The sequence below is a fragment of the Aeromonas sp. R2-3 genome (assembly GCF_040908375.1).
GTDB classification, from domain to species: Bacteria; Pseudomonadota; Gammaproteobacteria; order Enterobacterales; family Aeromonadaceae; genus Aeromonas; species Aeromonas veronii.
This window is the reverse complement of record NZ_JBFODP010000024.1, coordinates 1-55169: the sequence shown is the minus strand read 5'-3', so window position 1 is coordinate 55169 and position 55169 is coordinate 1. Positions and strand designations below refer to the sequence as shown.

Sequence of the window (55169 nt, the reverse complement as noted above, 5' to 3'; positions counted from 1 at the left end):
ACTGGATACCCTTCTCTTCCAGCTCTTCGCAGATGTAGTCCGGCATCGCCAGCGCTTCCGGGGAGATGAAGAAGAAGCGGCAGTTGAACAGGCTGAGGGCCTGGGCCAGCGAGTGCACGGTCCGGCCATATTTCAGGTCACCGACGAAGGCGACGTTGAGGTTGTCCAGACGACCCTGGGTCTCATGGATGGTGAACAGGTCGAGCAGGGTCTGGCTCGGATGCTGGTTGGAGCCGTCGCCGCCGTTGATGACCGGCACGCGGGAGAATTCGGAGGCCAGACGGGCCGCACCCTCTTTCGGGTGGCGCATCACCACCGCATCCGAGTAGGAGCCGATGATCTTGATGGAGTCAGCCAGCGTCTCGCCCTTCTTGGCGCTGGTGTTGCCACCGTCGGCGAAGCCGATGATGTTGCCGCCAAGGCGCTGTACCGCGGTCTCGAACGAGAGGCGGGTGCGGGTGGAGGCTTCGAAGAAGCAGCTGGCAACCAGCTTGTCTTTCAACAGGCTGGTGTCAGGTTCAGCCTTCAACCGTTGTGCGGTTGAGACTACCAGTTCCATTTCTGACCGGGTCAGGTCCGAAATGGAGATGACATGTTTCTTATAGAGTGGATTGGTCATCGTCTGCATTCCCTTTGACATCATTGGAGGTTTTTCGGGCACAAAAAAAAGCCCCTGAAACAGGGGCTTTTTTTAAAAATAACTGGGGATCTTTGGGGTGGGAACCGGAAACAACGGGGCCGCTCTGGTGCGCACCACCCGTCTGCAAGGCTGTTTTCTGAATCAAAAACTGCATCGTTTCGTCCCGACCTTTTTCAAAACCGGACAGATTATAGGGCCGCTTTTTTAATTGTCAAAATTTTATTTCCGATGCCAATTTCAGCATGAAAAACGTTTAAGTGGCGGAAACATGACGACAAATCCACACCTTGTGCGTCTCTTGCAGCGATTCCCCATCGCGGGCCATGGCGCGCAAATAACCGAGTCTGTGGTGTCCTTCCAGCAGGCAGTAGGGGCGGGGCAGGGGATGGCCGTTCGGGTAGCTTGAACCCTCTTCCGGCACCAGCACGATGACAGGTTCGGGCCAGGTGCCTTCGCTCAGCATCTTCTCGCCGAGCCAGGAGCGACGCACATAGCGGTTGCTGCGCAGCATCTCTCCCCAGCGCTCGATCACCTCCATATGGCGGGAGTCCACCTGATCCAACAGTTGCGCGGTGGGCCAGCTTTCACAGGTGAACTGATGGCTGGCGAGATCGATAAAGCTCCAGTTGGACTCAAAACCGCGCCAATGACGGTAAATCCACTGGGAAAGCACATTTTCAGGAATAAAGGGCACCAGCGGCGCGACCCGTTCAAGATAGGCGGGCAGGGACTCTGTTTTGCGTTCATCCCTGAAGTTGAGGGGCGCCAGTTGTTGGAGCAGTCGGTAATTGAGCATAAGTGGCCTCCCGGTACCTGATTTCACCCTACCCCCATTTATGTCCCATTCCTACCCCGGCAGGGCTGCAAATACAGCAAGTTATCCCGCTTCGCTGCACAAATAACCGCGACTTGTTCGGGATTTGTGCAATTGCATCGAAAGCGTAAAAAAAGCCTTTACCTTTGATCTCCACTTTGTATACTACGCCTCGTTTGTTGCAGGGGCGTAGTTCCAATTGGTAGAACAGCGGTCTCCAAAACCGATGGTTGCGGGTTCGAGTCCTGCCGCCCCTGCCATTTTAAGAAAGGCCAGCTCATTGAGCTGGCCTTTCGCATTTCCGGAGTTCGCCAATTTATCCCTCTCTCCTTTCTCTTCTCCATCTTGCTGTTAGCAGTCCGGTGACTGTGGCCAGATTGATCTCGATGTCTGCCGCAAGAGTGTTCAATGTGCAGCAACCCGCTGTTTCAGGACGGTGACCAGCCGCTGGTGGCGGGCGGGGAGTGGCCACTCTGCGCGGTAGATCAGCCAGAGGGTGTCGATCACTTCAATGCTGCTCTGGATCACCCGGATCTTCTCCTGCTGGGCAAAGGCGGTGACGGCGAAGCGGGGCAGCACGGTAAAGCCGAGGCCACGGGCGACCGGCTCCAGGATCAGGCCGATCTGGTTGGTAAAGCCGCGCAGCGGGATCTCGTCAACGCGCTGGCCGGGGTAGCGTCGTCCCAGCAGGCGTTGTGCCATGCTGCGGCCATCCGGGTGGTCGATAAAGCCGAGCTGACAGAGGTGCAGCCAGCTCGGCTCCTCGCCATTGTTGGGCACCACCAGGCAGAGGGGTTCGCGGGCGAAGGGCTCGGCGGCGATGCTGGGGTGTTCAGGCGGTTGATCCACCAGTCCCAGATCGCTGCGCCCCGCCAGTACCGCCTGCACTATGTCGGGGGTGGGGGCGAAGCGGTGATGGATGGTGAGTCCGGGGTGCTCCTGTTGCTGGTCGAGCAGCAGGGGATAGAGCAGCAGACCAATGCTGCCCGGGGTGGACAGGGTGATGGCGCCGCGGTGAGGGTCATCGTCAGAGAGGCGCGCTCGCAGCTGTTCGGCGGCCTGCGCCTGCTGGCGGGCGAAGTCGAGCAGCACCAGCCCGCGCGGAGTGAGCTCCAGCTGACGGGGCTTGCGCAGCAGCAGGGGGCCAAATTCGGCCTCGAGGCGCGAGATATGCTGACTGACGGCGGCCTGAGTGAGATCCAGCCGCTCGGCGGCGCGGGTAAAACTGCCGGTTTCATGCACCACCACCAGGGTGTGGAGCCAGAGCGGATTAACCATAAATTTAATTTATGCCTTCCATTAGTTTGACCTTATTTTTCATTATGTCGCCCCTTCCTATCATGTCACCTGTTTCCCACACACAATTTCAAGGTGACCTATGACCTATCCACGCAACTTCTCCCACATCGGCATCACGGTGACTGACCTCGACAAGGCAGTCGAGTTCTATACCAAGGTGATGGGCTGGTATCTCATCATGCCGGCGACCACCATCACCGAGGATGACTCCGCCATCGGCGTGATGTGCAACGACGTGTTCGGCCCGGGTTGGGGTTCTTTCCGTATCGCTCACCTCTCCACCGGCGACAAGATCGGCATCGAGCTGTTCGAGTTTCCCAACAGCGAGCGCCGTGAGAACAACTTCGAATTCTGGAAGACCGGGGTGTTCCACTTCAGCGTGCAGGATCCGGATGTCGAGGGGCTGGCGGCGCGCATCGTCGCGGCGGGCGGCAAGCAGCGGATGCCAGTGCGCGAGTACTACCCGGGCGAGAAACCCTACCGCATGGTCTACATGGAAGATCCCTTCGGCAATATCGTCGAGATCTACAGCCACAGCTATGAGCTGACCTACTCCGCCGGTGCATATCAGGGGTAAGTGACAGGCCGCCTTCGGGCGGCCTGCTGCTTTGTTGTTACAAGAGTCAGTAGCATGGAATAGCGATCTGGTTCACACGAATAGCGCGTTCTGTTGTTGATAGATGGGAAAATATACAGATTCACTAAAGTCTGTTCATATTGCGGCCGATAGCCTTTGATACATCAGGGTTTTCCCTGCCTGACACAACAACAAGGATTCGTCGTCATGACCCTCTCTCTGCGCGGCAAGCTGCTGGCCACCAGTCTTGGCGTAGTGCTGCTGATGGCATCACTGCTCGGCATCGTTGCCTTTCACACCCTAAAATCCCGCACCATGAGCGCCATCCAGAGCGAGGCGGTCAACTATGGCCACGCCTACTCGGTCGCCATCGGCGACTGGATGACGGATCGCAAGAACACCGTCCATGCGCTGGTCAACCTGATCAGCGATAACCCCCAAGCCGAGCTGGTGCCGCACCTGAAGCAGGCCTACACCTCCGGTGGGTTCGGGCTCACCTATTTTGGCTCCGCGCAGGGGGTGATGACCCGGCAGGATCCCTCCCTCAACACCGGCAACTATGACCCACGCGAGCGCCCCTGGTATCAGGATGCGGTGAAGGCGGGGCAGCTCATCGTCACAGCCCCCTATGTCAGCGTCACCATGCAGAAGCTGGTGGTCACCCTCTCCGAGCCGGTACGCCATCAGGGGGAGCTGGTCGGTGCCGTGGGGGCCAACCTGGCGCTCGACAAGCTGATCGACGAAGTGCTGGCGATGAAGGTGCAGGGTGAGGGCTACGCCATGCTGCTCGACAGCAGCGGCCTCATCGTCGGCCATCCGCAGAAGGATTTGGCGCTCAAGCCCATCGCCGAGCTGGCGCCGGGACTCTCTGCCGCCACCTTCCAGCAGTGGGGCCGCGAAAACAGCGAGCTGCACGCCGCCACCCTCGACGGGCGGGATGTGCTGCTGGCAGTACAACCGGTGCCGGGCACCGACTGGCTGCTGGCCATGGTGATGTATCGCGATGTGCTGGAGGCTCCGCTCAGCAGTCTGCTGTGGGAGCTGGTGGGGCTGACTCTGGTGCTGATGCTGGTATTCAGCGCCCTGCTCACCGCCACCTTCAAATACCTGTTCGCCGATCTCGGTCGGGTCGCGCACGCCTTGCACGACATTGCCCACGGCGAGGGGGATCTCACCGTTCACATCAACACCCACAGCAAGGATGAGGTGGGCCAGCTGGCACAGAACTTCAACCAGTTTGTGGCGCGGCTGCACGGCATCGTCAGCCGGTTGCGGGATGTGACCGTCGAGCTGGCGGCCCAGTCCCGTGCCCAGGCGGCCGGGGCGCAGGCTCGCAGTCAGCGGGTGCGCCAGCAGCAGGACGAGATCGTGATGGTGGCGACCGCGGTGACCGAGATGGCCTCCGCTACCCAGGAGATCGCCGGTAACGCCGAGTTTGCCGCCACTACCGCCACCGATGCGGTCGCACTGGCGGTCGCCGGTCAATCCCAGGTTGGCCAGAGTCAGCGCAGCATTACCGGTCTGGCGGACGAAGTGGCCGATGCCAGCCAGATCATCAATGAGCTCGACAGCCATGCCCAGAAGATCAGCGGCATTCTGGCGACCATCAGCGGCATCGCCGAGCAGACCAACCTGCTGGCGCTCAACGCCGCCATCGAGGCGGCCCGGGCCGGTGAGCAGGGCCGTGGTTTTGCGGTGGTGGCGGACGAGGTGCGGGTGCTGTCGCGCCGTACCCACGACTCCACCGACGAGATCCAGCAGATGATCGAGACCCTGCAGCAGACTACCCGTCGCGCCGTGGGTGGCATGGAGACCAGTCGTCAGCTGGCGGGTACCAGCGTCGAGGATGCGGAAGCGGCCAACCAGAGCCTTGCCCGGATCAACGAGGCGATCGGCTCCATCAGCGACATGGCGACCCAGATCGCCGCGGCGGCCGAGGAGCAGACTTCGGTGACCGGCGAGATCAGCCGCAATACCGAAAATATCCGCCACGTCTCGCAAGAGCTGGCCGAGCAGGCGGGCAGCGAGGCGGCGCAGGCGGCCGAGCTCAAGTCGCTGACCGAGCGGCTGGAGCAGGAGATCGGCCGCTTCCGGCTCTGACATCCCGCCACGCCAGCAACAGAAAGGGCAGCCCGCGGGCTGCCCTTTGTTATTTCACGACTGGCTTAAGGGGTCTGCTTGACCCAAATCAGCTGGTCGGTGGCAAAGCCCAGCGATTTCGCTTTGGCGACCAGCGCATCCACCTTTGCCTTGGGTGGGTTGGGTGAGCGGGAGAGGATCCAGAGGTAGTCGTGGTTGTAGCTGGTCACCAGCGAGAGCTGGTAGTCGGGGTCGAGGTCGATGACGTTGTAGCCGCCGTAGAAGGGGCCGAAGAAACTCACCTTGAGCCGCGCTTCGTCCGGGTTGCCGACGAAGTAGGCCTTGCCCTCGGCTTCGCGCCAGCTGCCATCGCTCTGCTTGCCGCGGTTGAGCACCTTGACGCCGCCATCGTCCCGCAGGCTGTAGGTGGCGCTCACCTGCTCCAGCCCCCGTTCGAAGCTGTGGTCGAGGCGGGCGATTTCGTACCAGGTACCGAGATAACGATCGAGCTGGAAGCCGGTAACGGGGCGAATGCCGTCGGCAATCCCGGTACAGGCCGTCAGCAGTAAAGCGGTGAACAGGCAAAGCAGTGAACGCATAAGTAATCCCTCTCTTGTTATCCCTCAATGATGCGAAGCTGGCCATCCCGGAAGCGGGAGGCCTGATCCGTCGGCGTGCTGCCGAAGAAGCGCTTGTACTCCCGGCTGAACTGGGAGTTGCTCTCGTAACCGACTCTGGCCGCCGCGGTGCCCGCCTTGATGCCGTCGTGCAGCATCATCATCCGCGCCTTGTGCAGGCGAAACGACTTGATGTACTGCAGCGGCGAGGTGGCAGTGACCGCCTTGAAGTGGTGGTGAAAGGCGGAGACGCTCATGTTCACCTCCCGCGCCAGCTCCTCCATGGTGAGGTTGTCAGCATAACGGGACTCTATCATACGCAGCACCCGGGCGATCTGGCCCACATGGTTGTGGCGATTGGCGAGCGCCTGCAGCGCCGGGCCGCCCCCCTCGGTGAGGGCGTGGAACAGCATTTCCCGCACCGTCTGAGGCCCCAGCACCCTGGCGTGCAACGGGTTATCCATCAGCTCGATCAGTCGCTCGGCGGCGCAGAACATGGTTTCCGACAGGGGGACCGAGTGGACACCGCTCTTTTGTGGCGCGGGGGCGGGCAAGGCATCGCCCAGCTCCAGCAGCAGCTCTTGCAGGGTGACCAGATCGATCTCGATGGTAAAACCGATAAGCGGCTGCTCGGGGGAGGCGAAGCACTCGCACTCGCAGGGCAGCGGCAGGGTCATCAGCAGATAGTGGTTGGGGTCGTAGCGAAACACCTGATCCGCCAGATAACCCACCTTGTGTCCCTGCAGGATAACGATCATCCGCGGTTGGTAGAGCACCGGGGTGCGGCCATGGTGCTCGGTGGTATAGATGAGGTTGACCTGTTTCACCGGTGATGGGGTGATGCCGGGTGCAGTGACGTGGCGGGTCAATCTGGCGGCGAGGTCGTTGTAACGGTTTTGCATGTGCGCTCTTTGATTCGACAGTTCCGGTTTTTGCTGCTTTGTAGAAATAGGCAAGAATCAAGCAGGATGTTGTCTTGATGGTAGTGTGATTCTGGAGAAAAATGCAATCACGATTTCGCGGCCAGGCCGCCCTGACTATCAGAAGAAGGCAATGTCGATGAACAACTTTACTCTCCATACCCCGACCAAAATCCTGTTCGGCCAAGGGCAGATCGCCCAGCTGCGCGAGCAGCTCCCGAGCGATGCCCGCGTCATGATCACCTATGGCGGCGGCAGCGTGGTACGCAGCGGCCTGCTGGAGCAGATCCGTAACGAGCTGGCTGGCATGACCCTGTTTGAATTTGGCGGCATCGAACCGAACCCGGCCTACGAGACCCTGATGGGCGCCGTGGAGCTGGCCCGTGCCGAGCGGGTCGACTTCCTGCTCGCCGTTGGCGGTGGTTCCGTGCTCGATGGCACCAAGTTTATCGCCGCTGCCGCGCACTACGATCCGGCCAAGGATCCCTGGCACATTCTCGAGACCGTCGGCAGCGAAGTGCGTTCCGCCATCCCGCTCGGCTCAGTGCTGACCCTGCCGGCGACCGGTTCCGAAATGAACATGGGCGCCGTCATCACCCGTCGCAGCAGTGGCGACAAGGTGCACTTCTTCTCGCCGTTGGTGATGCCGCGCTTCGCCGTGCTGGATCCGGTGCTCACCTACACCCTGCCCGAGCGTCAGGTGGCGAACGGGGTGGTGGATGCGTTTGTTCACATCGTGGAGCAGTACCTCACCTATCCGGTCAATGCCAAGGTGCAGGATCGCTTCGCCGAAGGCTTGCTGCTGACCCTGATCGAAGAGGGCCCCAAGGCGCTGGCCGAGCCGCAGAACTACGAGGTACGCGCCAACATCATGTGGAGCGCCACCATGGCGTTGAACGGCCTGATCGGTGCCGGTGTACCACAGGACTGGGCCACCCACATGCTGGGTCACGAGCTGACTGCCCTGCACGGCCTCGACCACGCCCAGACTCTGGCGGTGGTGCTGCCTGCCCTGCTGCAGGCCAAGCGCAAACAGAAACATGCCAAGCTGCTGCAATACGCAGAGCGGGTGTGGGGTCTGAACAGCGGCAGCGAAGCGGAGCGCATCGACGATGCCATCGCCGCGACCCGCGACTTCTTCGAGCGGATGGGAGTCAAGACCCGACTGCGCGACTACGGTCTGAAAGATCTGGGTATCGACACCCTGATCGGCAAGCTGGGTGAGCACGGCATGACCCGTCTGGGCGAGCACAGCGATATCGATCTGGTGCAGAGCCAGCATATTTATGAAGCGGCCTGGTAAGGGCCGCCAATCGGCGCCAAACGGGCGAAACGATTGAATTGTCGGGGCCCTCTCCCGCCATATGGCGGCTAAGCGGCCCCGCTTTTGTTGGGAAAATGTTACTTTTCGGCGTTTTGCTGCGAGAAGTGAGACGAAAGCGGATTTCGTAAGAACAAAAAACGCTAAGATAGAGGGCCGGTAAAACATTTTTTTTGACTGGTTGGATCACTTTTTTCAGCCGTTTTTACTGGTATAAGCCTCTAATTTGGTTTGTTTTTTTTAATCGTAGCCAGGGATGGGCTGAATTCTGTACGAGTGCCGTCGGGACTGCGGTTGTAATAAAACTCCAAAATTTGATACTAATCACCTTCGCGCCTGAAAAGCGGGGGCCTGACCATGACAGGAGGTTGAGGTAAAGCCTACTGATTTTCATAACAAAGAGCCCTGGACCTGCACTTTGGTCATGTCTTGTTTCGTCAGAAGTGAGACACTGGGCAGCGATTGTTTATTAACCATCAGGGAATAGTCATGCAGATTGGAATACCGAGAGAGAGTCTCGCCGGTGAGACCCGGGTCGCAGCGACCCCGGCTACCGTCGAGCAGCTGAAAAAGCTCGGCTTCGAGGTCGCCATCGAGACCGGCGCAGGCCTGTCGGCCAGCTTCGATGATGCCGCCTTCGAGGCTGCCGGTGCCAGCGTGGTGCCGAATGTCTGGCAAGCCGACCTTATCTTCAAGGTCAATGCGCCGACCGATGCCGAGATCGCACAAATTAAAGATGGCGCCACTCTGGTGAGCTTCATCTGGCCTGCCCAGAACCCTGAGCTGGTCAAGAAGCTGTCCGAGCGCAACATCAATGTGATGGCGATGGATATGGTGCCGCGGATCTCCCGTGCCCAGTCCCTCGATGCCCTCTCCTCCATGGCCAACATCGGTGGCTATCGCGCCGTGGTTGAAGCTGCGCACCAGTTCGGTCGCTTCTTCACCGGTCAAATCACCGCAGCCGGTAAAGTGCCGCCTGCTAAGGTACTGGTGATCGGTGCCGGTGTGGCCGGTCTGGCTGCCATCGGTACGGCCGGTTCCCTCGGTGCCATCGTGCGTGCATTCGATACCCGTCTGGAAGTGGCCGAGCAGATCGAATCCATGGGTGGGGAATTCCTCAAGCTGGACTTCGGTGGCGAAGATGGCGCATCCAGCGATGGTTACGCCAAAGTCATGTCCGATGAGTTCATCAAGGCCGAGATGGAGCTGTTCGCCCAGCAGGCCAAAGAGGTGGACATCATCATCACCACCGCCCTGATCCCGGGCAAACCGGCTCCCAAGCTGATCACCAAAGAGATGGTCGACAGCATGAAGCCGGGCTCCGTCATCGTGGACATGGCCGCTCAGGCTGGCGGTAACTGTGAATACACAGTGCCGGGTGAGCTGCATGTCACCGCCAACGGCGTCAAGGTGATTGGTTACACCGATCTGCCGGGTCGTCTGCCTGCCCAATCCTCCCAGCTCTACGGTACCAACCTGGTCAACCTGATGAAGCTGATGTGCAAGGAGAAGGACGGCAACGTTGCCATCGACTTCGAAGACGTGGTTCAGCGCAACATGACGGTGATCCAGGCCGGTGAAGTGACCTTCCCGCCGCCCGCCATCTCCGTCTCTGCCGCTCCGCAGAAACCGGCAGCCGCCAAACCGGCCGCCAAGAAGGAAGAGGCTAAGCCCTCCAACAAGAAGTTCGTGTTCGGTGCCCTCGGCATCGCCGCCTTCGGCTGGATCGCCTCCGTTGCCCCGGCAGCCTTCCTCTCCCACTTCACCGTATTCATCCTGGCCTGTGTGGTTGGTTACTACGTGGTGTGGAACGTATCGCACGCCCTGCATACGCCGCTGATGTCGGTCACCAATGCCATCTCCGGCATTATCGTGGTCGGTGCCCTGCTGCAGATCGGGCAAGGGTCGACTCTGGTTACCGCATTGGCCTTCATCGCCGTGCTGATTGCCAGTATCAACATCTTCGGCGGCTTCACCGTCACTCAGCGCATGCTGAAGATGTTCCGTAAGGATTAAGGGGGTTTAACGTGTCTCAAGGACTGGTAACAGCATCCTATATCGTTGCCGCCGTGCTCTTCATCCTCAGTCTCGCGGGACTGTCGAAGCAAGAAACGGCCAAGCATGGCAACCTGTTCGGTATCGCGGGTATGGCTATCGCCCTGCTCGCCACCGTATTCAACCCGGAGACCAGTGGTGTTCACTGGATCATCCTGGCCATGGTGATCGGCGGTGCCATCGGCGTGCGTCTGGCACTCAAGGTCGAAATGACCGAGATGCCCGAGCTGGTGGCCGTGCTGCACAGCTTCGTGGGTATGGCTGCAGTACTGGTGGGCTTCAACAGCTTCATCGATCTGCACCCCTCTGCACCTGCTGAGGTCGTCGTCTCCGTCGGTTCCAACCTGGATGCCACCCTGGCAGCCGCCCGTGCGGCGTTCGAGCAGGCCAACAGCGTTGCCCAGGTCGAGCACCTGACCGGCGCCATGCTGAACATCCACCTGGTCGAGATCTTCCTGGGCGTCTTCATCGGTGCCGTAACCTTTACCGGTTCCGTGGTTGCCTTCGGCAAACTGCGTGGTCTCATCTCCTCCAAGCCACTGATGCTGCCGCACCGCCACAAGCTGAACCTGCTGGCCGTGGTCGCTTCTCTGGCGCTGATGGTCTACTTCGTCAACGCGGGCGGCTCTACCTTCGCCCTGCTGGTGATGACCCTGATCGCCTTCGCCTTCGGCTGGCATCTGGTTGCCTCCATTGGTGGCGCAGACATGCCGGTGGTAGTCTCCATGCTGAACTCCTACTCCGGTTGGGCGGCAGCGGCGGCGGGCTTCATGCTTTCCAACGACCTGCTGATCGTCACCGGTGCCCTGGTGGGTTCCTCCGGTGCGATCCTCTCTTACATCATGTGCAAGGCGATGAACCGCTCCTTCATCTCCGTGATCGCCGGTGGCTTCGGCTCCGACGGCGTAGCCTCCACGGCTGATCAGGAGATGGGCGAATACCGCGAAACCAGCGCCGAGGAAGTGGCTGACCTGCTGAAGAACTCCAGCTCCGTCATCATCACCCCGGGCTACGGCATGGCGGTGGCGCAGGCCCAGTATCCGGTGGCTGAAATCACCCAGAAGCTGCGTGATCGTGGCGTCAAGGTGCGCTTCGGTATCCACCCGGTTGCCGGTCGTCTGCCTGGCCACATGAACGTGCTGCTGGCGGAAGCGAAAGTCCCGTATGACATCGTGCTGGAAATGGACGAGATCAACGACGACTTCGCCGATACCGATACCGTGCTGGTGATCGGTGCCAACGACACCGTTAACCCGGCCGCGATGGAAGATCCGGGCAGCCCGATCGCCGGTATGCCGGTGCTGGAAGTGTGGAAAGCGCAGAACGTCATCGGCTTCAAGCGTTCCATGAACACTGGCTACGCCGGTGTCCAGAACCCGCTGTTCTTCAAGGAAAATACCCAGATGCTGTTTGGCGATGCCAAGGCCAGCGTCGAGGCAATCCTGAAAGCACTGTAAGTGCCATTCAGAGAGTGAATATCAAGGAGGCTTCGGCCTCCTTTTTTATTGCTCATCCCTTGTATATCCTCAATCCATACGGACCATGAGGGATCTCCATGATGTGGTATCAGGGTTGGCGAAGGATCGGGTTGTACGGCTGGCTGCTGGCCTCCCTGTTTGGTGCTGGTTCGGCCGTGGCGACGAACGAGCCGCCGACTCTGACGCTGCTGACCGAACTGTGGCCCCCTTATGTGATGCGTGGTGACAATGGCGAGCTGGCCGGCGCCGATCTCGATCTGGCCTGTACCGTGTTGCGTCAGATGGGTTATCGCACTGAAATCAGGGTGCTGCCCTGGAAGCGGGTTCTGCAGCAAGCCCGTCTCAAGCAGGGGGATGCGGTAGTCGACGTATTCTTTGAACCTTCCCGCCAGCATTGGCTCCACTACCCCGAAGAGCCGCTCTCTTACAGCGGTGAAGTGCTCTTCTATCCGACGGTTCGTCCGGTGGATTTCAAGCAGCTCTCCGACCTCAAGGGTTTGCGGATAGGTATTCAGGAAGATTATGCCTACAGCCCCGATTTTCTGACCGATCCCGGGGTGATCCGGATGCCGATGACGGGGGAGGGGAATGCCATCAAACAGCTGCATCTGATGATGGCCGGTCGGCTGGACGGGGTGGTGCTCAACGAGCGGGTCGGTCGCTACTTGCTGCATACCCAGGGGCTGCAGGATCAGGTGAACCACGGCTCGCGCCTGCTGACCGACGACAACCGCAATTTCCTCGCGTTTACCCACAAGCCCGGCCACGACCAGCTGGCTATCCGCTTCTCCTCTGCCCTCAAGGCGTTCAAACAGACCCCCGCCTACAAGCAACTGCTGGCCCGCTATCACCTCTGAGTTGCCGCCCTGCTGTGCGCCGCTTCACAATTTGTCGCACTTTGTTAAAAGGTGGGCATAATGGCGAACAAAAAGGGGATGCCGCTCAACATTAGTTGATCTTGTTGATAGTAGAATCAACTGCGGTTTACTCAAAGTTACTCATATATGTCCACAGCAGCCACCACTGACCAGATCAATTCGTTAACGGATGAAGAACGTCATCTGATCGCCAGTTTTGAGCCCGCGGTCGAGGCGCTGGCCGCGCTGTTTGGCGCAGGGTGCGAGGTGGTGTTGCATGCGTTCGATACGCTGGATGCATCGGTTATCAAGATTGCCAACGGCCATGTCACCGGTCGTCGGGAGGGGGCGCCGGTCACCGACTTTGCCCTCAACCGCTTGCAGGGGGAGGCGGGCAGCCAGTGGAGCAGCTACTTCAGCCGTACCCGCGACGGGACGCTGATGAAGTCCTCCTCCATCACTATCAGCAACCGGCAGGGCAAGCCCATCGGCATGCTCTGCGTGAACTTCAGTCTGGATACCTCCCTTGGCAGCCTGCTCGATACTTTTGCGCTGCCCGCGGCACCGGCGCCGCTCAACAACGAGACCTTTGCCAGCTCGGTGGATGATTTGGTGACTCAGGTGATTGAGAAGGTGGATCGGGATGATTCGCTCTCCTGCACGGTGCGCAACAAGGAGATAGTGACCCGGCTCTTCGACATGGGGATCTTCGAGATCAAGGAGGCGGCCCAGCTGGTTGCCCGGATGCTCGGCATCTCCCGTCATACTGTTTATCTGCATATCCGTAACCACAAGGCGGATCTGAACAAGCAATAACTGCCTGCGGGCACCCTGAACATGAGAAACACTGCGATGAAAGCACAATGGACCGACTTTATTACCCTGCTCAAGCGTGAAGTGGTGCCGGCCCTGGGCTGTACCGAGCCGATGTCGGTGGCGCTGGCGGCGGCCAACTGCCGCAAGCTGCTGGGGGAGACCCCGACCCGCATCAGCGTCTGGGTCAGTGGCAATCTGTTCAAGAACGGCATGGGAGTCGGGGTGCCGGGCACCGGCATGATCGGCCTGCCGGTAGCCGCTGCGGTCGGTATAACAGGGGGCAATCCCGATGCTGGGCTGGAGGTGCTCAAGACCCTCACACCAGAACAGGTGGAAGCGGCCAAGGCGCTGCTGCCGGTGATCAAGGTGGATGTGAAGGATGTACCGGATGTGCTCTACGCCGAGGTGCTGGCCGAAGTTGAAGGCCACAGTGCCCGGGTGGTGATCTGCACCGACCACACCCGCATCATCCTGATGGAGAAGGATGGCGAGGTGCTGATGGAGCAGGCCAGTGCCCCCGGCGTGCAGATCCAGCCAGCCAAATCCGCCAAACCGGCCATGACCCTGCGGGAGATCGTCGATTTTGCATTGGAAGTGCCGCTGGCGGAGATCGACTTTATCCGCGAGGCCGCCACCATGAATCAGGCGCTGGCGGACGAAGGGTTACAGGGCTACGGCCTGAAGATCGGCAAGATCCTCACCGAGCAGGTGGAGCGCAAGCTGCTCTCCGATGACCTGATGACCCTAGCGATGCGCCTCTCCTCTGCTGCCTCCGATGCGCGGATGGATGGCGCCATGCTGCCCGCCATGTCCAACTCCGGTTCTGGCAATCAGGGCATTGCCGCCACCATGCCGGTGGTCGCGGCGGCCCGCTTCCTCAAGGCGAGTGACGAGCAGCTGACCCGGGCACTGGTGATGAGCCATCTGGTGGCCATCTACATCAAGACCTATCAGAACAAGCTGTCGGCCCTCTGCGCCGCCAGTACCGCCGCCATGGGTGCCGGTGCCGCCATCACCTGGCTGCTGGGTGGCCAGTATCAGCAGATCAGCCACTGCATCAACAACATGATTGGCGATGTCTCCGGCATCATCTGCGACGGCGCGGGTAGCGCCTGCTCCATGAAGGTCTCCACCTCCACCTCGGCGGCGGTTAAGTCTTCGCTGATGGCCATCAACAACCTGCATGTCCCCCAGAGCGAAGGGATCGTCTCCGACGATGTGGACCAGACCATCGCCAATCTGGGCCGCCTCTCCAAAGAGGGGATGCTGGATACCGACATCGAAATCATCAACATCATGCGAGCGAAACAGCAGAAGCAGTGAATCTGTGACAAGGGGGCGATAGACCCCCTTGTTCTTGTCACGACGGCGCAGACCGTCTGACACGGTTGCCAGGGCAAGCATGGCGCTTGCTCTTGTTTCTCGGGCGCAAGCCTGCTTTTTGGGGAGTCATACCATGACATTTAGCGTTATCGGCAATCTGGCCATCGCCGCCATCTTGCTGTTCTTTCTCTACCGGTTACAGGAAAAACATGTGAGCTTCACCCGCCGGGTATTTGCCGGTCTGGGGCTCGGTATTCTGTTCGGCGCCGCGTTGCAACTGCTTTACGGTGCAGGTTCGCCCGTCATTGTTCAGACCATCGACTATCTGGATATCGTGGGTAGCGGCTATGTGAAGCTGCTGCAGATGATCATCATCCCGCTCATCATGGTCTCCATCATCAGCGCTATCTTGAAGCTCAATGGCGGCACTGCGCTGGGAAAGATCAGCGCCATGACCATAGGCGTGCTGATCTTCACCACCGCCATCGCCGCCGGGGCGGGCATCCTGATGTCCAACCTGTTTGGCCTGACCGCTGAAGGACTCACCTCCGGTGCTGCCGAAAGCGCCCGTGGCGCCGCGCTGCAGACTACACTCGGCAGCGTCGAGAGCATGTCGTTCGCCAAGATGATGCTGGAGTTCATTCCTGCCAACCCCTTCCTCGACATGACCGGGGCGCGCAAGACCTCCACCATCGCCGTGGTGATCTTCTCCATCTTCATCGGCCTCTCCGCTACCGGCATCGCCCGCAAGAAGCCGGAGATCTTCGCCAGCTTCAGCCACTTCGTGGCCGTGGCTCATGCCATCGTAATGCGAATGGTGACTCTGGTGCTGCGCCTGACCCCGTTTGGCGTACTGGCGCTGATGACCAAGGTGGTCTCCGGCTCCAACTATGCGGATATTCTTAACCTGCTCAGCTTTGTGATGGCCTCTTACGGCGCCATCGCCATCATGTTTGTCGTGCACCTGCTGCTGGTGAGCATGGTCGGCATCAATCCGCTGCGCTTCCTGAAGAAGATCACCCCGGTGCTGGCGTTTGCCTTCACCTCGCGCACCAGTGCGGGCTCCATTCCGATGAACGTGCAGACCCAGACCAAGTCGCTGGGTATTCCTGAGGGGATCGCCAACTTCGCCGCCTCCTTCGGTTCCACCATCGGCCAGAACGGCTGCGCCGGTATCTATCCGGCCATGCTGGCCGTGATGATTGCGCCGACTGTCGGGGTCAACCCGATGGATCCCGGCTTCATCATGACCCTGATCGCCATCATCACCGTCAGCTCCTTCGGGGTGGCCGGGATTGGCGGCGGCGCCACCTTTGCCGCACTGATCGTGCTCTCCGCACTGGACTTCCCGGTGGCACTGGCTGGTCTGCTCATCTCCATCGAGCCGCTGATCGACATGGGCCGTACCGCGCTCAACGTCTCCGGCTCCATCACCGCAGGGACGGTCACCAGCCGCCTGATGGGCGAGACCGACATGCATGTGTTCAACAGCGATCACGAAGTGAGTCTGGACGGCGAAGAGTCCACCGTCTGATTTGCGTCGGTTGATCTGCCCGTGGAAAGGGGCGTCCCTTTCCCGTCATAGACCGCAGGGAGGGCATGCCCTCCCTGCGCCATTGAGAGGAAAAACAATGAGAATTCTGATCATCGGTGGCGAAGCCGCCGGTATGAGTGCGGCCGCCAAGGCGCGCCGACTGGCCATCGATGCCGAAATCGTGGTGTATGAGGCCTCCGAGGTGATCTCTTTCGGTGCCTGCGGCTTGCCCTACTTCGTTGGCGACGAGTTCCAGGAGCCCGGCTACATGGCCGAGTTCACCCCCGAGCAGTTCGCCGCCAAGGGGATCGAGGTCAAGATTGGCCATCGGGTGCTGAGTCTGGATGCTGCCGCGCAGACGCTGACAGTCGAGCACAACGGCGACACCTTCACCGATCGCTACGATCGCCTGATGATCGCCACCGGTGCCCGGGAAGTGATGCCTCCCATCCCCGGTTTGCAGCAGGAGGGGATATTCGGTCTGCGCCGGATGGCCGACGGATTGGCGCTGAAGGCGGCGGTACAAGACAAAAACAATCGCCGCGCCGTGGTGATCGGCTCCGGTTTTATCGGGCTTGAAGTGGTCGAGGCGCTGGTCCATCAGGGCAAAGAGGTGCGTCTCATCGAGCTGGCGGATCGGGTCATCCCCGATGCGTTTGATGGCGAGATCACCCAGCACATCGAGACTGAACTGCGCGAACAGGGGGTCTCCCTCCATCTGGGTGAGCGGGTTGAAGCGCTGCTGGGGGATGGCCGGGTGACCGGCGTGCGAACCAGCCAGGGCGAGTACGAGGCCGATATCGTGGTGGTCTGCACCGGGGTCAAGCCCAACACCGAGTTTCTGGCTGATACCGGCATCGAGCGGCTCGGCAACGGCGCCATCAAGGTGGACCGTCAGGGGCGCAGCTCGCTGGCCAACGTCTGGTCGGCCGGTGACTGTGCCAGCGTCTGGCACAGCGTGAAGCAGCAGCAGGTCTATGTGCCACTCGCCACCATCGCCAACAAGCTGGGGCGCATGGTGGGCGAGAACCTGGCCGGAGCCGAGCAGGAGTTCCCGGGCACTTTGGGCTCTGCCGCGCTCAAGGTGCTGGGGCTGGAGGCGGGCCGTACCGGCCTCTCCGAGCAGGAAGCCAAGGCGATGGGCATCGATTACCGCACCGTGGTGATCAAGGACAAGTGCCACACCAACTACTGCCCGGGTCAGTCCGACATTCACGTCAAACTGGTCTATGAGGCGGGCAGCAAGCGGCTGCTGGGCGGCCAGATCCTCGGTCGCAAGGGGGCGGTCCACCGCATCGACGCGCTGGCGGTGGCCATCACCATGGGAGTGACCACCGATCAGCTCGGCATGCTGGATTTTGCCTACGCGCCGCCCTTCTCCCGCACCTGGGATGCCCTGAACGTGGCGGGTAACGTCGCGAAGTAAGCGTTGCGATGACTGCGTCGTTACGCAGATTCTGCTCTGCAGAGCAATCTACGGGTAATAGCTGAGGGTAAATTGCAGCGATAAAAAAACCGATGCCTTGGCATCGGTTTTTTGTTACCGGTTTATCCGTATCACTCAGCCACGGCCGAGGCGGTTCTCCGGGTAGTTCTTGGCCAGCACTTCGCGGGCATGCTTGGCCAGCTGCGGCATCTTCAGGGCGTCGTAAGACTCTACCATGATCTCCAGCGCTTTCTCGGTTTCGGCTGTGTCGGGGTAGGTCTCGACAATCAGCTTGGCCCGGTTGGCGGCCGCGACCAGTGCATCACGCTTCACGTAATACTCGGCCACGCTCAGGTCATATCGGGCCAGACGATTCTTCAGGCCAATCATGCGGGCGCGGGCATCGGCGGCATAGACGCTGTTGGGGTAGTTCTGCAGCAGGGTCTTGAAGTCCTGGAATGCCTGACGGGCATAAGCAGGGTCTTTGTCATCCCGATCGATACCGAACAGGCTCTGGAAGAAGTTGTAATCCGCCGCCATGTTGGTCAGGCCGCGCATATAGAAGACGTAATCGATATTTTTATGCGCCGGATTGAGGCGGATAAAACGGTCGATATTGGCGATCGCCTGAGCGGTATCATCCTGCTTGTAGTAGGCATAGATGAGGTCAAGCTGCACCTGGTTGGAGTAGGCGCCGAACGGGTAGCGAGAGTCCAAAGCCTCCAGCAATTCAGTGGCTTGCACGTAATTGCCAACGTCCAGTTTGAGGCGTGCTTTCTGGTACAGGGTCTCCGGCGGTTCGTCGGGTACCTTGGGTTTGGTGCTGGAACAGCCTGTGATCAAGGTAGCGACCAAGGCGAGCGACATCAGCAGGTGAGACTTCTTTCCCATCAACAACATCCGGTCCATTTCCACGAAATTGGCAAAGTATCCGTTATGCTTGGCTAAAAGAAAAGCTAGAATACCCGGATTATTTCGAATTGATACCCCCCGCTCAAGAGACCATACATGAGCCAGCATATTGAACTGACAGGCGAATTCCAGGATCACCAATTCGGGCAGCGACTCGACCAGGCCCTGGCCGAATTGTTTCCAGACTACTCCCGCACCCGCATCAAGGAGTGGATTTTACAGGACAGAGTGACCCTGGACGGTCAGGTTGCCAACACCCCGCGCGAGAAGATTCTGGCCGGGCAGCAGGTGCATGTGAATGTCGAGCTGGAAGATGATACTCGCTGGGATGCCCAGGATATCGAGCTCAACATCGTTTATGAAGATGAACACATTCTGGTGATCGACAAACCGGCCGGACTGGTGGTTCACCCGGGCGCAGGTACGCCGGATGGCACCATCCTCAACGCCCTGCTGCACCGCTACCCCGGCATTGCCGAGGTGCCCCGCGCCGGTATCGTGCACCGTCTGGATAAAGACACCACAGGTTTGATGGTGGTTGCCAAAACCGTACCCGCCCAGACCCATCTGGTGGAAGCGCTGCAAGCGCGCCAGATCACCCGTGAGTACGAAGCGATCGCCATCGGTCACATGACCGCAGGTGGCACCGTCGATGCGCCCATCGGCCGTCACCCGACCCAGCGTACCCATATGGCCGTGGTGCCCAATGGTCGTCCTTCCGTAACTCACTACCGGGTTCACGAGAAGTTCCGTGGCCACACCCGTCTGCGTCTGCGTCTGGAGACCGGCCGTACCCACCAGATCCGTGTCCACATGGCGCACATCAAACACCCGCTGGTGGGCGATCCCGCTTACGGTGGCCGTCTGCGCCCGCTGCGCAACGCGACCCCCGAGCTGACCCAGGCACTGCGCAACTTCAACCGTCAGGCGCTGCATGCCACCATGCTGCAACTGGCTCACCCCATCACGGGTGAAGTGATGCAGTGGCATTCAGCTACACCGCAAGACATGGTGGAGCTGATGGAAGTGCTGCGCGCGGATACTCTCGCCAATCCGGATGATTTAGTCTGGAACTGATGCGATAGGGCCTGCTGCGTCGGTTTCTGGCGTCATCCGGCCCGAACAGATGCCAAACGGGGTTCCCTTGCAGGAGCCCCGTTTTTATATCGGTGAATTGAAGGAGTCACAGATGAAATGGATCGAACCCGACTGGCCAGCTCCGGCCAATGTCAGAGCCCTGTCAACCACTCGGGATGGCGGGGTAAGCGAGGGGGTTTTCGCCGGGCTGAATCTGGGCGCCCATGTGGGGGATGAACCGGCGCGAGTCGGGTCTAACCGCGCCCGCTTGCAGCAGGCGGCCGCCATCCCGGGGCCCCTTAACTGGCTCAATCAGGTGCACGGCACCGTGGTTCATCCGGTCAGCAGCCATTATGAGCTGGCGCCGGATGCCGACGCAGCTTGCGCCCATGAGGCGGAGCTGGCCTGCATCGTGATGACTGCTGACTGTCTGCCGGTGCTGTTCTGCGATCGGGCAGGTACCGTGGTCGCAGCGGCCCACGCAGGCTGGCGTGGACTGAAAGAGGGCGTGCTGGAGGCGAGCATCGCCGCCATGTGCTGCGAGCCGGGCGAGGTCCTGGCCTGGATGGGCCCAGCCATTGGCCCTACCGCATTTGAAGTGGGGGGAGAGGTGCGCGAGGCCTTTATGGCTGAGCAGGCTGAAGCAGAAGCGACGTTCGTCCCTTCGTCCAACGACGGCAAATGGTTGGCGGATATCTACCAGCTGGCTCGGCTGCGCCTTGCCCGTGCCGGCGTTACCGCCGTCTATGGCGGCGAATACTGCACCTTCAGCGATAGCGAGCTGTTCTACTCTTATCGTCGCGATGGCCAGACCGGTCGCATGGCCTCCCTCATCTGGTTGGCCCGCTAAGCAATCACCCGCCAAGTAATACCCCGTCTCTCTCAAGAACAGATCCGTATGAGAGAGGCGGGGATCCTGCCCTCTCCCCGCTTTGCAGAAAAAATAACCAGCCCATGCCCTTGAAATAGCCCGTACGGGCCTCATCTTTCATCTCAGAAAGTTATGTTGTTTGCCGCGCAAGCGGCGTCTGCCTGTTTGAAGGGGGAGTGCAATGCGCCTCGATCGCCTGACCAGCAAATTCCAGATTGCTATTTCCGATGCCCAGTCTCTTGCGCTGGGTCGTGACCACCAATTCATCGAACCCGTTCACTTGATGACCGCACTGGTCAATCAGGATGGCGGCTCCATCCGTCCGTTGCTCACCCTGACCGGGATGGATATCAATGCCCTGCGCTCCCGCCTCGGCGAGGAGCTGGATCGCCTGCCGCGCGTCAGCGGCGTAGAAGGGGACGTGCAGCTCTCCAACGGCCTCGGCCGCCTGCTCAACGTCTGCGACAAACTGGCCCAGCAGCGCAAGGACCAGTTCATCTCCTCCGAACTGTTCGTGCTGGCGGCCCTCGACGACAAGGGAACGCTGGGCGAGCTGTTGCGTGCTCAGGGGCTGACCAAGGAAAAACTCGAAGCGGCCATCGACAAGGTGCGTGGCGGCAAGAAAGTGGAGGATGCCAACGCCGAGGAGAACCGTCAGGCGCTGGAGAAGTACACCATCGATCTGACCGAGCGGGCCGAAATCGGCAAACTCGACCCGGTGATCGGCCGCGATGACGAGATCCGCCGTACCATTCAGGTGCTGCAACGCCGCACCAAGAACAACCCCGTGTTGATCGGTGCTCCCGGTGTCGGCAAGACCGCCATCGTCGAGGGGCTGGCTCAGCGCATTATCAACGGCGAAGTGCCGGAAGGGCTCAAAAACAAGCGGGTGCTGTCGCTGGACATGGGGGCGCTGGTGGCCGGGGCCAAGTATCGCGGCGAGTTTGAAGAGCGGCTCAAGGCCGTACTGACCGATCTCGCCAAGGAGGAGGGCAACGTCATCCTCTTTATCGACGAGCTGCACACCATGGTCGGCGCCGGCAAGGGCGAGGGGGCCATGGATGCGGGCAACATGCTCAAACCTGCGCTGGCCCGTGGCGACCTGCACTGCGTCGGTGCCACCACCCTGGATGAGTACCGTCAGTACATCGAGAAAGATGCAGCGCTTGAGCGCCGTTTCCAGAAGGTGCTGGTGGAAGAGCCGAGCGTGGAGGACACCATCGCCATCCTGCGTGGCTTGAAAGAGCGTTACGAGCTGCACCACCATGTGCAGATCACCGATCCTGCCATCGTGGCGGCGGCCCAGTTGTCGCACCGCTACATTGCGGATCGTCAGCTGCCGGACAAGGCCATCGACCTTATCGACGAGGCGGCGGCCAGCATCCGGCTACAGATCGACTCCAAGCCGGAGGCGCTCGATCGCCTCGAGCGGCGCATCATCCAGCTCAAGCTGGAGCAGCAGGCGCTGATGAAGGAGGACGACGACGCCAGCCGCAAGCGTCTGGAGCTGATCAATCAGGAGATTGGCGAAAAAGATCGGGAATACAACGAGCTGGACGAAGTGTGGAAGGCCGAGAAGGCCGCCCTCGCCGGCACCCAGCATATCAAGGCTGCACTGGAGCAGGCCCGTCAGGATCTCGATGTGGCGCGCCGCGCAGGCGACCTGGGTCGGATGTCCGAGCTGCAATATGGCCGCATTCCGGAGCTGGAGAAACAGCTGGATCTCGCCACTCAGGCCGAGATGCAGGAGACCAGTCTGCTGCGCAACCGCGTCACCGATGTGGAGATCGCAGACGTGCTGGCCCGCTGGACCGGTATTCCGGTCGCCCGCATGCTGGAAGGGGAGCGCGACAAGCTGCTGCGGATGGAAGATCAGCTGCACAGCCGGGTGATTGGTCAGGAGGAGGCGGTCGATGCGGTCTCCAACGCCATTCGTCGCTCCCGTGCCGGTCTCTCCGACCCTAACCGCCCCATCGGCTCCTTCCTGTTCCTGGGGCCCACCGGGGTGGGCAAGACCGAGCTGTGCAAGGCGCTGGCGGAGTTCCTGTTCGATACCCAGGATGCCATGGTGCGGATCGATATGTCCGAGTTCATGGAGAAACATAGCGTGGCCCGTCTGGTGGGGGCGCCTCCCGGATACGTGGGTTATGAAGAGGGTGGTTATCTGACCGAGGCGGTGCGCCGTCGTCCCTACTCGGTGATCCTGCTGGACGAGGTGGAGAAGGCGCATCCCGATGTCTTCAACATCCTGCTGCAGGTGCTGGATGATGGCCGCCTGACCGATGGTCAGGGTCGGACCGTCGATTTCCGCAACTCGGTGGTGATCATGACCTCCAACCTCGGGTCGGATCTGATTCAGGAGCACCACTCCGAGAAGGATTACGACGAGATGAAGGCTATGCTGATGGATGTGCTGACCCGCAGTTTCCGGCCGGAGTTTATCAACCGGATCGACGAGACGGTGGTGTTCCATCCGCTTGGCGAGGAACACATCAAGTCCATCGCCCGCATCCAGCTCAAGAGCCTGATGGGCCGTCTCGAGGCTCAGGGTTACGAGGTGGAGGTGAGCGAAGCGCTGCTCGAGAAGCTGGTGCATGCCGGGTTCGACCCCGTCTACGGGGCGCGGCCCCTCAAACGGGCGATCCAGCAGAAGGTGGAGAACCCGCTGGCGCAGGCCCTGCTCTCCGGCCGCATCGTGCCGGGCAAAAAACTGGTGCTGGGGGCCGACAGCAACGGCCTCACCATGACCCAGTAACCAGTCTCGCATCGATGTTTGCAACGCCAGCCCTCGGGCTGGCGTTGCCATATCTGGTGGCAGGGATTCGGGCGCAAAAAAACGGCAATCCGAAGATTGCCGGGAGGAATGTAGTGAAGCGACCTGACGTGGGTTGAGCGGGTCGCAGGGGCAAGCCCCGGTTTCGCCGTGGGTCATCAGGGATGACCACGCGACTTACAGCATGTCCGGACTGCGCTCGTTCAGTCCGCACCGCCACACACCTTCAGGGCTGACCTGCGTGCCAATGCGCGCAGGCCAGACCGATGAAATCAACGCGTTTACAGCATGCCTTGCACGGCGGCTTTCATCTCGGCTGGCCAGACGCCGACCTGTACCTGACCGATATGCTCTTTTTGCAGCAACAGCATGGCCAGACGGGATTGACCGATGCCGCCGCCGATGGTCTGCGGCATCCGTGCGGCCAGCAGATCCTGGTGCCAGTCGTACTGCAGGCGATCCTCGTCGCCGGTGATGGCCAGCTGGCGGCGCAGCGCCTCGGCATCGACCCGGATCCCCATGGAGGAGATCTCGAAGCTGTCTTGCAGCACCGGGTTCCACACCAGAATGTCACCGTTCAGGCCTGCCAGTCCTAGCTCGCTGTGGCTGCTCCAGTCGTCATAGTCCGGGGCGCGTACATCGTGGCGTTCGCCGTGGGAGAGGGCACCGCCGATGCCGATCAGGAACACGGCGCCCAGCTCTTTGGCGATGGCACGCTCGCGCCCCTTGGCATCGAGGTCCGGGTAACGGGCCAGCAGCTCTTCGCTGTGCAGGAACTGGATCTCGGCCGGCAGGAAGGGGGTCAGCTCATGCTCGGCGCAGACCGCGCGCTCGGTAGCCTTGATGGCGGCCCAGATGCCGCGCACGGTTTCTTGCAGATAGGCGAGATCGCGGCGCTCGCTCGGCATCACCTTCTCCCAGTCCCACTGATCCACGTAGACGGAGTGGATGGGGGTGAGGCGATCCTCGTCCGGACGCAGCGCCTTCATGTGGGTGTAGATCCCTTCGCCCGGGCCGAAGCCGAAGCGACCCAGGGTCTGGCGCTTCCATTTGGCCAGTGAATGGACCACTTCGTAGCTGTGCTCCGGCAGGGTCTTCACTTTGACCTGCACTGCATTCTCGTGGCCAGAGAGGTTGTCCTGAGTGCCATCACCGACTCGGCTCAGAATGGGGGCTTGCACCTCCATCAAACCCAGTTGTTGGGCGAGTTGGCGGGAGAACATCTCTTTGACGAAGCTGATCTGCTGTTGGCTGCGAATGTAGTGCTGTTTCATGCTGAATTCCTGTTTCAAACCCCGTTGGATGTGGTGATTCTTCAACGGAATGCCAACTAAATTCAATATTCGATAATAGAAATAGGCTTTGTGTATTTTTTTCTTCAAAATAAGCCGTCATTTAATGAGGTATCGTCAACGGGAGTGCAAAAAAATGCCGGAAAATTACCGAATCGATAATCTCGATCAGGCCATCCTCACCGCTCTGATGGAGAATGCGCGGATCCCTTACGCAGAACTTGCGAAACAACTGGCGGTCAGCCCGGGCACCATCCATGTGCGGGTGGAGAAGATGAAACAGGCGGGGATCATCGAGGGGACACGGGTGCAGGTTAACCCCAAGAAGCTGGGTTACGACGTCTGCTGCTTTATCGGGATCAATCTGAAGAGCGCCAAGGATTACCCCTCGGCACTGGCCAAGCTGCAGGCGCTGGACGAGGTGGTGGAGGCCTACTACACCACCGGCCACTATAGCATCTTCATGAAGGTGATGACCCGCTCCATCGACGAGCTGCAGATAGTGCTGATCAACAAGATCCAGACCATCGACGAGATCCAATCCACTGAAACCCTGATTTCGCTGCAGAATCCGATCCTGCGGGACGTGAAACCTTGAGTCGGAGTGCATAAGGGGGAGGGCGTAGAGATCCATCTCCCGTGCGAAACCCTGACCCCTTGATCAGGGTTCGATATAGGGGATGGCGTACTTGTCGTAGAGGGCCTTGAGGCTGCCGTTGCGCTTCATGCGCAGCAGTTCGGCATCGTAGGCCTCCATCAGGGCGGGGGTCTGTGCATCCGCTCGTGCGCGGGCCCAGGTGTTGAAGTAGGGGCTGCTCTTGAGCGGTTTGGGCAGGTAATCGACCTTACCCGTCAGTCCCTCCTCCTTGATTTGGGTGAAGGCGGTGACCAGCGGCATGGGCACGGTATCGATCCGTCCGGCCAGCAGTTTGCGCAGTTGCAGCTGGTTCATGGTGATCTCCTGGAACTGATAGGCCGGGTCGGTCATGGCCGCTGCCAGTTCAGGGGTGTAGGAGAAATCCTTGGTCACGCCGATGCGCCAGGGTTTGAGATCGGCCAGCGTTTCGTAGCGGATCTTCATCAGGTCCGCCTTGCGCACGAAGAAGTGCCAGCTGTGGCGAAGATGGGCCTGTTGGGGATAGATGAGATAACTCTCCCGCTCTGCCTTGTAGGAGTGGGTCATCACCAGGTCGCAGGCGCCGGTTTCGGCATTGCGGGTGAGGCGGGCGCCGGAGTCGGCCAGCTCGATCCTAAAAGGCGTCTCCAGCTTGTCGAAGATGGCGGTGACGATGTCGATATCGAGCCCACGGGGTTTCTGATCGACATCGAGAAACTTGAGCGGGGGCTCCATGGTGCCGCAGATCACCAGCTCTTTGGCGGGCAATCCGAGTGGAAACAGCAACCAAAACAGGGGGATCACACGCAAACTACGTCTCCTGAGCCCGTTTGAACATATTCCAAGACCTGATTCCAGTATATTGGATGGCACCTGATCCGTTAGAAGCGACTGTTTATGGCAAATCCTGAAATCGAGAGCCCGCTGGACGGGATCGACAAGTTGACCGTCTCGCTCTACCGCCTTGGCTTGAGTGCGGCAGCCCTGTTGCTGCTTTGCCGCGGTGCGGCGCTGCTGAGCGGGATGGCACTGCTCCCGTCGGCACAATGGTTGATGTCGCTGGCAGTGGCAAGCGCAATCTGCGGCTTCTCGCTGCATATCTACGACAAGCGGATTCGCCTGATTCTGCAGGGATTTGGGTGGGGCGCACTGGCCCTGGCAGCGGTGGGGGCACCGGATGCGCTAGTGCTGGGGGCGGCGTTGGCGACCCTCTCCGGGCTGGCGTTCAAGGAGCAGTTTTGTTTCGCCATTCCCGGCATCAAGCTGGTGCCCGTATTGCTGCCGGCGTTATGGCTGCTGGAGTGGTTGCGGGTGGAGTGGGCCGCCGCACTGGTGGCGCTGGTCTGCGGGGCCCTGTTGACCTTGCTGGCGCTGGCCAAGTGGCGGATGCCCCTGCACTTCGATATCGGTGACAAGGGGCGTTACCAGATCTAGGTCTGCTGGCACACCTTCATCTGCTGGTTGAGGGCCTGCATCACCTGACGGCGGCTGATGATGCCGATCACCTTGCCCTGTTGCAGCACCGGGTAGATCTTGGGCTTGGCATCGGCCATCTGGCGAGCCAGATCCAGAATGCTCTCATCCGGCCCGACCGAGAGGGGCGAGCGGTTCATCAGATCCTCCACCCGGGTGCGGGTATCGCAGTGGTAGCTGCCGGTGAGCAGGCTGGGGATGCAATCTTGTTCGGAAAGAAAGCCGATAAGCCGTTTCTGCTCATCCAGCACCGGCAGGCCGCCAAGACCCGATTGATGCAGGCGATCCAGCGCCTCGGCCAGGCCGAGTCCGGCAGTGAGGGAGTGGGTCAGGCGACCCATGTGGTGGTGTACTTTCAGCATGGTGGTGACTCCGCAAGAGGGGGATGCCGCCACTATGACGCGGGTGGGTGGCCCGCGACCAATGGCTTGTGCCGCAGGGATTGATAGGCACAAGCCATCGGCGGTGATCCGCTGGCAGGCGGGCTTCGTTCATGCAAGACCATGAAAGGGAAAGGAGATCGTATGCGTGCATTGGTTACGGGCTGCGGCCGTCGACTCGGATTTTATCTCTGTGAACAGCTGGTGGCAGCGGGCTGGCAGGTAACGGGCAGTTATCGCAGCGAGCGGCCGGAGCTGGCCACGCTGGCGGCACTGGGGGTCGAGCTCGTGCAGGCGGATTTTGGTCGGGAAGAGGACGTTGGCAAGCTGATCGATGTGCTGGCGACCCATCAGGATCTGACGCTGGTGATCCACAACGCCTCGGCCTTCGAGCCGCAGGCAACTGATCCGGCGGCGCAACTGGCCCAGTTCGAGCAGTTCTACCGGGTACATATGGCGGCTCCCTTCCAGCTAAACCGGGCGCTGGCCCCCCGGCTGGCCAGCAATCCCAACGCCAGCATAATTCACATCACCGATATCTATATCCATGCCCCGGCCCCCCGTTTTGCCAGCTATGTGGCGACCAAGGCAGGGGCCCATTCGCTGGCCATGAGCTTTGCCCGCGAGCTGGCGCCTGCGGTTCGGGTCAACACCATAGAGCCGGGGCCGATCCTGTTTCTCGACGAGCATGACGAGGCATGGCGCCAGCAGGTGTTGGCGAAAACACCGCTGGCGCGGGAGGGGGGACTGGAGCCCATCTGGCAGGCGGTGCAGTTACTGATGGGGAACAGTTATATGACGGGGGCCAGCATCAAGGTAGATGGCGGACGCGCGCTGGCCACTCTCTGAAGATTTGCCAAGCACCAACGGCTCCAGCCCGATCTGCCGTGTCAGCAAGCCTTTGCCGGGTTTGAGCTTGCCCGACGGGGCGGGGAGCGTCACTTGCAGCGCCACCTTGGGGTCATGCACCTCGCCATGGCCATAGAGCTCGGCCAGCAGCTCCGCAAGATAGGAATCGACCTCTGTCGAGGCAAAGTCACCGCTCCTGTTGCTGGCCAGAATATCGATGTCGAGCGGCCGGTCGTGCACCTTGCAGAGCGGATCGCTGCGATCCCGGCCGTGAGCCACTTCGAGGGCGACAAAGTACTGCTTGAGGCGGGCGGCATCGAGCGGGCTCTCCACCACCAGCAGGCAGTTGAGAAAGTCGTGGCTGGAGTGCATTCCCACCGGCTTGGTGCGGATCACCGAACTCAGCCGCAGGGGGCCGACGTTCGCAAGCAGCTCGGCCAGCACCCGGCTGACATGGATATGCGGGTCAAGATTGGAACCAATGCTACACAGATAGAACATGCTCACCTTCCCTGGGTTGGGCTCATCTGAAATGTATACGCAGCTCACGGTTATCGGATTAACTATGGCTTAACATTGTCTTATCTATTGTGATCCGGCACTGATTGGCAGAAAGGAGGTTTGCATGAGTGTGGAGCTGAAATGGGCGCTGTTGACCGCCTCGGGCGCGCTGGCGATGATCATGATTATCTGTCTGGCCTCTGTCGCGTTGGCGTGAATCACCACAATCCAGATAATACAAACCGGCCTGTTGGCCGGTTTTGTTTTTTGGGGCGGTGCGGCTATGCTGGCGCACCGGTGAGAATGCAAGAGAAGAGATGATGACCAAGGTTCGCCCACGCTCCCTGCTGCAGGTGGTATTGATGGGATTTGTGCTGGTATTGATGCCGCTGGGCGGCATGATCTGGCACAACAGCACCTCCCTTGCCCACCTCAGTCAGCTCACCAGCGACGAGATGGAGCGGGCGGTCAAAGATACCCGCCGCGCCACCCTGCTGACGGCGCAAGCCATCGATATCGAACGCACCTTGCGCCGCTTCGCGGTGTTGGGGGATCGCCGCAGTCTCACCAGCTACCAGCAGCAACTCGACGGGTATCGGGTGTTGCTGGCGGAACATCGCAACTCCATCACCGACGGCCAGCTCTACAGTGGGCTCGATCAGGGGCTGGCCTGGCTCGACAGCCTGCAGGATGCCGCGTTGGCCCGGGCGGCGGTAGCGGGAGACAAGCTCGAGCAGTTCAACGATGCCAACAAGCAGCTCGAAATAGTCACCCGCAGCCGGGTTGACGAACACATGGATCGGGTGCAGCTCACCATCGCCGGACTGACCAGCGAGCTCTGGTGGGTGAGTGGAGCGGTGGCGGCGCTCAGCCTGCTGATGGTCTTTATCTTCACCTACCTTATCATCCACCCGGTACGACAGATTGAGTCGCGCATCTTGAGTCTGGGGGCCGGGGTCGAACCCGATCCCAAGCCGGTTGACGGCCCTGCCGAGCTGGTATTGCTGGGGGAGCGGATCGTCTGGCTGCACGACAAACTCAAGGAGCTGGAGCTGCAGAAATACCAGTTCCTGCGCCATGTATCCCACGAGCTCAAGACCCCGCTGGCGGTGCTGCGGGAAGGGACGGATCTGCTCTGCGAGCAGCTGGTCGGGCCTTTGACGCCGGATCAGCTGGAGATCTGCCAGATGCTCGACGAGAACAGTCGGCGTTTGCAGACCCTGATCGAGCGGCTGCTCGACTTCAACCGGCTCAGTCAGCAGGAGGCCTTCGAACTGGAGCCCGTCCCCCTGCTGCCGATGTTGTCGGAACTTTCTGCAGAGTACCGGCTGGCATTGGAGTCCAAGCAGATCCGTGTACACTTGCCGACCGTGCCGGTTACCCTGTGGGCGGAGCCCTACCGGCTACGACTGATCCTCGATAACCTCTTCTCCAACGCCGTCAGCTACGGCGCCAGCGGAGGCAATATCTGGATCAGGGCAGGGCAGGATGAACAGATAAGCTGGCTGGAAGTGGCCAACGAGGGGCCCAAGATCCCCGTGGCCGATCAGCAACGCATTTTTGAACCCTTCGAGCAAGGCAGCACAGTGCGGCAAGGCCTCCTGAAAGGCTCGGGCATGGGCCTCTCCATCGCCCGCGAGTCTGCCAACAGCCTGGGGGGAGAACTGGTTCTGGTAGAGGATGAACAGGCGGATGTCTGTTTCAGGTTGACGTTGAAATGAGGACTATGAAGATACAACGCGTATTTCCAGCTCTGATGGCAGGGCTGCTCGCGGGTTGCTCCTTGCTGCCGCAACAGGCAGAGCGGGAGTCCTCCGATATCGCTTTTGCCAAGCGGATGGAGTTTGCCAACAAGGAGATGCAGGTGCGTCTGCAATACTCCGACTGGCTGCTGGCCAGTCACCCCCAGCAACGGGTGCAGGAGCGTCAGCGTCTGAAAGGGGCCGACGATCTGGAGAGCCGGGTCAGTCTGGCCATGGTGGACTCCCACCCCGCCGAATCGGTGGCCAATCGCACCGCCGGTCTGGCGCGCCTGAAGCAGATGCTGCCCGAGCTGGGTCTCGATGCGCAGGCCTTTTTGCGCAGCTGGATCGCCCTCGGCGAACAGCTGCTGGCTCGCGACAGCCGTCGCGATGACCAGAGTCAGGAGATCCAGCGGCTGCGCCGCCAGATCGAGCAGCTGACCGCTATCGACGACCAGCTCAACCAGCGCAAGCTGAACGAGAATCGTGAGGTAATACCATGAGCCGGATCCTGTTGGTGGATGACGACGTCAGCCTGCTCAAACTGATGAGCATGCGGCTGCGCAGTCAGGGTTATGAAGTGGATACCGCCGACAGTGCGGAAGGGGCCCTCGACCGGTTGCGTCAGCAACGGGCCGATCTGGTGCTGAGCGATCTGCGGATGGCTGGCATGGACGGTCTGGCGTTGTTCGAGCGGATCCAGGCCCAGTGGCTGGGTTTGCCGGTGATCATCATGACCGCCCATGGCACCATCCCGGACGCCATTCAGGCGACCCGCTCCGGGGTCTTCAGCTTTCTGACCAAACCCATCAACAAGGATGAGCTGTTCGCCACCATCGAACATGCGCTGAGTCTGACGCGGCCGAAACAGCAGCAGGAGTGGCAGTCGCTGATCCTGACCCGCAATCCCCAGCTGGAACAGCTGCTGATCCAGGCTCACAGCATTGCGACCATGGAGGTGCCGGTGCTGATCATGGGGCCGTCAGGCTCCGGCAAGGGGGCGATGGCGCAGGCGCTGCACCAGGCCAGCCAGCGGCGCGACAAGCCGCTTCATACCATCAACTGTGCCGCCATTCCGTGGGCGTCACTCGACTTGCAGCTGTTTGGTGAAGATGGCCAGTCCGGTCTGTTCGAGCAAGCCAAGGGGGCGACCCTGTTTCTCGACGAGATTGGCAGCCTCTCCGAATCCCTGCAGGCCAAGCTGCTGCAGGTGATGGAGGAGTATGGTCAGGGTACGCCGGAGGTGCGGGTGCTCAGCTCCAGCCATCAGGATCTGGTCAAGGCGATGGAGGAGGGGCGCTTTCGGGAAGATCTCTTCTATCGTCTCAACGTCGCCAATATCACCTTGCCGTCTCTCAGTGCCCGCAGTGAGGATATCCCCCTGCTGGCCCAACAGGCGCTCGATGACTACCGTAGCCGCCACAGCGACTGCGCCGCCATGGGTTTTTCGCCCGAATCGCTGGCGATGCTGGCGGCCGCTGCCTGGCCCGGCAACGTGCGCCAGCTCTGCAACGTGGTGGAGCAGCTCGCCAGCCTCTGTTGCAGCCCGGTGATCGGAGTATCCATGGTGGAGTCCGCCCTGAGCGGCGGTGGCGGTGGCATCCCCTCGTTCAACGAGGCGCGGGCCGAATTCGAGAAGGAGTATCTGATCCGTTTGCTGCGCACCACCGAGGGTAACGTGACCCTGGCGGCCAACATGGCGGGCAGAAACCGTACCGATTTTTACAAGTTATTGAATCGGCACGGTATCGAAGCTGCAAACTTCAAATCGAAGGGATAAATCAGGCGGGATCAACCACCGCCGGAGCGGCGTCAGCTTTCTGGGTTTTATGGGAGAGCCAGAGGCCGCTCGCCTTCATCAGGTAACCGAACAAGGCGCCAATGATGAGGGAGGGCAGGATCAGCCGCCACTCGCCAGCCGCCCCGAAGGTGGCACAGCAACCGGCAAAGGTGCCGGGAATGTAGCCGAGCCACTGCTGTTTGGCCTGCACGCACATCAGGGTGGCGACCACCCCCGTCATCACATAACCCGCAACACCCGCTCCCCACAGACTGTCGCCATGGATCAGCAGCAGTGCCCACAGCATGCCGCTGGTGTTGCAGAAGATGGTCTGCAGCAGCGCCTTGTAGCCGCCGCTTGACGCGAAATAGCTGGTGCAGCCGAGAAAGCCGACCCAGGAGATAAGGCCGAACGCGACGGCAATCCAGCCCCAGACGGCGGAGAGAATTCCAGTGGTGATGGCGATGGCGATCAGTGGGCTCATGGGGCGACTCTTCAGTTGGCTTCGCAAAATGGGCAGCCTACCCCCGGCAATCGGGGCGGCAAGCGGGGGCCGAATTGTGTGTGATCTTCATCACCCTTTTCAACTCAGGAATACGCTTGCGCTCGCGAAAAAAATTCATTGGTGACCGGCCTGACAGTCGGCCATAGTTAGAGGCCCTGTCCTGCTCATGGAGTGAGTCTGATGGCGCCAAATGTGATCGTTCCCCTGCTGGTGTTCGTAGTCCTGTTTCTGGTCGGCACCATGGCCAAGGCACTGCCCCTGCACCACATGATGTAAATTTGTGTGAAATAAAAATCTGCCGGGGCGGGTCTTATCCATACTGCCTCACTCAGCCCCGGGAGTTTTTCATGTTGATCAAGCGTCGTACCGCCCACCCCCTCACCGAACAGGATGTCACCCCGGAAGCCGTCTATCAGGACCGCCGCCTTATTCTCAAAGGGCTGGGTCTGGGCGCGGCCACCCTGGCGTTTCCCACTCAGGCCGGAGTGCTCGACCTGCTACGCGGCAAAGAGGATGCCCCCCAGTTAGCTACCAAACCGCTCAACAGCAAGCCTGCCGAGCGCCCGGCCAATCTGGTGCTGACACCGGAAGAGAAGGCCACCAGTTACAACAACTTTTATGAGCTTGGCACCGACAAGTCCGACCCGGCTCGCAACGGCCATTACCTCAAGCCCGAACCCTGGACCCTCAAGGTGGAGGGGGAGGTGGCCAAGCCTTTTACCCTCGATGTGTGGGATCTCATCAACAAGAGCGAGCTGGAGGAGCGGATCTACCGGCTGCGCTGCGTCGAAGCCTGGTCCATGGTGCTGCCCTGGAACGGGATCTCGCTGGCGGAGATCATCCGCCGTGCCGAGCCCACCAGTCGCGCCAAGTTTGTCGCCTTCGAAACCCTGTTTGATCCGAAACAGCTGCCGGGGCAGGCCTCCAGTCTGGGGGGCGGCATCGAGTATCCCTATGTGGAGGGGTTGCGTATCGACGAGGCGATGCACCCTCTCTCTTTCCTTGCGATGGGGCTCTATGGCAAGACCCTGCCCGCCCAGAATGGCGCGCCGATTCGCTTGGTGGTGCCGTGGAAATACGGCTTCAAGAGCATCAAGAGCATCGTCTCGATCCGGCTGGTGGAGGAGATGCCGCCGACCACCTGGAATCTGCTGGCTCCCAACGAATATGGCTTCTACGCCAACGTCAATCCGCAGGTGGATCATCCGCGCTGGAGTCAGGCCAGCGAGCGCTTTATCGGCGAGGGCGGGGTGTTTGGCGCCAAGCGTCAGCCGACCCTGATGTTCAACGGCTATGGTGACGAGGTCGCCTCGCTCTATCAGGGGATGGATCTGCGCCAATGGTACTGAGATTGAAACCGGCCCATATCAACGGCTTGCGGGCACTGGTGCATCTGGGCGCTCTCGGCTTCCTGCTCTGGCTGTGGTTTGCCATTCCGGCAGGTCTGCTGGGGGGCGATCCGGTGCCAGAGCTTATCCACTACCTCGGCAAGGGGGCGCTCAACCTGCTGCTGCTCACCCTGCTGGTGTCACCGCTAGCCAAGCGCTGGCGGCAGGGGCAGCTCATCAAGCTGCGCCGCCCCCTCGGGCTCTGGTGTTTTGCCTGGGCGCTGCTCCACTTCATGGCGTGGCTGGGGCTGGATCTGCAGTTTGACTGGGGCCTGATTGGCGGCGAGCTGGTCAAGCGCAGCTATATCGTGGTGGGGATGGTGGCATTGCTGCTGCTGGCCGCCCTCAGCATCACTTCGCTGCCCGTATTTCAGCGCCGCATGGGCGCCGCATGGCAGAAACTGCACAACTGGGTCTATGCCATCGCCCTGCTGGTGCCGGTGCATTACTGGTGGTCGCTCAAGAGCGGTTGGGGGGAGCCTCTCATTTACCTGCTGCTGGCCTGCGCCCTGCTCTGGCCGAGACGGGAGAAGCTGCTGCGCCCCATGCGGGGACGCTGGAATGCAAAAGAGGCCTAATCGGCCTCTTGTTGTTTGATCTCGCCAGTGTAGGCATCGACGATGAGATGCACCTTCTGATCCTGGCGATTGAGGGTTTTGACCTCGAATTTGTCCCCTTCCAGCTCCACTTCCCGAATGTCGTGATACCCTTGCGCCAGCAAGAGTTTGACCAGCCCGGCCATGTCGAGACGGTTCTGGGCCGCCCAGCTTGTGGCACTCAACAGGCAAAGGATCAGCAGGAAACTGCGCGGGATCATATTCATTCCGGATTCATGGCTGGCAGACTATAAACGCCATTATGTTAGGTTTTTGGAGATGAATCATCCATGAATAGAGCGCTCCCTCTGCTTGGGTTATTGCTGCCGTTGCTGGCACAGGCGGTCACGCCTGATGAAGCCCAGCTGCAGCAAGCTGTCCATGAGGGACGGGTTCGGCCCTTCCATGAAATGATGGAGGTGGCGGCCAGATTGCCGGTGCGGGTGTTGCGGGTGGATCTGGGGGAAGAGGATGGTATCTGGCTCTATGAACTGCGAGTCATCGATCGGGAGAATAGCGTAATCAAGGTGGCCTATCGGGCTGACAACCTTGAGCTGGTGTGGGCCAAGGGCCACCATCTGGAGCGGTTGTTCGAACCGCCAAAGCCCCCGGTCGAGGATGATGAATAACCCCTGTGTGGAAGCCTGTTCATGCGAATTCTGATTGTTGAAGACGAAAAAGTTCTGGCTGGCCAGCTGGCCGAACAGCTGCGCCTCTCCGGCTTTGTCACCGATCTCTGCCACGATGGCAACGAGGCTGGTTTTCTCGGCGAGACCGAACCCTACGATGCCATCATTCTCGACCTCGGCCTGCCGGGGCGCGATGGCCTGAGCGTGCTGAAGGAGTGGCGCAGCAAGGGGATCGATACCCCTGTGCTGGTGCTGACCGCCCGTGGCCAGCTGCACGAGAAGATCGAGGGGCTCAACGCCGGTGCCGATGACTACCTCACCAAGCCGTTCCAGGTGGCCGAGCTGGTGGCGCGGGTCCATGCGCTGGTGCGCCGGGCGGCAGGCAACGCCAGCTCCATTCTGGAGATTGGCGGGGTGCGGCTCGACATGGCAGCGTCGCAGGTGTGGTACGAAGGGACCCCCATCAAGCTGACTGCCCACGAGTTCCGGGTGCTGGGTTACCTGATGCAGCACAGGGGCAAGGTGGTATCACGCAGCGAGCTGATCGACCACATCTATGCTCAGGATTTTGACCGTGACTCCAACACCGTCGAGGTGTTCATCGGCCGGATCCGCAAGAAAACCAACCCCGATCTGATTGAGACAGTGCGCGGCCTCGGGTACCGGATCAACGAATGAGGCTGGTCAGAACCCTGCGGGGGCGACTGGTCGCCATTGCGCTGGTCTGGTGCGGGCTGTTTCTGTTCGCCACCGGTTTCAGTCTGCAGACCATGATGCGCAACTACTGGCAGGAGGCGGAGGCCGACGGTCTGCGCCTGCAGCTCTATGATCTGCTCTCCCGGCTGGAAGTGGCCAAAACCGGCCTGCCGGTGGTCACCGGTTCCCTCTCCGATCCCCGCTTCAATCAACCCTACTCCGGCTACTACTGGCAGCTGGAGTTGGGCCGCGATGTGGTGGGGCGCTCCCGTTCCCTGTGGGATACCAACCTGAAGAGCGATGGCCTCAAGTCGGCGTTTGGCGATCCCGACCTCTTCGTCGGCAAGGGGCCCAACAAGGAGCCCCTGCTGATCATGACCCGCACCGTGCTGCTTCCCGGTTCGGATCGGGTGTTCACTCTGGTGATGGCCAAGGACAGCAGCGCCCTGACCCAGACCCTCAACAAGACCCGCATCAGCCTGTTCCTCGGTCTCGGCTTTGCCGCTGCCGGTCTGGTGCTCGGCTTCATGTTCCAGATCGTCTACGGCTTGCGGCCGCTGCACCTGCTGCGCCGCGAACTGGGGCGGGTTCACGAGGGTCATCAGGAGGGGTTCCGGCTGCGCTATCCGCTGGAGATCCAGCCACTGGTGGAGGATATCAACCGGCTGCTGCACCACTACGGCGAGCTGCTGCAGCGGGCGCGATCCCACACCGGCAATCTGGCCCACGCCCTCAAGACGCCGCTCAGCATCATGCGCAATCAGGTGGCCCAGTTGCCACCGGAGGATCAGGCCGCCATCGGCGAGCAGCTCGACCAGATCCAGCGCCATATCGATTACCACCTCGGTAAGGCGCGGGTGACCGGCGCCGCCAAGATCCTCGGGGTCTCTACCCCGGTGCGGGCGCGGGTGGAGTATATCTGCCGCGCCTTCTCCCGCCTCTATCCGGGCAAGACAGTGGATCTGCAAGTGCCCGCCAATCTGGCGGTCGGGGTGGAAGAACAGGATTTCGACGAGATGGTAGGCAACCTGTTGGAGAACGCCTTCAAGTGGTCTGCCAGCGAGCTGCGCATCTCCAGCGCCGAGCTGGGGGGCTGGATCACCTTGCGTATCGAGGATGACGGCCCCGGCATGAGCGAGGATCAGATCGCCAAGGCGGTGCTGCGCGGGGTGCGGCTCGACGAGAAGGTACCGGGCTCGGGCCTGGGTCTCAACATCGTCTCCGATCTGGCGGAAGCCTATCGGGGCAGTTTCATCATGGGCCGCGCCGAACTGGGCGGTCTGGCCGCCTCCCTCTCGTTGCCCAAGGTGGCAAGAGTCGAGAGCTAGGCATAACATATGGCATTTGTTTTAGCCTGAGGAAGAGAAGCATGACCGACGATCCGTGGGCACTGTGTCACCTTGACGATTCGTTTGATGCCTCTGTGCTGGGGGTCAAGGGCGCCCAGATCCAGTGGTTTGAAGACAGGGATGGCCTGATCGCGTTCCTTCTGGAAGATTTTGTCGACCTGCTGGCCGATGTGGGCGAGCTGGACGAGGAGCAGACCGAGCAGGCGCGCGAGCGCTTCACCCTGCTGGTGGAGCAGAGCTTTGACGATCGCACCCTGATGGATGCCATCAACGATCTCGCCTCCGGCCTGCGTCGCATCGCCTGGTTGGGGCCGCTCTCGGAGCTGGCCGAGATCAGCGACGAGTTTGCCTCCGGCCTGCGTCGCTATTTCTGGAGCCAGTACGACGGGGATGAAGATGACCCGGACGCCTGGGTGCCGGAAGAGCTGTGGCCGCAGCTGGTTGAGTGCGCGCAGGAGTATATGGAGGAGGGGGAGTTCTAAACCCGTCCCGACCATGCCTGCGCTTTGGCAGACAGATAAAGAAACGGCGCCTTGATGGCGCCGTTTTTATTGGGTGGCAATAGCCTTAGCCGTTGGCCGGTACCGCGTGGGCGGTGTTGGCCAGCATCGGGCCTGTGTACTTCTCGATCTGCAGCTGGGCCATGTGGCCGCAGTTGCCCTGCGCCAGACTGGACGAGCCTTCGTCGAAGGTGAGGCAGTTGACGTTGCCGTTCTTGCAGATGCTGCCCGCTTCGCCCGGCTTGGCCGGGTCGTACCAGGCCCCTTCGCAGATCCGCACCACGCCTTGGCGCACATCTTCGGAGAGCAGGGCGCCTACCAAAATCTGGCCGCGTTCGTTGAAGGCGCGCACCAGATCCCCCTGGGTGATGCCACGAGCCTTGGCATCCAGCGGATGGATCATGATCGCCTCGCGGTCGGCGATAGCGAACTTGTCCCGCAGCGGAGTGTTGTCGAGCTGGGAGTGCAGCCGCTGGGTCGGGTGGGAGGTGTTGAGCGACAGCGGATAGCGCGCCGCCACCTCGCTCTTCACCCACTCCTTGGGCTCATACCATTTGGGATGGCCGGCACAGTCGACATAACCCATCCCGGCTACCGTGTTGGAGAAGATCTCGATCTTGCCGGACGGGGTGCCGAGCGGGTTGAGCAGCGGATTCTCGCGGAAATCGGCGTGACGGATCCACTGGCGGTTGGCCTCGGGGATCGGGAAGCGGATGTAGTTGTTGGACTCCCAGAACATGTTGAACGGCGGCAGCGCCACGCGGGCACCACGGGCCTGCGCCGCCATGCCGTCGTACATCTGCTTGAGCCACAGCATCTCGTCTTTGCCTTCGGTGTATTGCTCCTGCACGCCCAGCTTGGCGGCGATGGCGCTGAAGATGTCGAAGTCGTTGCGGGACTCGTGCTGGGGCGGGACGCACTGGTGCATCGGGAACACATAGCGCTGAGAGTAGTCGCCGCCCATCTCCAGATCGTTGCGCTCGTAGCTGGTAGTGACCGGCAGCACTATGTCGGCGTGCTTGGCGGTGGCGGTCCAGTAAGGCTCGTGAACGATCACGGTCTGCGGTTTGCGCCACGCCTGCAGCAGGTTGTTGGTGTCCTGATGGTGATGGAAGGGGTTGCCGCCCGCCACGTAGACCAGCTTGATGTCCGGATAGGTCACCTTGCGGCCGTTGAAGTCGATGGTCTTGCCCGGGTTGGCGAGACAGTCGGCGATGCGGGCCACCGGGATCGGGGCCGGGCTGTTCTTTGGTGCGTTGCCGGCGGAGATACCCGCCAGAATGCCACCCTTGGCGGTGGGGCTGCCACCGGAGGAGTAGTGGTAGCTGAAGCCGTAGCCGCCGCCCGGCAGGCCGATCTGGCCCAGCATGGAGGCCAGAGTGACCAGCATCCAGTTCGGCTGTTCGCCATGCTGCTGACGCTGCATCCCCCAACCGGCCATGATCATGGTGCGCTTGGCGGCCATGTCGAGAGCCAGCTGGCGAATCACCTTGGCATCGACGCCGCAGACAGTGCTCGCCCATTCGGCGCTCTTCGGCTGACCGTCATCCTTGCCGAGCAGATAGGCGAGGAACTTGTCGAAGCCGACGGTGTAGCGATCGAGGAAGGCCTGATCGTGCTTCTTCTCGCTGTAGAGGGTGTGGGCCACACCCAGCATCATGGCCACGTCGGTGTAGGCGTTCGGGGCAATCCACTCGGCGCCGACCAGCTTGGCGGTCTCGTTGTAGACCGGATCGATGCTGATGATGCGGGTGCCTTTCTCTTTCAGCGCCTTGAAGCCGGCCTGACCTTCGTGATCCGGCATGTTCCAGCTGTTCTTCAGGGTGACCTGAGCATTGACCCCCCACAGCACCACCAGTTCGGCGTTCTCCACCACGTTGGGCCAGGCGGTCTGCTGCTCGTACACCTCGATGGAGCCCATCACATGGGACATGATCACCTGAGCCGCACCGGTGGAGTAGTCACCGGCATAACCGGTGAAACCGCCGGAGAGGTTCATCAGGCGGTGCAGCAGGGTGCGGCTGTTGTGGAACATGCCGACGCTTTTCCAGCCATAGGAACCAGCGTGGATCGCCTGCGGACCGAAGTCACTCTGAACCCGCTGGATTTCACCGGCCACCAGTTCGATCGCCTTGTCCCAGCTCACTCGCACCCACTCGTCGGCACCGCGCAGCTCCGGCTTGGCGCCCGGGCCATGCTCCAGCCAGCTCTTGCGCACCATGGGGTACTTGATGCGGTTCTTGGCGTGGACCTGGAACGGCGCCATGTCGATGAGATCGTTCGGCGCCGGATCATCGGCTACCGGCTGGACGCGCACCATGTGGCCATCCTCGACGACAGCTTCAAACGCACCCCAGTGGGCGCCGGTCAGAATGCCCTTCTGGGCGGGCACCAGAGTCGGGAACTGACTCAATGCGGTGCTGATGGCTTGTGCCAGCGCACTCTTGGGAAAAATGCCGCCGAGCAGGGGCAGGGCTGCGCAGGCGCCGAGCCCCTTGAGCAGGTTGCGGCGGGACAGATTGGTCTTCTTGTCATTGAAAAAAGTCATAACGGTTTTCCTCTGTGCCAGCCTTAGTGGGCCGCGCTCATGTCACTGGCGTGTTTCTGGACATACTGGGTCAACATGCGAGCCTGTTCCGGGGTCAGGGAGGTACGAGATTCCATCCCCTTGATGACGCCGATCCACTGGTTGGCATTGAAGTGATCCAGCGCGGTGAGGCCGTGGCAGCCGGTACAGTTGTTGGACATCAGGGTGGAGGCGTATTGCCACAGCTTGCCCTGATCGCCGATAAGCTGGCTCTGGTCGACCCAGGCGGTCAGCTTGACCTGATGCCAGGTGAGGTTGGTGGCGCTGTCGGTTTCGCTCTGGCCGGTGACCAGCGCTTTCTTGGCGGCATCGCCGACCAGTACGCTGAGGATCCGCTTGCCCGGTGCGGCGTAGAACACTTCGCTCACACCATCCTGTTGCCAGCCTTCGATCTGCACCTTGGCGCGGCCGTTTTCGTTGGCCAGCACTTCCACCTTGGTGGAAGGCATCAGGGTGCCTTCGTCGGTCTTGGCGGCAGCATCGAGGAACAGCGGGGTGGTGGCGATGGCGTAACGGGTGGTGACGTTGGCTGGGGTCTGGGCCGCAGCCTGCGCCAGCTCGCTGGCACCGGCGGCAGCGAGGCCGCTCATGTCAGGCATGATGTGGGCGACACCGCGGTGGCAGTCGATACAGGTCTGACCCTCCTTGATGGCGACCGGGTGCTCGGCGCGGGCATTGGGGCGCTGGGCCAGAATGTCCATCGCCTCGTAGCTGTGGCAACTGCGGCAGGTAGCGGAGTCGTTGGCTTTCAGTTCGTCCCAGACGGATTGGGCCATCCGCAGCTTGTGGGCTTCATACTTTTCCGGGGTGTCGAGCGTGCCGATCGCCTCGTGATAGATATCCTTCACGGCGCGGATCTTGGTCCACAGGTAGGAGGTGGGGTCGCCCGGGATGTGGCAGTCGGCGCACTCGGCGCGGATCCCCTTGGTGTTCTGGAAGTGGACACTGCCCTGATACTCGGCGAGCGGAGTCTGCATGGAGTGGCAGGAGACGCAGAATTCGGTGGAGCTGGTCTTGTGCAGCACGGTCACGGTGACACCCAGTGCCGCGACACCCAGCAGGGCCCCGAGCAGCAGGAGCCAGAACCAGGTTTTTCTTATCAGTTTTCCAATCATGGCGGCGTTTTCCTACGGTCAATAATTACCTACATAGTACTAGTCCAATAGTAGTAGTAATGATAGGGATAAGGCGTTGACCTTCATCATGGTTTATATTTTTGATTGTTGTCACATTTTGTCTTTTGTTTTTATATTGACAGATTTGTCGAATTAAATTCAGTTGTTTTCTGTTTTATCTATTTGTGCACTTTCCGCGACAGCTGTTAGCCCCCTCGCAAAACCCCACAAGATTCGCTGATATAGTGAGCAGTGAGCCTCAACGGAGTGTCGCTGATGAGCCCTTTCTCACTGCTGTGTGTCGCCGCCAACGTGCAACTGCTGGCCGAATTCGAACAGGAGTTGGCCCCGCTGCTCGGCCATTTCGCGTTGGTGGTGGTGGTCGGTCAGGGGTCGGCTGAGCTGGCCTTGGACGAACTGGATCGAAAGGGGCAGCCACCCGCCGTGGTGGTGTGTGACAGCGAGCTGGGGGACGGGCGAGGGGCCGATTTTCTGATCCGCCTCGGCAGTCGTCACGAGGCGTGCCGCAAGATCCTGCTGGGCAGCCAGCCGGAAATGAAATCGATCATCGAGGCGGTGAACCTCGGTCGTCTCGACTACTACCTGCAACGCCCCTGGCGCGATGGTAGCCTGCGCCGGGCGGTGATCGAGCAGGCGAGCCACTTTGTATTGCAGCGTCCCGAGGCGGACCTGCTGAGCTATGCAGCCGTGCTCGACAACCAGACGCTGCTGCGAGCCCACGTCGATCGCCAGTTGGCTGCCTATCGGCAGGGCTTTATGGATTACACCCACTGCAGCGATGAAGAGCTGTCGCGGGTGGTGATCGACGGTCTCTACCAGTTTTTCGAGGGTAATGACGAGGAGCGGGTCTGCCGCCACTACAGCCCGGGCCATGTGCTGACCCGCGAGGGGGAGCCCAACAGCTTTCTCTGGTTTATTGCCAAGGGGGAGGTGGTGCTGCGCAAGCGGGACGAGCAGGGGATCGATCAGGAGGTGGTGCACTACCGTACCGGCTCGCTGGTGGGGGGCATGTCCTTCGTCACCGGCGAACCCGCCTTCACCACCGGCGTGACCCTGACCGGCGCCGAGGTGATCAAGCTCGACAAGCTGCAATTCTCCCGGGTGATGCAGGCGCGCAGCGAACTGCTCCCCTCCTTTACCAACCTGCTGCTGCGCCACTTCAACCGTCGCCTGCAAAACAGCATCCGCACCGAGATGCGGCTGCAACAGACCCTCAACTCCCTCGACGCCGCTCACGCCCAGCTGGTGGAGAGCGAAAAAATGGCGATGCTGGGTCAACTGGTGGCCGGTGTCGCCCACGAGCTGAACAACCCGGTGGCGGCCATTATCCGTGGCAGCGAGACCCTGCGGGCCGCCATCCCCGATCTGGTCAATCTCGAGCTGCCAGCACCCATCAAGGGGCTGGGCAACCAGACCCTCTGTCAGGCGCTCTCTTCCCAGCCGGTCTCGACCAGCGAGATCCGCGACAAGACCCGGCAGGCTGAGGGGCGCTTTGGTGACCTCCAACAGGCGCGGCTGGCGGTGCAGATGAATCTGGATGACGAGCTGAACTGGCAGCGCTGGTTTGCCAGCCGCACTGCCGACGAGCGGGAGACGCTGCTCTCCCGGCTGGAGCTGTTCCAGCAGACTGGCAGCTTCCTGCGCAATATCGAAGTGTGTGCCCGTCGCATCGGTGATCTGGTCAAGAGCCTCAAGCAGTATGCCCGGCAGGACAGGGACGAGCCCTCGCTGGTAGACCTGCACGAGGGGCTGGAAGATACCCTGATGATTTTCGAAAACCGCCTCAAGCATCATGAGCTCTGCAAGGAGTACCAGCCGCTGCCGCTGGTGCGCTGTCACCCTATCGCCCTGCAACAGGTGTGGACCAACCTGATCGCCAACAGTCTGGATGCCATGAGCGGCCCGGGGCGACTCACCATTCGCACCGGGTTGCTGGATCCCGAGTGGGTCATGGTAGAGATCGAGGATAGCGGTTGCGGCATCGAGCCCGAGCTGTGGCAGCGGATCTTCGATCTCAACTTCACCACCAAGCGGGAGGGACATTTCGGCCTCGGGATTGGTCTGAGCGTTTCGCTGCAGATAGTTCAGCAGCACCACGGCCGGATCGAGGTGGCCTCCGAACCGGGCCGTTACACCCGGATGCGGGTCTGTCTGCCGCTGGACGGCATGGGGCAGGCCGGTTACGGGGGCGAACCTCAAAACAACAAGGAGCATGCGGCCTGAGCCGTCGCCAGCATCAATCGCGCGGCGTGCCAAACCATGTCGCCAAGGAGGAGCAATGAACAAACACTATCTGATCCTGTGTGTGGACGATGAGCGGGAGGTGCTGGATGCGGTGATCCATGATCTCGCCCCGTTCCGTTCCCACTTCGAGCTGGAAGCCGCCGAGAGCGTCGATGAGGCGCGTGCGGTGGTGGAGGAGTGGGAGAGCGACGGCAACAAGCTGGCGCTGATCCTTTGTGACCACATCATGCCGGGAACCCTGGGGGTCGATTTTCTGGTGGAGCTGAACCGGCGTGCCACCACCCGGGCCAGCCGCAAATTGCTGCTGACCGGACAAGCGGGGCTGGAGACCACCGTCGAAGCGGTCAATCGCGGCGGGTTGCACTACTACCTCGCCAAGCCGTGGAAGCTGGAGACCCTGCAAGAGGCGGTGCGCGAACAGCTGACCGACTACCTGCTGGCGGAAGATGGCGAAAATGCCTTCCACTATGCGCCGCTGCTCAATCAGGCGCGGCTGTTTGCCGCCATCCACGATCACCCGTTCGACGAATAGGGGCAGTTGGGCTTTCGCGGAGGCAGTTGTATACTGTCTGCATATACAGTATTGCAGGTAGCCACCGATGCGACTCTTTATCGCCGAGAAGCCCACGCTGGGCCGCGCCATTGCCGATGCCCTGCCCAAGCCCCATAAGAAGGGCGACGGTTTTATCGAAACAGCCCAGGGGGATGTGGTCACCTGGTGCATCGGCCATCTGCTGGAGCAGGCCGAGCCCGATGCCTATGACGCCGCCTTCAAGCAGTGGCGGATGGAGCATCTCCCCATCATCCCTGCCCAGTGGCAGCTGGTGGCCAAGCCCAAGACCAAAACCCAGCTCACCGTCATCAAGCGGCTGATCAAGCAGGCGGACTGCGTGGTCAACGCCGGTGACCCGGACCGGGAAGGGCAGTTGCTGGTCGACGAGGTGATCGACTTTCTCGGCTACCCGAAAACCAAGCCGGTGCAGCGCTGCCTCATCAGCGATCTCAACCCGCCCGCGGTGCGTCGTGCCCTCGAGAAGCTGAGGGACAACAAGGAGTTCGTGCCGCTGGCTGTCTCCGCGCTGGCCCGCAGTCGGGCCGACTGGCTCTACGGCATCAACATGACCCGCGCCTATACCCTGCTCGGCCGCAAGGCCGGTTGTAGCGAGCTGCTCTCGGTTGGCCGGGTGCAGACCCCGCTGCTCGGGCTGGTGGTGCGGCGGGATCTCGAGATCGAGGCCTTCGTGCCCAAACCCTTCTACGAGGTGCTGGCCCATCTGCGGACCGATAGCAACGAGCGTTTCACCGCCAAGTGGCTGCCGTCGGAAGCCTGCCTGCCGTGGCAGGATGAGGAGGGGCGGGTGCTCAACCGGGCGCTGGCCGACAAGGTGGTGAGCCGGATCAACGGCCAGCCCGCTCAGGTCGAATCGGTGGAGGAGCAGGCCCGCAAGCAGGCGGCGCCGCTGCCCTACAACCTCTCCAGCCTGCAGATCGATGCCGCCAAGCGCTTCGGTATGGATGCCAAGCGGGTGCTCGACATCTGCCAGAGCCTCTACGAGCGCCACAAGCTCATCACCTATCCGCGCTCCGATAGCCGCTATCTGCCGACCGACCATTTCAAGCGGGCCGAACAGGTGCGCGGCGCCATCGCCGCCACAGCGCCTGCGCTGGCCAAGGCGGTGAGCGAGGCAGACGGCAAGATCCGCAGCAAAGCGTGGAACGACAGCAAGGTGGATGCCCACCACGCCATTATCCCCACCGAGAAGCAGGGCAACCCCGCCACGCTGGGGGCCGACGAGGTGAAGCTCTATGGCCTGATTGCCCGTCAGTATCTGCTGCAGTTCTATCCCCCGTTCGAATACAACGACAGCAAGGTGCTGCTGCGCATCGCCGGTGGTCTGTTTCAGGCCAAGGCGCGGCGAATCCTCAAGGCGGGCTGGAAGGCACTGCTCGGGGTGGAAGAGGATGACGACGAAGAGAAGGCGGGCACGCTGCCGGCTCTGAAAGAGGGGGAGCAACTGCTGTGCGAGCGGGGCGAACTGCAGGAGAAAATGACCCAGCCGCCCAAGTCGTTCACCGATGCCACCCTGCTGGCGGCCATGACCGGCATCGCCCGCTATGTGCAGGATCCCGAGATCCGCAAGACCCTGCGCGACACCGATGGCCTCGGCACCGAAGCGACCCGGGCAGGCATTATCGACCTGTTGTTCAAGCGCCGCTTTCTGGTGCGTCAGGGCAAGAGCATCAAGGCGACCCCGACCGGGCGGGCGCTGGTGCAGGCGTTGCCAGCCACCGCCACCACGCCGGATATGACGGCGCTGTGGGAGCAGAGCCTCGGCCAGATCGCCGAGCGCCACGGCAGCTACCAGCAGTTTATGGGGCCGCTCACCGAGCAGCTCAACGGTCTGATTGAAGGGGCGCGGCAGGACTCCGGCGCCAGCTTCAGCGCCCTGCCCAAGGAGGCGCCGGGTGCCGGCAAGCGGCGTTTTACCAAGCGAAAGAGTCCGGCGGCCAGCACGACTGGCGGGCCCCGACCGCGCAAGACGGCCAGCAAGCGCCAGACCAGGGCGGCATAACGAAAAAAGGCGCCCATCCCGGGCGCCAAAGGCATTGTTGTCAGGCTGCCTGAGCGGACAAGCTGGCACGGATCCTGTGCTGGTAGTGCAGAACCACACCGAGAAACACCAGGTCCTTGAACAGGAAGAACTCGGTGACTGGCACGCCATCAACCACTTTCCAGACACCTGTCAGAGTCAGCAGGAAGCTCAGCGTCGCCAGGAAGGTGACGATAGCCCCCATGCTGCACCAGTAACCGATGCGAGGTTGCCACAGGCCCACGACCAGCCCGATGGCGATCACTATCTCGACCACCCCGATCAGGTTCGATACGCTCTGTTCCGACAGGGGGCCATAGAGCCAGCTCATCAAGGGGTGGCTGGCTACCAGTGGTTTGATGGCGGCTGCCTCTGTCGGGGTAAACTTGAAGACGCCGATCCAGAGCAGGGTCAATACCACGCCCGCCAGGGCGACCAGAAAGCCTTTGTCATGTTGCTGCATGGGGGGCTCCTTGTTTAAGGGGTCAGAGTGACGGGCGGGAAGTCGATCTCGGTCGCTGCCAGGTGGTTGCCATAGTTGGTCAGGGTATTGACGACCACCTGGCCGAGCACCTCCAGCTGCAGCTCGTCATCTACGCCTGCGGCCCGGGTGCTAGCAAGCTGCTCGTCACTGATCACTCCGCGCTGGTTGACCAGTGCCGTTGCCAGTTGCAGCAGGGCGTGCTCAAGGGGAGCCGAGGCTTGGCCGAGTCGGGCTGCCCGGATCTCCTGGGCCGAGAATCCGGCCTTGCCCGCCAGTAGTGTGTGGGCAGACAAACAGTATTGGCAGGCGTTGGCTTGACCTATGGCCAGTGCCAGCAACTCCCGTTGTGGAGCAGTGAGGCGCCCCTTGCCAAGCGCCTCGGCAAAGGCCAGGAAGCCATTGAGCAGGGCTGGCGAGTGGGCCAGGGTGGCGTAGAGGTTGGGCACCATGCCCAGATTGCGGCGCAGGGTGGTCAGGGTCTGGGCGGCTGCGGGTTGCGGTTGGGATACGGGTTGGATACGGCTCATGATCTTCTCCTGTGGTAGTGAAGGTACGGGAGACAGTGTGCCGTCATTCGTGATACGGTTTATCACTCATTGTCTGTAAATAAATACTATTCGTCTCAAATATGGATCCGCTCTCTGCCCTGTTGGTTCATGCCTCCCCCGAAGCCAAGATCTTCTTCGCCGGCAACCTGTGCCAGAACTCCTCCAGTGATGATTACCCGAGTGGCGGACATCTTCATCTGCTGCGCAGTGGCGCCGTCATGTTGCGTGAAGAGGGGGGCGCCAGCTTGCTGCTCGAGGAGCCGACTCTGATCCTGTTCCCCCGGGGACGTCCTCACAAGCTTGAACCCAGAACGTTGGGGGGGTGTGATTTGGTGTGTGCCAATGTCGCATTCGGCAAGGGGGGCGCATCGCCGTTGCAACTGGCATTACCGGGCTCGCTGGTGCTGCCGCTACGTGAGTTGCCTGCCCTGACGCCGGTGCTGAGTCAGCTGTTTGACGAGGCGTTTCACCCCCGCTACGGGCAGGATCCGCTGATCTCCCGCTTGCTGGAGGTACTGTTGATCCTGCTGCTGCGTCATCTGGTCGAGCAAGGGGTGTGTCAGCAGGGGATGCTGGCAGGTATTTCCGATCCCCAGTTGGCCAAGGCGATCTCGGTGATGCATCAGCGTGGGGATGAACCTTGGACGGTGGCCACGCTGGCGCGAGAGGCCGGCATGTCGCGGGCCCGCTTTGCCGCGAGGTTTCAGGAGCGGGTTGGTCAAGCGCCGCTTGGTTATCTGACCCGCTGGCGCATGGCGCGCGCCTGCCAGCAACTGCTGGTGGGGGAGCCTATGGCGCAGGTGGCGCTGGGGGCGGGGTACAGCAGCAGTGTTGCCTTTGGTCGGGCATTCGAGCGGGAGCTGGGGATGAGCCCGGGGCGCTGGCTCAAGGCGCAGCAACAAGCCGAATAAAAAAACGGGGCAGCCAGTGGCTGCCCCGTGTTCATGGCTGGTCAGCCGGTATAGACGTTCTCTTCCGGATAACGGATGCGGGTCTCGACCGGGCGGGCCAGCATAAAGGCCAGGGTCAGAGGGCCGAGACGGCCGCAGATCATCACCAGTACCAGGATCAGCTTGCCCGGCTCGCTCAGGGAGGCGGTGATGCCGGTGGAAAGGCCGACGGTGGCAAATGCCGAGATGGTCTCGAACATGATTTTGTCGAACGGCAGATCCTCGGTCACCATCAGCAGGAACATCGCCAGCATCAGCACCATGGTGCTGACGATGATGATAGCCAGCGAGCGGGTCACGATCTGGGGCGACAGAGTGCGGCCAAAAGCGGTGACATGGGGCCGTTTGGTCAGAAACGCCTTGGTCGCCAGCAGCACGACCGCGAAGGTGGTCACCTTGATACCGCCACCGGTCGAGGTGGCACCGGCACCGATAAACATCAGCATCATCAGGAACAGCAGCGCCGCCGGGGTCATCAGCCCGATATCTATGGTATTGAAACCGGCGGTACGGGCGCTGGCAGACTGGAAGAAGGCAGCCAGCAGCTGGCCACCGACACCGGCCTTGCCGAGGGTGCCGGGGTTGTTGTGTTCCAGCAGCCAGAACATCAAGGTACCGGCCAGCAGCAGCGCCGGGGTCATCAGCAACATCAGCTTGCTGTGCAGCTTCAGCTTGCGCCAGCGGCGGTTGCGCACCAGATCGACGATGACGGTAAAGCCGATCCCCCCCAGGATCAGCAGACCGGCGATGGTCAGGCTGATGATGGGGTCGTCCCTATAGTCCATCAGGTTGTTGGCAAAGAGCGAAAACCCGGCGTTGTTGAAGGCCGATACTGCGTGGAAGAAGCTGACATAGAGGCCGTGCACCCACCCCATCTCGGGCACCCAGCGGATCGCCATGATGCCGGTGCCGATCAGTTGGGCAATAAAGGCGAACAGCACGATCCGTTTGACCAGCTGAATGATGTTGACCGAGCCTTCCTGTCCCAGCGCCTCCTTGGCCAGTACCTGTTGGCGCAGACCGACCCGCTTGCTGAAGATGGCTATCAGCAGCAGGGTCATGGTCATCTGGCCCAGACCGCCGATCTCCATCAGCATCAGCAGGAAAATCTGCCCCTGCAGGGTGAAGGCGGTGCCGGTATCCACCACGCCAAGACCTGTCACGCTGATGGCCGAGGTGGCGGTAAACAGGGCGTTGACGAAGGTAACCTCGCCATTGTGGCTGGAGGGTTGCACCAGAAAGATGGTGCCAATCAGCAGAATGATCAGAAAGCTGCCGAGGATCAGCCGGGCTTCGCTCCAGCGAGAGTCCTGCTCCCGATGGAGGGCGAAGGCGTAGCTGCTGCGCCAGTTGATCATAGGGTTTCGAGCCAGTGGTCGATGGCGTGCTTGTTGCCCGCCAGGATCAGGATGTCGCCCAGTTGCAGCTCCATCTTGCCGGTCAGCACGTTGTGCAGCACATCACCACGCTTGATGGCGAGCAGCTGGAAATCGCTCTGTTGCAGCAGGTGGAAGTCGCCTAGTTCCCGGCCGTTCTGTTGCAGGCCGATCACGAACTCGGTCAGCACCATGTCGTGTCCCAGCTCCAGATAGTCGAACAGCCGGTTGTCCAGCATGCTCTGGGCGACCCGGCGGCCCATGTCCCACTCCGGGTTGATCACCTTGTCGGCGCCCACTTTCTGCAGGATCTTGGCGTGGAACTTGTCGCGCGCCTTGACCCACACCTTCTTCACGCCCGCCTCTTTCAAGACGAGGGTGGTGAGGATGCTGGTCTCCAGGTTGTCACCGATGGCAACGAAGACGATATCGAAATTGGCCAGTCCCAGCTCGGCCACGGTGGCCTCGTCGGTGGCATCCGCCACGATAACGTGATTGCAGAGGGCGGCGATTTGCCGGGTCTTGCTCTCGTCGATATCGATGGCCAGTACTTCGGCATCTTGCCGCTGCAGCTCTTCGCACAGCGCGCTGCCAAACAGGCCCAGGCCGATGACGGTAAACTGGTTGTTCATGAGTTATTCCTCAGCAGTTGAAGTCGCCTACTCTAAACCACTGCTATTCCCCCGAAAAGGGCTCGGGTTTTTCGTCATGGGGCAACTTGAGGTAGACTGCGCCCTTGCACCAAGCCGGGATAGACCGATGAAACTGAATGCCAACGCCTCCTTGTTGAAGCTCAACACCCTTGCCCTCGATGCGTACTGCCTCTGGCTGGCCGAGGTGGAGCAGGTTGCCGATCTGGCGACCCTGCGTGCCGATCCGCAGTTCAACCAGCTGCCGCGCCTCAATCTGGGCGGCGGCAGCAACATGCTCTTCACCACCGATTATCTCGGTCTGGTGGTGCTCAACCGGCTCAAGGGGATTACCGCTGAAGATGGTGGCGATCACTGGTTGCTCCATGTGGCGGCCGGTGAAGATTGGCATCAGCTGGTGCGCCATACCTTGCAACAGGGCTGGTTCGGGCTGGAGAATCTGGCGCTCATTCCCGGTACGGTCGGTGCAGCGCCGGTGCAGAACATCGGTGCCTATGGCGTTGAGCTGGCCGACTTCTGCGCCTATGTCGAGGCGTTCAACTGGCAGAGTGGCGAGATTGAACGGATCGCGGCGGCAGAGTGCCGCTTCGGGTATCGTGACAGCATCTTCAAACACGAGTATCAGGATTCCCACCTGATCACCGCCGTCGGGCTCAAACTGCCCAAGGCGTGGCAACCGGTGCTGGGCTATGGCCCGCTGGCGGCGCTCGGTGATGAGCCTCCGGCGCAGGCCATCTTCGATACCGTCTGTGCCACCCGCATGGCCAAACTGCCGGATCCCGCCGTACTCGGCAATGCCGGCAGCTTCTTCAAGAATCCGGTGGTACCTGCCGCGCTGGCGGAGAATCTCAAGGCGCGCTACCCGCAGATGCCCTGCTATCCGGCCGGAGAAGGGCAGGCCAAGCTGGCGGCGGGCTGGCTCATCGATCAGTGCGGTCTGAAAGGTTTCGCCATTGGCCGCGCCGCCGTCCATCAGGAGCAGGCGCTGGTGCTGGTCAATCGGGGGGGGGCCAGTGCCATGGAGCTGATCGCGCTGGCGGCCCATGTCCGCGACAGCGTGGAGCAGACGTTTGGCGTGCTGCTGGAGCATGAGGTGCGCTTTATGGGTGCGCACGGTGAAACCTGGCTCGACGAGGTGCTCTCATGACGTTGACTCCCATCAGGCAGACTCTGATCACCCTGCTTAGCGACGGCCAGTTTCACTCCGGCGAACAGCTGGGTGAGCAGCTCGGCATCAGCCGGGCAGCGGTGAGCAAACACATGGCGGCGCTGAAGGAGCTGGGGCTGGATCTCTTTAGCCTGACCGGCAAGGGCTACCGGCTGGCGGTGCCGATGGCGCTCTATGATCAGGCCACCTTGCAGGCACTGGCCCCGATGGCGCCGGTGCACTGTTTTCCGGTCATCAGCTCGACCAACCAACACCTGCTGGATCGGGTCAATGAGCTGCGCTCTGGCGAGAGCTGTCTGGCCGAGTGTCAGACAGCCGGGCGCGGTCGTCGTGGCAAACCCTGGATTTCGCCGTTTGGTTGCCAGCTGATCCTCAGCATGTACTGGCGACTCGAACAAGGCATGGCGGCGGCCATGGGGCTCAGTCTGGCGGTCGGCGTGGCAGTGGTTGAAGCGCTGGAGTCCCTTGGTTATCAGGGGGTCGAGCTCAAGTGGCCGAACGACCTCTACTATCAGGGCCGCAAGTTGGCGGGAATACTGGTGGAGATGAGCGGTAGCGCCGGGGCCAGTTGCCATCTGGTGATCGGTATCGGTCTCAATCTGGCGATGCCTGCCCGCGAAGGGGAGAAGATCGATCAGGCCTGGGCCGAGCTGCGCCACATCAATCCCGAGCTGGTCGATCGCAATCAGTTGGCGGCCCGGATGATCGTCCATCTGCAGCGGGCGTTGCATACCTTTGAGCAGCAGGGGTTGGCAAGCTTTGTCGATGAGTGGAACCGGCTCGATCACTTTGCCGGTCGCCCGGTGCGCCTGCTGATGGGGGAGCAGGAGATCCGCGGCATCGCCCGTGGCATCGACGATCGCGGCGCCTTGCGACTGGATACGGAGGAGGGCACCAAGTTCTATCTGGGTGGTGAACTCTCCCTGCGCCGGGGCGACTGAGGGTCAGTAAGGCCGCTCATGATGCCAAACAACAAGAAGAGGGGGCCCGTGGGCCCCCTCTTCGTTATCCGGCAACCGCTGTCATCATTTGCGCAGCTTGATCTGCTCGATGGCGTGCTCATGGCCCTTGGTCATGATCAGGTTGGCTCGCTCACGCGTTGGCAGGATATTTTCTTGCAAATTCAGATAGTTGATATCTTGCCAGATGTTGCTGGCGATCTGGGTCGCCTCACTCTCCGCCAGCTTGGCGTAGTTATGGAAGTAGGAGTCGGGATCCGAGAAGGCGCCGCTGCGGAATTTCAGGAAGCGTTCGATATACCAGGTACGCAGCAGTTCGGCATCGGCATCCACATAGATGGAGAAGTCGACAAAGTCTGACACGAAGACCCGATGGGGCTCCTGAGGGTAATCCATGCCGCTTTGCAGCACATTGAGCCCTTCCAGGATCAGAATGTCCGGCTGCTCCACCACCTTCTTCTCATCGGGAATGATGTCGTAGATAAGGTGGGAATAAACCGGCGCTTCGACCTTCTCGTGACCGGCGCGGATATTGGCGACAAATTCCACCAGATGGCGGATATCGTAGGATTCCGGGAACCCTTTGCGGCGCATCAGGCCACGCTCTTCCAGTACCTTGTTGGGGTAGAGGAAGCCGTCGGTGGTGACCAGCTCCACCCGCGGGTGTTCCGGCCAGCGCTCCAGCAGGGCCTGCAGAATACGGGCCGTGGTACTTTTGCCCCCCGCCACGCTGCCGGCAATGCTGATGATATAGGTGCCCTTGCCGCGGGACTGGCCGAGGAACTGCTCCAGCACCCGGCTGCGACGCTGTTTGGCTTTGACATAGAGATTGAGCAGGCGGGAGAGAGGCAGATATATCTCTTCCACTTCCCGCAATGACACCTTCTCGTTGATCCCGCGCAGGGTCTGCAGATCGTGTTCGGTCAGGGTCAGGGGGACCGAATCGCGCAATAACGCCCATTGTTCGCGGGTGAATTGCAGATAGGGGTTATGCTCTGTCGTCATGGTGTCATCACTGTTTCTTGGGCACGGCGACCATACACCAAGGGTGGGGGAGCGACAAGGGACGCAGCAGGATTGGCTTGTTTGCCCCCGCTTTTTTGCAAACTTCCCAGCAATAAAGCATATTTTGCCGGGTTCAATGGTTGCATCCCCCAAAACCTTACAATAAAATGCGCGACGCTTGACTGTCTGTCGTCTATTTGCCGTGCAAAAGCGATAAACACAACGGGTGCAAGCAGAATTACCGTTGTGACAATCTGGCGTCTGGAGGGGTTCCCGAGCGGCCAAAGGGATCAGACTGTAAATCTGACGGCTCTGCCTTCGAAGGTTCGAATCCTTCTCCCTCCACCATATTTCTCTGCGGTTTGAGTTCTTTGGGTTAGAGAAATGCGGGCATCGTATAATGGCTATTACCTCAGCCTTCCAAGCTGATGATGCGGGTTCGATTCCCGCTGCCCGCTCCAAGATGCTGATATGGCTCAGGCGTTAGCAGAGCCGCACCCTAGGGTGAGTTCGGCAAGCGAACCAGCCATCAGTACCTCTCTCTTTCCCACCAGATTCAAATCCATCATATAAACTGTTCTGTGGTTAGCTTGCCACCGCGTACTCAGCGTTAGTTTAGAGGGACGATCATGTCTAAAGAAAAATTTGAGCGTAATAAACCGCACGTTAACGTGGGTACCATCGGCCACGTTGACCACGGTAAAACCACCCTGACTGCAGCTATCACTAACGTGCTGGCCAAGCACTTCGGTGGTAAAGCTTTCGCCTTCGACCAGATCGACAAGGCACCGGAAGAGCGTGAGCGTGGTATCACCATCAACACCTCCCACGTAGAATACGACACCGCTACCCGTCACTACGCCCACGTAGATTGCCCGGGTCACGCCGACTACGTTAAAAACATGATCACCGGTGCTGCCCAGATGGACGGCGCGATCCTGGTAGTAGCAGCGACTGATGGCCCGATGCCGCAGACTCGTGAGCACATCCTGCTGGGTCGTCAGGTTGGTATCCCGTACATGATCGTGTTCATGAACAAGTGTGACATGGTTGATGACGAAGAGCTGCTCGAACTGGTTGAGATGGAAGTTCGTGAACTGCTGACCGAGTACGACTTCCCGGGTGATGACCTGCCGGTAGTTCGTGGTTCCGCGCTGAAAGCGCTGGAAGGCGACGCTCAGTGGGAAGAGAAGATCATCGAGCTGGCTGGCCACCTGGATACCTACATCCCGGAGCCGGAGCGCGCGATTGACCAGCCGTTCCTGATGCCTATCGAAGACGTATTCTCTATCGCTGGCCGTGGTACCGTAGTTACCGGTCGTGTAGAGCGCGGTATCGTTAAAGTAGGTGAGACTGTAGAAATCGTTGGTATCAAAGATACCGTTTCTACCACCTGTACCGGTGTAGAAATGTTCCGTAAGCTGCTGGACGAAGGTCGTGCAGGCGAGAACATCGGCGCGCTGCTGCGTGGTGTTAAGCGTGAAGACGTAGAGCGTGGTCAGGTACTGGCCAAGCCGGGTTCTATCAAGCCGCACACCAAGTTCGAATCTGAAGTGTACGTACTGTCCAAAGAAGAAGGTGGTCGTCATACCCCGTTCTTCAAAGGCTACCGTCCGCAGTTCTACTTCCGTACTACCGACGTGACCGGTACCATCGAACTGCCGGAAGGCGTAGAGATGGTAATGCCGGGCGACAACATCAAGATGGTTGTTACCCTGATTGCTCCGATCGCGATGGACGACGGCCTGCGTTTCGCTATCCGTGAAGGTGGCCGTACCGTAGGTGC

53 protein-coding genes and 3 tRNA genes (1 of these 56 running past the window's edge) are annotated in these 55169 nt (G+C 60.9%); 36 read left to right on the top strand and 20 right to left on the bottom strand.

Features of this window, described 5'->3' with window-relative positions; genetic code table 11:
• The 3 genes from pyrB to AB5Z02_RS12145 all read right to left on the bottom strand — a co-directional run.
• A protein-coding gene (gene pyrB, locus AB5Z02_RS12155; RefSeq protein ID WP_005339735.1) for an aspartate carbamoyltransferase crosses the window boundary here: on the bottom strand, window positions 1–619 show its 5' portion. 302 nt of this gene lie to the left of the window's left edge; 619 of the gene's 921 nt are visible here — the first part of the coding sequence; it begins with the start codon at window positions 617–619; the stop codon falls past the left edge of the window.
• A complete protein-coding gene (locus AB5Z02_RS12150) occupies window positions 600–794 on the bottom strand; it encodes a hypothetical protein (RefSeq protein WP_133249581.1) in 195 nt (64 codons plus the stop codon). Before AB5Z02_RS12150 ends, pyrB begins: the two co-directional genes overlap by 20 nt.
• Window positions 795–893: 99 nt before the next feature.
• Complete coding sequence (locus AB5Z02_RS12145) at window positions 894–1436, bottom strand: hypothetical protein (RefSeq protein WP_368216064.1); 543 nt, start codon at window positions 1434–1436, stop codon at window positions 894–896.
• A gap of 201 nt (window positions 1437–1637) precedes the next feature.
• On the opposite strand from AB5Z02_RS12145, the gene AB5Z02_RS12140 reads away from it, so the two are divergent.
• Window positions 1638–1714, top strand: a tRNA-Trp gene (locus AB5Z02_RS12140).
• Between the two features lie 145 nt (window positions 1715–1859).
• On the opposite strand, the gene AB5Z02_RS12135 is transcribed toward AB5Z02_RS12140, so the two are convergent.
• The gene (locus tag AB5Z02_RS12135) at window positions 1860–2732 is read right to left on the bottom strand and encodes a LysR family transcriptional regulator (RefSeq protein ID WP_368216063.1); all 873 of its coding nucleotides are present in this window, start codon (window positions 2730–2732) and stop codon (window positions 1860–1862) included.
• A gap of 100 nt (window positions 2733–2832) precedes the next feature.
• On the opposite strand from AB5Z02_RS12135, the gene AB5Z02_RS12130 reads away from it, so the two are divergent.
• Window positions 2833–3330: a lactoylglutathione lyase family protein gene (locus AB5Z02_RS12130; protein WP_005339743.1), complete on the top strand. Its 498-nt coding sequence runs from the start codon at window positions 2833–2835 to the stop codon at window positions 3328–3330.
• Between the two features lie 207 nt (window positions 3331–3537).
• Window positions 3538–5430: a methyl-accepting chemotaxis protein gene (locus AB5Z02_RS12125; protein ID WP_128815732.1), complete on the top strand. Its 1893-nt coding sequence runs from the start codon at window positions 3538–3540 to the stop codon at window positions 5428–5430.
• A gap of 65 nt (window positions 5431–5495) precedes the next feature.
• Here the strand turns inward: AB5Z02_RS12125 and AB5Z02_RS12120 are convergent, their stop codons facing one another.
• On the bottom strand, window positions 5496–6008 hold the full coding sequence (locus AB5Z02_RS12120; RefSeq protein WP_005356301.1) for a lipocalin family protein: 513 nt from the start codon (window positions 6006–6008) through the stop codon (window positions 5496–5498).
• 17 nt (window positions 6009–6025) lie between these two features.
• Window positions 6026–6928 carry an AraC family transcriptional regulator gene (locus tag AB5Z02_RS12115; RefSeq protein ID WP_231721141.1) on the bottom strand — a complete coding sequence of 301 codons (903 nt, stop codon included), beginning with the start codon at window positions 6926–6928 and terminating at the stop codon, window positions 6026–6028.
• 157 nt (window positions 6929–7085) lie between these two features.
• Here AB5Z02_RS12115 and yqhD point away from each other — a divergent pair, with 157 nt between their 5' ends.
• The 8 genes from yqhD (at window position 7086) to AB5Z02_RS12075 (ending at window position 17756) form a co-directional block, all read left to right on the top strand.
• The gene (yqhD, locus tag AB5Z02_RS12110) at window positions 7086–8249 is read left to right on the top strand and encodes an alcohol dehydrogenase (RefSeq protein WP_368216062.1); all 1164 of its coding nucleotides are present in this window, start codon (window positions 7086–7088) and stop codon (window positions 8247–8249) included.
• Window positions 8250–8756: 507 nt separating this feature from the next.
• On the top strand, window positions 8757–10283 hold the full coding sequence (gene pntA / locus AB5Z02_RS12105) for a Re/Si-specific NAD(P)(+) transhydrogenase subunit alpha (protein WP_040070064.1): 1527 nt from the start codon (window positions 8757–8759) through the stop codon (window positions 10281–10283).
• 11 nt (window positions 10284–10294) lie between these two features.
• Window positions 10295–11779, top strand: a complete 1485-nt coding sequence (pntB, locus tag AB5Z02_RS12100; protein ID WP_005339759.1) for a Re/Si-specific NAD(P)(+) transhydrogenase subunit beta — start codon at window positions 10295–10297, stop codon at window positions 11777–11779.
• Between the two features lie 98 nt (window positions 11780–11877).
• Window positions 11878–12657: a substrate-binding periplasmic protein gene (locus AB5Z02_RS12095; RefSeq protein ID WP_368216061.1), complete on the top strand. Its 780-nt coding sequence runs from the start codon at window positions 11878–11880 to the stop codon at window positions 12655–12657.
• 147 nt (window positions 12658–12804) lie between these two features.
• The gene (locus tag AB5Z02_RS12090) at window positions 12805–13473 is read left to right on the top strand and encodes a transcriptional regulator (RefSeq protein WP_005357564.1); all 669 of its coding nucleotides are present in this window, start codon (window positions 12805–12807) and stop codon (window positions 13471–13473) included.
• 21 nt (window positions 13474–13494) lie between these two features.
• The gene (locus AB5Z02_RS12085) at window positions 13495–14796 is read left to right on the top strand and encodes a serine dehydratase subunit alpha family protein (protein WP_041234985.1); all 1302 of its coding nucleotides are present in this window, start codon (window positions 13495–13497) and stop codon (window positions 14794–14796) included.
• A gap of 133 nt (window positions 14797–14929) precedes the next feature.
• The gene (locus tag AB5Z02_RS12080) at window positions 14930–16330 is read left to right on the top strand and encodes an L-cystine transporter (protein WP_005341918.1); all 1401 of its coding nucleotides are present in this window, start codon (window positions 14930–14932) and stop codon (window positions 16328–16330) included.
• Window positions 16331–16427: 97 nt separating this feature from the next.
• Window positions 16428–17756 carry a CoA-disulfide reductase gene (locus AB5Z02_RS12075; protein WP_368216060.1) on the top strand — a complete coding sequence of 443 codons (1329 nt, stop codon included), beginning with the start codon at window positions 16428–16430 and terminating at the stop codon, window positions 17754–17756.
• A gap of 135 nt (window positions 17757–17891) precedes the next feature.
• Here AB5Z02_RS12075 and AB5Z02_RS12070 read toward each other — a convergent pair whose 3' ends face one another.
• A complete protein-coding gene (locus AB5Z02_RS12070) occupies window positions 17892–18647 on the bottom strand; it encodes an outer membrane protein assembly factor BamD (RefSeq protein ID WP_019446583.1) in 756 nt (251 codons plus the stop codon).
• A gap of 117 nt (window positions 18648–18764) precedes the next feature.
• Between AB5Z02_RS12070 and rluD the strand changes: the two genes are divergently transcribed.
• The 3 genes from rluD to clpB all read left to right on the top strand — a co-directional run bounded on the left by rluD (window position 18765) and on the right by clpB (window position 23371).
• The gene (gene rluD / locus AB5Z02_RS12065) at window positions 18765–19745 is read left to right on the top strand and encodes a 23S rRNA pseudouridine(1911/1915/1917) synthase RluD (protein WP_005339771.1); all 981 of its coding nucleotides are present in this window, start codon (window positions 18765–18767) and stop codon (window positions 19743–19745) included.
• Between the two features lie 112 nt (window positions 19746–19857).
• Window positions 19858–20595 (top strand): peptidoglycan editing factor PgeF, encoded by a 738-nt coding sequence (gene pgeF, locus AB5Z02_RS12060; RefSeq protein ID WP_368216059.1) that lies wholly within the window; start codon window positions 19858–19860, stop codon window positions 20593–20595.
• 202 nt (window positions 20596–20797) lie between these two features.
• Window positions 20798–23371, top strand: coding sequence for an ATP-dependent chaperone ClpB (gene clpB, locus AB5Z02_RS12055; RefSeq protein WP_005356335.1), 2574 nt, complete (start codon window positions 20798–20800; stop codon window positions 23369–23371).
• 299 nt (window positions 23372–23670) lie between these two features.
• Here clpB and asnA read toward each other — a convergent pair whose 3' ends face one another.
• The gene (gene asnA, locus AB5Z02_RS12050) at window positions 23671–24663 is read right to left on the bottom strand and encodes an aspartate--ammonia ligase (protein WP_058058982.1); all 993 of its coding nucleotides are present in this window, start codon (window positions 24661–24663) and stop codon (window positions 23671–23673) included.
• A 154-nt stretch (window positions 24664–24817) separates the two neighbouring features.
• On the opposite strand from asnA, the gene asnC reads away from it, so the two are divergent.
• Complete coding sequence (gene asnC, locus AB5Z02_RS12045; protein ID WP_005339783.1) at window positions 24818–25279, top strand: transcriptional regulator AsnC; 462 nt, start codon at window positions 24818–24820, stop codon at window positions 25277–25279.
• Between the two features lie 63 nt (window positions 25280–25342).
• Here asnC and AB5Z02_RS12040 read toward each other — a convergent pair whose 3' ends face one another.
• A complete protein-coding gene (locus tag AB5Z02_RS12040) occupies window positions 25343–26107 on the bottom strand; it encodes a substrate-binding periplasmic protein (RefSeq protein ID WP_368216058.1) in 765 nt (254 codons plus the stop codon).
• 87 nt (window positions 26108–26194) lie between these two features.
• On the opposite strand from AB5Z02_RS12040, the gene AB5Z02_RS12035 reads away from it, so the two are divergent.
• On the top strand, window positions 26195–26731 hold the full coding sequence (locus AB5Z02_RS12035; RefSeq protein WP_005357578.1) for a DUF2301 domain-containing membrane protein: 537 nt from the start codon (window positions 26195–26197) through the stop codon (window positions 26729–26731).
• Here AB5Z02_RS12035 and AB5Z02_RS12030 read toward each other — a convergent pair.
• Window positions 26728–27132 (bottom strand): CBS domain-containing protein, encoded by a 405-nt coding sequence (locus AB5Z02_RS12030; RefSeq protein ID WP_005356342.1) that lies wholly within the window; start codon window positions 27130–27132, stop codon window positions 26728–26730. The genes AB5Z02_RS12035 and AB5Z02_RS12030 overlap by 4 nt on opposite strands.
• A 162-nt stretch (window positions 27133–27294) precedes the next feature.
• On the opposite strand from AB5Z02_RS12030, the gene AB5Z02_RS12025 reads away from it, so the two are divergent.
• The gene (locus tag AB5Z02_RS12025) at window positions 27295–27999 is read left to right on the top strand and encodes an SDR family oxidoreductase (protein ID WP_088870349.1); all 705 of its coding nucleotides are present in this window, start codon (window positions 27295–27297) and stop codon (window positions 27997–27999) included.
• On the opposite strand, the gene AB5Z02_RS12020 is transcribed toward AB5Z02_RS12025, so the two are convergent.
• Window positions 27925–28500, bottom strand: coding sequence for a 2-amino-4-hydroxy-6-hydroxymethyldihydropteridine diphosphokinase (locus AB5Z02_RS12020; protein ID WP_368216057.1), 576 nt, complete (start codon window positions 28498–28500; stop codon window positions 27925–27927). The genes AB5Z02_RS12025 and AB5Z02_RS12020 overlap by 75 nt on opposite strands.
• 124 nt (window positions 28501–28624) lie before the next feature.
• Between AB5Z02_RS12020 and AB5Z02_RS12015 the strand changes: the two genes are divergently transcribed.
• The 4 genes from AB5Z02_RS12015 (at window position 28625) to AB5Z02_RS12000 (ending at window position 32022) form a co-directional block, all read left to right on the top strand.
• A complete protein-coding gene (locus AB5Z02_RS12015) occupies window positions 28625–28717 on the top strand; it encodes a YnhF family membrane protein (protein WP_005339800.1) in 93 nt (30 codons plus the stop codon).
• 103 nt (window positions 28718–28820) lie between these two features.
• Entirely contained in the window at window positions 28821–30221 is a 1401-nt protein-coding gene (locus AB5Z02_RS12010; protein ID WP_047440386.1) for a HAMP domain-containing sensor histidine kinase, read from the top strand.
• 5 nt (window positions 30222–30226) lie between these two features.
• Window positions 30227–30745, top strand: a complete 519-nt coding sequence (locus AB5Z02_RS12005) for a hypothetical protein (RefSeq protein WP_013724185.1) — start codon at window positions 30227–30229, stop codon at window positions 30743–30745.
• The gene (locus AB5Z02_RS12000) at window positions 30742–32022 is read left to right on the top strand and encodes a sigma 54-interacting transcriptional regulator (protein WP_368216056.1); all 1281 of its coding nucleotides are present in this window, start codon (window positions 30742–30744) and stop codon (window positions 32020–32022) included. The genes AB5Z02_RS12005 and AB5Z02_RS12000 overlap by 4 nt, the downstream gene beginning before the upstream one ends.
• A 1-nt stretch (window position 32023) precedes the next feature.
• On the opposite strand, the gene AB5Z02_RS11995 is transcribed toward AB5Z02_RS12000, so the two are convergent.
• Window positions 32024–32506 (bottom strand): DUF1097 domain-containing protein, encoded by a 483-nt coding sequence (locus AB5Z02_RS11995; RefSeq protein ID WP_005339809.1) that lies wholly within the window; start codon window positions 32504–32506, stop codon window positions 32024–32026.
• 368 nt (window positions 32507–32874) lie between these two features.
• On the opposite strand from AB5Z02_RS11995, the gene msrP reads away from it, so the two are divergent.
• The gene (gene msrP, locus AB5Z02_RS11990; protein ID WP_005356348.1) at window positions 32875–33876 is read left to right on the top strand and encodes a protein-methionine-sulfoxide reductase catalytic subunit MsrP; all 1002 of its coding nucleotides are present in this window, start codon (window positions 32875–32877) and stop codon (window positions 33874–33876) included.
• A complete protein-coding gene (gene msrQ, locus AB5Z02_RS11985; protein WP_159158022.1) occupies window positions 33867–34493 on the top strand; it encodes a protein-methionine-sulfoxide reductase heme-binding subunit MsrQ in 627 nt (208 codons plus the stop codon). Before msrP ends, msrQ begins: the two co-directional genes overlap by 10 nt.
• Here the strand turns inward: msrQ and AB5Z02_RS11980 are convergent.
• Window positions 34490–34738 carry a PepSY domain-containing protein gene (locus AB5Z02_RS11980; protein WP_139742496.1) on the bottom strand — a complete coding sequence of 83 codons (249 nt, stop codon included), beginning with the start codon at window positions 34736–34738 and terminating at the stop codon, window positions 34490–34492. The genes msrQ and AB5Z02_RS11980 overlap by 4 nt on opposite strands.
• A gap of 63 nt (window positions 34739–34801) precedes the next feature.
• Between AB5Z02_RS11980 and AB5Z02_RS11975 the strand changes: the two genes are divergently transcribed.
• Genes AB5Z02_RS11975 through AB5Z02_RS11960 form a run of 4 tightly spaced genes read left to right on the top strand, consistent with a single transcriptional unit; the run spans window position 34802 to window position 37667 of the window.
• Window positions 34802–35140 carry a PepSY domain-containing protein gene (locus AB5Z02_RS11975; protein WP_005341875.1) on the top strand — a complete coding sequence of 113 codons (339 nt, stop codon included), beginning with the start codon at window positions 34802–34804 and terminating at the stop codon, window positions 35138–35140.
• A gap of 21 nt (window positions 35141–35161) precedes the next feature.
• Window positions 35162–35818, top strand: coding sequence for a response regulator transcription factor (locus AB5Z02_RS11970; protein WP_159158023.1), 657 nt, complete (start codon window positions 35162–35164; stop codon window positions 35816–35818).
• Window positions 35815–37164 (top strand): sensor histidine kinase, encoded by a 1350-nt coding sequence (locus AB5Z02_RS11965; RefSeq protein WP_005339828.1) that lies wholly within the window; start codon window positions 35815–35817, stop codon window positions 37162–37164. The genes AB5Z02_RS11970 and AB5Z02_RS11965 overlap by 4 nt, the downstream gene beginning before the upstream one ends.
• Window positions 37165–37205: 41 nt before the next feature.
• Window positions 37206–37667, top strand: coding sequence for a hypothetical protein (locus AB5Z02_RS11960; protein ID WP_005339830.1), 462 nt, complete (start codon window positions 37206–37208; stop codon window positions 37665–37667).
• Window positions 37668–37752: 85 nt separating this feature from the next.
• Here the strand turns inward: AB5Z02_RS11960 and torA are convergent, their stop codons facing one another.
• Window positions 37753–40233 (bottom strand): trimethylamine-N-oxide reductase TorA, encoded by a 2481-nt coding sequence (gene torA, locus AB5Z02_RS11955; RefSeq protein ID WP_368216055.1) that lies wholly within the window; start codon window positions 40231–40233, stop codon window positions 37753–37755.
• Window positions 40234–40256: 23 nt separating this feature from the next.
• Entirely contained in the window at window positions 40257–41387 is a 1131-nt protein-coding gene (locus AB5Z02_RS11950; protein WP_005339847.1) for a NapC/NirT family cytochrome c, read from the bottom strand.
• Between the two features lie 276 nt (window positions 41388–41663).
• On the opposite strand from AB5Z02_RS11950, the gene AB5Z02_RS11945 reads away from it, so the two are divergent.
• From AB5Z02_RS11945 to AB5Z02_RS11935, 3 genes are all read left to right on the top strand, one after another.
• Complete coding sequence (locus AB5Z02_RS11945; protein ID WP_368216054.1) at window positions 41664–43631, top strand: ATP-binding protein; 1968 nt, start codon at window positions 41664–41666, stop codon at window positions 43629–43631.
• 55 nt (window positions 43632–43686) lie between these two features.
• Complete coding sequence (locus tag AB5Z02_RS11940; protein ID WP_368216053.1) at window positions 43687–44184, top strand: response regulator; 498 nt, start codon at window positions 43687–43689, stop codon at window positions 44182–44184.
• A 67-nt stretch (window positions 44185–44251) separates the two neighbouring features.
• Window positions 44252–46225, top strand: coding sequence for a DNA topoisomerase III (locus AB5Z02_RS11935; RefSeq protein WP_368216052.1), 1974 nt, complete (start codon window positions 44252–44254; stop codon window positions 46223–46225).
• A 40-nt stretch (window positions 46226–46265) separates the two neighbouring features.
• Here the strand turns inward: AB5Z02_RS11935 and AB5Z02_RS11930 are convergent, their stop codons facing one another.
• Window positions 46266–46706, bottom strand: a complete 441-nt coding sequence (locus AB5Z02_RS11930; protein WP_124930375.1) for a DUF417 family protein — start codon at window positions 46704–46706, stop codon at window positions 46266–46268.
• A gap of 14 nt (window positions 46707–46720) precedes the next feature.
• Window positions 46721–47254 carry a carboxymuconolactone decarboxylase family protein gene (locus tag AB5Z02_RS11925; protein ID WP_368216051.1) on the bottom strand — a complete coding sequence of 178 codons (534 nt, stop codon included), beginning with the start codon at window positions 47252–47254 and terminating at the stop codon, window positions 46721–46723.
• A gap of 101 nt (window positions 47255–47355) precedes the next feature.
• On the opposite strand from AB5Z02_RS11925, the gene AB5Z02_RS11920 reads away from it, so the two are divergent.
• Window positions 47356–48186 (top strand): cupin domain-containing protein, encoded by an 831-nt coding sequence (locus tag AB5Z02_RS11920; protein ID WP_368216050.1) that lies wholly within the window; start codon window positions 47356–47358, stop codon window positions 48184–48186.
• Window positions 48187–48227: 41 nt separating this feature from the next.
• Here AB5Z02_RS11920 and AB5Z02_RS11915 read toward each other — a convergent pair whose 3' ends face one another.
• Window positions 48228–49583: a TrkH family potassium uptake protein gene (locus AB5Z02_RS11915; protein ID WP_042082855.1), complete on the bottom strand. Its 1356-nt coding sequence runs from the start codon at window positions 49581–49583 to the stop codon at window positions 48228–48230.
• Entirely contained in the window at window positions 49580–50233 is a 654-nt protein-coding gene (locus AB5Z02_RS11910) for a TrkA family potassium uptake protein (RefSeq protein WP_368216049.1), read from the bottom strand. Before AB5Z02_RS11910 ends, AB5Z02_RS11915 begins: the two co-directional genes overlap by 4 nt.
• A 127-nt stretch (window positions 50234–50360) precedes the next feature.
• On the opposite strand from AB5Z02_RS11910, the gene murB reads away from it, so the two are divergent.
• Together murB and birA are read left to right on the top strand one after the other, a co-directional pair.
• On the top strand, window positions 50361–51398 hold the full coding sequence (gene murB, locus AB5Z02_RS11905; RefSeq protein ID WP_368216048.1) for a UDP-N-acetylmuramate dehydrogenase: 1038 nt from the start codon (window positions 50361–50363) through the stop codon (window positions 51396–51398).
• Window positions 51395–52360, top strand: a complete 966-nt coding sequence (gene birA, locus AB5Z02_RS11900) for a bifunctional biotin--[acetyl-CoA-carboxylase] ligase/biotin operon repressor BirA (protein ID WP_368216047.1) — start codon at window positions 51395–51397, stop codon at window positions 52358–52360. The genes murB and birA overlap by 4 nt, the downstream gene beginning before the upstream one ends.
• Window positions 52361–52444: 84 nt before the next feature.
• Here birA and coaA read toward each other — a convergent pair whose 3' ends face one another.
• Window positions 52445–53383, bottom strand: a complete 939-nt coding sequence (gene coaA / locus AB5Z02_RS11895; protein ID WP_005339877.1) for a type I pantothenate kinase — start codon at window positions 53381–53383, stop codon at window positions 52445–52447.
• Between the two features lie 263 nt (window positions 53384–53646).
• Between coaA and AB5Z02_RS11890 the strand changes: the two genes are divergently transcribed.
• The 3 genes from AB5Z02_RS11890 to tuf form a co-directional block, all read left to right on the top strand.
• A tRNA-Tyr gene (locus AB5Z02_RS11890) sits at window positions 53647–53731 on the top strand.
• A gap of 38 nt (window positions 53732–53769) precedes the next feature.
• Window positions 53770–53844: transfer RNA gene (locus AB5Z02_RS11885), tRNA-Gly, on the top strand.
• 168 nt (window positions 53845–54012) lie between these two features.
• On the top strand, window positions 54013–55169 hold a 1157-nt coding region (gene tuf / locus AB5Z02_RS11880), incomplete at its 3' end, for an elongation factor Tu (protein ID WP_139441922.1).

Bases quoted from the DNA above. Each gene is read 5' to 3' on its own strand.
- AB5Z02_RS12150 (WP_133249581.1), bottom strand. From the start codon at position 794: ATGCAGTTTTTGATTCAGAAAACAGCCTTGCAGACGGGTGGTGCGCAC.
- AB5Z02_RS12145 (WP_368216064.1), bottom strand. From the start codon at position 1,436: ATGCTCAATTACCGACTGCTCCAACAACTGGCGCCCCTCAACTTCAGG.
- AB5Z02_RS12135 (WP_368216063.1), bottom strand. From the start codon at position 2,732: ATGGTTAATCCGCTCTGGCTCCACACCCTGGTGGTGGTGCATGAAACC.
- AB5Z02_RS12130 (WP_005339743.1), top strand. From the start codon at position 2,833: ATGACCTATCCACGCAACTTCTCCCACATCGGCATCACGGTGACTGAC.
- AB5Z02_RS12125 (WP_128815732.1), top strand. From the start codon at position 3,538: ATGACCCTCTCTCTGCGCGGCAAGCTGCTGGCCACCAGTCTTGGCGTA.
- AB5Z02_RS12120 (WP_005356301.1), bottom strand. From the start codon at position 6,008: ATGCGTTCACTGCTTTGCCTGTTCACCGCTTTACTGCTGACGGCCTGT.
- AB5Z02_RS12115 (WP_231721141.1), bottom strand. From the start codon at position 6,928: ATGCAAAACCGTTACAACGACCTCGCCGCCAGATTGACCCGCCACGTC.
- yqhD (WP_368216062.1), top strand. From the start codon at position 7,086: ATGAACAACTTTACTCTCCATACCCCGACCAAAATCCTGTTCGGCCAA.
- pntA (WP_040070064.1), top strand. From the start codon at position 8,757: ATGCAGATTGGAATACCGAGAGAGAGTCTCGCCGGTGAGACCCGGGTC.
- AB5Z02_RS12095 (WP_368216061.1), top strand. From the start codon at position 11,878: ATGATGTGGTATCAGGGTTGGCGAAGGATCGGGTTGTACGGCTGGCTG.
- AB5Z02_RS12090 (WP_005357564.1), top strand. From the start codon at position 12,805: ATGTCCACAGCAGCCACCACTGACCAGATCAATTCGTTAACGGATGAA.
- AB5Z02_RS12085 (WP_041234985.1), top strand. From the start codon at position 13,495: ATGAGAAACACTGCGATGAAAGCACAATGGACCGACTTTATTACCCTG.
- AB5Z02_RS12080 (WP_005341918.1), top strand. From the start codon at position 14,930: ATGACATTTAGCGTTATCGGCAATCTGGCCATCGCCGCCATCTTGCTG.
- AB5Z02_RS12075 (WP_368216060.1), top strand. From the start codon at position 16,428: ATGAGAATTCTGATCATCGGTGGCGAAGCCGCCGGTATGAGTGCGGCC.
- AB5Z02_RS12070 (WP_019446583.1), bottom strand. From the start codon at position 18,647: ATGGGAAAGAAGTCTCACCTGCTGATGTCGCTCGCCTTGGTCGCTACC.
- rluD (WP_005339771.1), top strand. From the start codon at position 18,765: ATGAGCCAGCATATTGAACTGACAGGCGAATTCCAGGATCACCAATTC.
- pgeF (WP_368216059.1), top strand. From the start codon at position 19,858: ATGAAATGGATCGAACCCGACTGGCCAGCTCCGGCCAATGTCAGAGCC.
- clpB (WP_005356335.1), top strand. From the start codon at position 20,798: ATGCGCCTCGATCGCCTGACCAGCAAATTCCAGATTGCTATTTCCGAT.
- asnA (WP_058058982.1), bottom strand. From the start codon at position 24,663: ATGAAACAGCACTACATTCGCAGCCAACAGCAGATCAGCTTCGTCAAA.
- asnC (WP_005339783.1), top strand. From the start codon at position 24,818: ATGCCGGAAAATTACCGAATCGATAATCTCGATCAGGCCATCCTCACC.
- AB5Z02_RS12035 (WP_005357578.1), top strand. From the start codon at position 26,195: ATGGCAAATCCTGAAATCGAGAGCCCGCTGGACGGGATCGACAAGTTG.
- AB5Z02_RS12030 (WP_005356342.1), bottom strand. From the start codon at position 27,132: ATGCTGAAAGTACACCACCACATGGGTCGCCTGACCCACTCCCTCACT.
- AB5Z02_RS12025 (WP_088870349.1), top strand. From the start codon at position 27,295: ATGCGTGCATTGGTTACGGGCTGCGGCCGTCGACTCGGATTTTATCTC.
- AB5Z02_RS12020 (WP_368216057.1), bottom strand. From the start codon at position 28,500: ATGTTCTATCTGTGTAGCATTGGTTCCAATCTTGACCCGCATATCCAT.
- AB5Z02_RS12015 (WP_005339800.1), top strand. From the start codon at position 28,625: ATGAGTGTGGAGCTGAAATGGGCGCTGTTGACCGCCTCGGGCGCGCTG.
- AB5Z02_RS12010 (WP_047440386.1), top strand. From the start codon at position 28,821: ATGACCAAGGTTCGCCCACGCTCCCTGCTGCAGGTGGTATTGATGGGA.
- AB5Z02_RS12005 (WP_013724185.1), top strand. From the start codon at position 30,227: ATGAAGATACAACGCGTATTTCCAGCTCTGATGGCAGGGCTGCTCGCG.
- AB5Z02_RS12000 (WP_368216056.1), top strand. From the start codon at position 30,742: ATGAGCCGGATCCTGTTGGTGGATGACGACGTCAGCCTGCTCAAACTG.
- AB5Z02_RS11995 (WP_005339809.1), bottom strand. From the start codon at position 32,506: ATGAGCCCACTGATCGCCATCGCCATCACCACTGGAATTCTCTCCGCC.
- msrP (WP_005356348.1), top strand. From the start codon at position 32,875: ATGTTGATCAAGCGTCGTACCGCCCACCCCCTCACCGAACAGGATGTC.
- msrQ (WP_159158022.1), top strand. From the start codon at position 33,867: ATGGTACTGAGATTGAAACCGGCCCATATCAACGGCTTGCGGGCACTG.
- AB5Z02_RS11980 (WP_139742496.1), bottom strand. From the start codon at position 34,738: ATGAATATGATCCCGCGCAGTTTCCTGCTGATCCTTTGCCTGTTGAGT.
- AB5Z02_RS11975 (WP_005341875.1), top strand. From the start codon at position 34,802: ATGAATAGAGCGCTCCCTCTGCTTGGGTTATTGCTGCCGTTGCTGGCA.
- AB5Z02_RS11970 (WP_159158023.1), top strand. From the start codon at position 35,162: ATGCGAATTCTGATTGTTGAAGACGAAAAAGTTCTGGCTGGCCAGCTG.
- AB5Z02_RS11965 (WP_005339828.1), top strand. From the start codon at position 35,815: ATGAGGCTGGTCAGAACCCTGCGGGGGCGACTGGTCGCCATTGCGCTG.
- AB5Z02_RS11960 (WP_005339830.1), top strand. From the start codon at position 37,206: ATGACCGACGATCCGTGGGCACTGTGTCACCTTGACGATTCGTTTGAT.
- torA (WP_368216055.1), bottom strand. From the start codon at position 40,233: ATGACTTTTTTCAATGACAAGAAGACCAATCTGTCCCGCCGCAACCTG.
- AB5Z02_RS11950 (WP_005339847.1), bottom strand. From the start codon at position 41,387: ATGATTGGAAAACTGATAAGAAAAACCTGGTTCTGGCTCCTGCTGCTC.
- AB5Z02_RS11945 (WP_368216054.1), top strand. From the start codon at position 41,664: ATGAGCCCTTTCTCACTGCTGTGTGTCGCCGCCAACGTGCAACTGCTG.
- AB5Z02_RS11940 (WP_368216053.1), top strand. From the start codon at position 43,687: ATGAACAAACACTATCTGATCCTGTGTGTGGACGATGAGCGGGAGGTG.
- AB5Z02_RS11935 (WP_368216052.1), top strand. From the start codon at position 44,252: ATGCGACTCTTTATCGCCGAGAAGCCCACGCTGGGCCGCGCCATTGCC.
- AB5Z02_RS11930 (WP_124930375.1), bottom strand. From the start codon at position 46,706: ATGCAGCAACATGACAAAGGCTTTCTGGTCGCCCTGGCGGGCGTGGTA.
- AB5Z02_RS11925 (WP_368216051.1), bottom strand. From the start codon at position 47,254: ATGAGCCGTATCCAACCCGTATCCCAACCGCAACCCGCAGCCGCCCAG.
- AB5Z02_RS11920 (WP_368216050.1), top strand. From the start codon at position 47,356: ATGGATCCGCTCTCTGCCCTGTTGGTTCATGCCTCCCCCGAAGCCAAG.
- AB5Z02_RS11915 (WP_042082855.1), bottom strand. From the start codon at position 49,583: ATGATCAACTGGCGCAGCAGCTACGCCTTCGCCCTCCATCGGGAGCAG.
- AB5Z02_RS11910 (WP_368216049.1), bottom strand. From the start codon at position 50,233: ATGAACAACCAGTTTACCGTCATCGGCCTGGGCCTGTTTGGCAGCGCG.
- murB (WP_368216048.1), top strand. From the start codon at position 50,361: ATGAAACTGAATGCCAACGCCTCCTTGTTGAAGCTCAACACCCTTGCC.
- birA (WP_368216047.1), top strand. From the start codon at position 51,395: ATGACGTTGACTCCCATCAGGCAGACTCTGATCACCCTGCTTAGCGAC.
- coaA (WP_005339877.1), bottom strand. From the start codon at position 53,383: ATGACGACAGAGCATAACCCCTATCTGCAATTCACCCGCGAACAATGG.